This window comes from Saprospiraceae bacterium (assembly GCA_016717265.1).
GTDB lineage: Bacteria > Bacteroidota > Bacteroidia > Chitinophagales > Saprospiraceae > Vicinibacter.
The window spans coordinates 1,038,085-1,095,755 of sequence record JADKFX010000001.1; the positions used below are offsets into that span (position 1 = coordinate 1,038,085).

43 protein-coding genes (2 of these 43 only partly in view) are annotated in these 57,671 nt (G+C 34.2%); 27 read left to right on the top strand and 16 right to left on the bottom strand.

Features of this window, described 5'->3' with window-relative positions; genetic code table 11:
- A protein-coding gene (locus tag IPO86_04105; GenBank protein MBK9727284.1) for an EamA family transporter crosses the window boundary here: on the top strand, positions 1-808 show its 3' portion. 89 nt of this gene lie to the left of the window's left edge; 808 of the gene's 897 nt are visible here — the last part of the coding sequence; its start codon lies off the left edge, out of view; the stop codon is at positions 806-808.
- 51 nt (positions 809-859) lie between these two features.
- Here the strand turns inward: IPO86_04105 and IPO86_04110 are convergent, their stop codons facing one another.
- From IPO86_04110 to IPO86_04125, 4 genes are all read right to left on the bottom strand, one after another.
- Entirely contained in the window at positions 860-1,474 is a 615-nt protein-coding gene (locus tag IPO86_04110; protein MBK9727285.1) for a NifU family protein, read from the bottom strand.
- 58 nt (positions 1,475-1,532) lie between these two features.
- Positions 1,533-2,300 carry an exodeoxyribonuclease III gene (gene xth, locus IPO86_04115; protein MBK9727286.1) on the bottom strand — a complete coding sequence of 256 codons (768 nt, stop codon included), beginning with the start codon at positions 2,298-2,300 and terminating at the stop codon, positions 1,533-1,535.
- A gap of 700 nt (positions 2,301-3,000) precedes the next feature.
- Complete coding sequence (nadC, locus tag IPO86_04120) at positions 3,001-3,849, bottom strand: carboxylating nicotinate-nucleotide diphosphorylase (protein MBK9727287.1); 849 nt, start codon at positions 3,847-3,849, stop codon at positions 3,001-3,003.
- 2 nt (positions 3,850-3,851) lie between these two features.
- Positions 3,852-4,559 carry a PorT family protein gene (locus tag IPO86_04125; protein MBK9727288.1) on the bottom strand — a complete coding sequence of 236 codons (708 nt, stop codon included), beginning with the start codon at positions 4,557-4,559 and terminating at the stop codon, positions 3,852-3,854.
- 225 nt (positions 4,560-4,784) lie between these two features.
- On the opposite strand from IPO86_04125, the gene IPO86_04130 reads away from it, so the two are divergent.
- The 4 genes from IPO86_04130 (at position 4,785) to IPO86_04145 (ending at position 7,685) form a co-directional block, all read left to right on the top strand.
- A complete protein-coding gene (locus tag IPO86_04130) occupies positions 4,785-5,879 on the top strand; it encodes a hypothetical protein (GenBank protein MBK9727289.1) in 1,095 nt (364 codons plus the stop codon).
- A 74-nt stretch (positions 5,880-5,953) separates the two neighbouring features.
- Complete coding sequence (locus IPO86_04135; protein MBK9727290.1) at positions 5,954-6,904, top strand: isopenicillin N synthase family oxygenase; 951 nt, start codon at positions 5,954-5,956, stop codon at positions 6,902-6,904.
- A gap of 26 nt (positions 6,905-6,930) precedes the next feature.
- Positions 6,931-7,149 (top strand): twin-arginine translocase TatA/TatE family subunit, encoded by a 219-nt coding sequence (locus IPO86_04140; protein MBK9727291.1) that lies wholly within the window; start codon positions 6,931-6,933, stop codon positions 7,147-7,149.
- A 32-nt stretch (positions 7,150-7,181) separates the two neighbouring features.
- Entirely contained in the window at positions 7,182-7,685 is a 504-nt protein-coding gene (locus tag IPO86_04145) for an OmpH family outer membrane protein (GenBank protein MBK9727292.1), read from the top strand.
- Positions 7,686-7,966: 281 nt separating this feature from the next.
- Here IPO86_04145 and IPO86_04150 read toward each other — a convergent pair whose 3' ends face one another.
- Together IPO86_04150 and carB are read right to left on the bottom strand one after the other, a co-directional pair.
- Positions 7,967-8,746, bottom strand: coding sequence for an AMP nucleosidase (locus IPO86_04150; GenBank protein MBK9727293.1), 780 nt, complete (start codon positions 8,744-8,746; stop codon positions 7,967-7,969).
- A gap of 443 nt (positions 8,747-9,189) precedes the next feature.
- A complete protein-coding gene (gene carB, locus IPO86_04155) occupies positions 9,190-12,006 on the bottom strand; it encodes a carbamoyl-phosphate synthase large subunit (GenBank protein ID MBK9727294.1) in 2,817 nt (938 codons plus the stop codon).
- Between the two features lie 205 nt (positions 12,007-12,211).
- Here carB and IPO86_04160 point away from each other — a divergent pair, with 205 nt between their 5' ends.
- The 6 genes from IPO86_04160 to IPO86_04185 all read left to right on the top strand — a co-directional run bounded on the left by IPO86_04160 (position 12,212) and on the right by IPO86_04185 (position 23,096).
- Positions 12,212-13,159 carry a hypothetical protein gene (locus IPO86_04160; GenBank protein ID MBK9727295.1) on the top strand — a complete coding sequence of 316 codons (948 nt, stop codon included), beginning with the start codon at positions 12,212-12,214 and terminating at the stop codon, positions 13,157-13,159.
- A gap of 161 nt (positions 13,160-13,320) precedes the next feature.
- Positions 13,321-16,980 carry a TonB-dependent receptor gene (locus IPO86_04165; GenBank protein MBK9727296.1) on the top strand — a complete coding sequence of 1,220 codons (3,660 nt, stop codon included), beginning with the start codon at positions 13,321-13,323 and terminating at the stop codon, positions 16,978-16,980.
- A gap of 27 nt (positions 16,981-17,007) precedes the next feature.
- Positions 17,008-20,997, top strand: a complete 3,990-nt coding sequence (locus tag IPO86_04170; GenBank protein ID MBK9727297.1) for a hypothetical protein — start codon at positions 17,008-17,010, stop codon at positions 20,995-20,997.
- Positions 20,998-21,070: 73 nt separating this feature from the next.
- Positions 21,071-22,108 (top strand): PorV/PorQ family protein, encoded by a 1,038-nt coding sequence (locus IPO86_04175; protein ID MBK9727298.1) that lies wholly within the window; start codon positions 21,071-21,073, stop codon positions 22,106-22,108.
- A gap of 122 nt (positions 22,109-22,230) precedes the next feature.
- Positions 22,231-22,704 carry a transcription elongation factor GreA gene (gene greA, locus IPO86_04180; GenBank protein ID MBK9727299.1) on the top strand — a complete coding sequence of 158 codons (474 nt, stop codon included), beginning with the start codon at positions 22,231-22,233 and terminating at the stop codon, positions 22,702-22,704.
- Positions 22,704-23,096 carry an HIT family protein gene (locus IPO86_04185; protein MBK9727300.1) on the top strand — a complete coding sequence of 131 codons (393 nt, stop codon included), beginning with the start codon at positions 22,704-22,706 and terminating at the stop codon, positions 23,094-23,096. Before greA ends, IPO86_04185 begins: the two co-directional genes overlap by 1 nt.
- A gap of 55 nt (positions 23,097-23,151) precedes the next feature.
- On the opposite strand, the gene ruvC is transcribed toward IPO86_04185, so the two are convergent.
- The gene (ruvC, locus tag IPO86_04190) at positions 23,152-23,706 is read right to left on the bottom strand and encodes a crossover junction endodeoxyribonuclease RuvC (protein MBK9727301.1); all 555 of its coding nucleotides are present in this window, start codon (positions 23,704-23,706) and stop codon (positions 23,152-23,154) included.
- A gap of 263 nt (positions 23,707-23,969) precedes the next feature.
- On the opposite strand from ruvC, the gene IPO86_04195 reads away from it, so the two are divergent.
- The 3 genes from IPO86_04195 to IPO86_04205 are packed head-to-tail and all read left to right on the top strand — an operon-like array spanning position 23,970 to position 26,132.
- Positions 23,970-24,731: a hypothetical protein gene (locus IPO86_04195; protein MBK9727302.1), complete on the top strand. Its 762-nt coding sequence runs from the start codon at positions 23,970-23,972 to the stop codon at positions 24,729-24,731.
- Positions 24,728-25,534, top strand: a complete 807-nt coding sequence (locus IPO86_04200; GenBank protein ID MBK9727303.1) for a DUF3108 domain-containing protein — start codon at positions 24,728-24,730, stop codon at positions 25,532-25,534. Before IPO86_04195 ends, IPO86_04200 begins: the two co-directional genes overlap by 4 nt.
- A 4-nt stretch (positions 25,535-25,538) precedes the next feature.
- A complete protein-coding gene (locus IPO86_04205; protein MBK9727304.1) occupies positions 25,539-26,132 on the top strand; it encodes a DUF4230 domain-containing protein in 594 nt (197 codons plus the stop codon).
- A gap of 32 nt (positions 26,133-26,164) precedes the next feature.
- On the opposite strand, the gene IPO86_04210 is transcribed toward IPO86_04205, so the two are convergent.
- The 5 genes from IPO86_04210 to IPO86_04230 form a co-directional block, all read right to left on the bottom strand.
- Entirely contained in the window at positions 26,165-28,183 is a 2,019-nt protein-coding gene (locus IPO86_04210) for an oligopeptide transporter, OPT family (GenBank protein MBK9727305.1), read from the bottom strand.
- Positions 28,184-28,225: 42 nt separating this feature from the next.
- Entirely contained in the window at positions 28,226-29,719 is a 1,494-nt protein-coding gene (locus IPO86_04215) for a peptide MFS transporter (GenBank protein ID MBK9727306.1), read from the bottom strand.
- Positions 29,720-29,896: 177 nt separating this feature from the next.
- Positions 29,897-31,501: a M28 family peptidase gene (locus tag IPO86_04220; GenBank protein MBK9727307.1), complete on the bottom strand. Its 1,605-nt coding sequence runs from the start codon at positions 31,499-31,501 to the stop codon at positions 29,897-29,899.
- The gene (gene rpiB, locus IPO86_04225; protein MBK9727308.1) at positions 31,498-31,929 is read right to left on the bottom strand and encodes a ribose 5-phosphate isomerase B; all 432 of its coding nucleotides are present in this window, start codon (positions 31,927-31,929) and stop codon (positions 31,498-31,500) included. The genes IPO86_04220 and rpiB overlap by 4 nt, the downstream gene beginning before the upstream one ends.
- 8 nt (positions 31,930-31,937) lie before the next feature.
- Positions 31,938-35,009, bottom strand: coding sequence for a DUF2723 domain-containing protein (locus IPO86_04230; protein ID MBK9727309.1), 3,072 nt, complete (start codon positions 35,007-35,009; stop codon positions 31,938-31,940).
- Positions 35,010-35,198: 189 nt separating this feature from the next.
- Between IPO86_04230 and IPO86_04235 the strand changes: the two genes are divergently transcribed.
- From IPO86_04235 to thiL, 3 genes are read left to right on the top strand one after another with little or no spacing between them, the layout of a single operon-like run.
- Positions 35,199-35,336, top strand: coding sequence for a hypothetical protein (locus IPO86_04235; GenBank protein MBK9727310.1), 138 nt, complete (start codon positions 35,199-35,201; stop codon positions 35,334-35,336).
- A 12-nt stretch (positions 35,337-35,348) separates the two neighbouring features.
- Positions 35,349-36,017, top strand: a complete 669-nt coding sequence (locus IPO86_04240) for an RluA family pseudouridine synthase (GenBank protein ID MBK9727311.1) — start codon at positions 35,349-35,351, stop codon at positions 36,015-36,017.
- A complete protein-coding gene (gene thiL / locus IPO86_04245; protein MBK9727312.1) occupies positions 36,014-37,057 on the top strand; it encodes a thiamine-phosphate kinase in 1,044 nt (347 codons plus the stop codon). The genes IPO86_04240 and thiL overlap by 4 nt, the downstream gene beginning before the upstream one ends.
- An 85-nt stretch (positions 37,058-37,142) precedes the next feature.
- On the opposite strand, the gene IPO86_04250 is transcribed toward thiL, so the two are convergent.
- Positions 37,143-37,925 (bottom strand): class I SAM-dependent methyltransferase, encoded by a 783-nt coding sequence (locus tag IPO86_04250; GenBank protein MBK9727313.1) that lies wholly within the window; start codon positions 37,923-37,925, stop codon positions 37,143-37,145.
- A gap of 54 nt (positions 37,926-37,979) precedes the next feature.
- On the opposite strand from IPO86_04250, the gene IPO86_04255 reads away from it, so the two are divergent.
- Complete coding sequence (locus IPO86_04255; protein ID MBK9727314.1) at positions 37,980-39,008, top strand: hypothetical protein; 1,029 nt, start codon at positions 37,980-37,982, stop codon at positions 39,006-39,008.
- A gap of 69 nt (positions 39,009-39,077) precedes the next feature.
- Here IPO86_04255 and IPO86_04260 read toward each other — a convergent pair whose 3' ends face one another.
- Positions 39,078-40,472 (bottom strand): hypothetical protein, encoded by a 1,395-nt coding sequence (locus IPO86_04260; protein ID MBK9727315.1) that lies wholly within the window; start codon positions 40,470-40,472, stop codon positions 39,078-39,080.
- Positions 40,473-40,631: 159 nt separating this feature from the next.
- A complete protein-coding gene (locus IPO86_04265; GenBank protein ID MBK9727316.1) occupies positions 40,632-41,504 on the bottom strand; it encodes a cyanophycinase in 873 nt (290 codons plus the stop codon).
- 87 nt (positions 41,505-41,591) lie between these two features.
- Here IPO86_04265 and cphA point away from each other — a divergent pair, with 87 nt between their 5' ends.
- The 3 genes from cphA (at position 41,592) to IPO86_04280 (ending at position 46,569) form a co-directional block, all read left to right on the top strand.
- Positions 41,592-44,243 (top strand): cyanophycin synthetase, encoded by a 2,652-nt coding sequence (cphA, locus tag IPO86_04270; GenBank protein ID MBK9727317.1) that lies wholly within the window; start codon positions 41,592-41,594, stop codon positions 44,241-44,243.
- Positions 44,244-44,565: 322 nt separating this feature from the next.
- Positions 44,566-45,954 (top strand): vanadium-dependent haloperoxidase, encoded by a 1,389-nt coding sequence (locus IPO86_04275; GenBank protein MBK9727318.1) that lies wholly within the window; start codon positions 44,566-44,568, stop codon positions 45,952-45,954.
- 99 nt (positions 45,955-46,053) lie between these two features.
- The gene (locus IPO86_04280) at positions 46,054-46,569 is read left to right on the top strand and encodes a hypothetical protein (protein ID MBK9727319.1); all 516 of its coding nucleotides are present in this window, start codon (positions 46,054-46,056) and stop codon (positions 46,567-46,569) included.
- Positions 46,570-46,710: 141 nt separating this feature from the next.
- On the opposite strand, the gene IPO86_04285 is transcribed toward IPO86_04280, so the two are convergent.
- Entirely contained in the window at positions 46,711-47,403 is a 693-nt protein-coding gene (locus tag IPO86_04285) for a hypothetical protein (GenBank protein MBK9727320.1), read from the bottom strand.
- 226 nt (positions 47,404-47,629) lie between these two features.
- Here IPO86_04285 and IPO86_04290 point away from each other — a divergent pair, with 226 nt between their 5' ends.
- The 6 genes from IPO86_04290 to IPO86_04315 all read left to right on the top strand — a co-directional run.
- Complete coding sequence (locus tag IPO86_04290) at positions 47,630-48,055, top strand: Hsp20/alpha crystallin family protein (protein MBK9727321.1); 426 nt, start codon at positions 47,630-47,632, stop codon at positions 48,053-48,055.
- A 27-nt stretch (positions 48,056-48,082) separates the two neighbouring features.
- Positions 48,083-48,514, top strand: coding sequence for an Hsp20/alpha crystallin family protein (locus IPO86_04295; GenBank protein ID MBK9727322.1), 432 nt, complete (start codon positions 48,083-48,085; stop codon positions 48,512-48,514).
- Positions 48,515-48,921: 407 nt separating this feature from the next.
- Entirely contained in the window at positions 48,922-51,174 is a 2,253-nt protein-coding gene (locus IPO86_04300; GenBank protein MBK9727323.1) for a UvrD-helicase domain-containing protein, read from the top strand.
- A gap of 266 nt (positions 51,175-51,440) precedes the next feature.
- Entirely contained in the window at positions 51,441-52,589 is a 1,149-nt protein-coding gene (locus tag IPO86_04305; GenBank protein ID MBK9727324.1) for a HAMP domain-containing histidine kinase, read from the top strand.
- A 97-nt stretch (positions 52,590-52,686) separates the two neighbouring features.
- Complete coding sequence (gene pckA, locus IPO86_04310) at positions 52,687-54,297, top strand: phosphoenolpyruvate carboxykinase (ATP) (GenBank protein ID MBK9727325.1); 1,611 nt, start codon at positions 52,687-52,689, stop codon at positions 54,295-54,297.
- A 560-nt stretch (positions 54,298-54,857) separates the two neighbouring features.
- Positions 54,858-57,671 carry the 5' portion of an outer membrane beta-barrel protein gene (locus IPO86_04315; GenBank protein ID MBK9727326.1) on the top strand. The gene runs 57 nt beyond the window's last position, so only the first 2,814 of its 2,871 coding nucleotides appear in the window; the start codon lies at positions 54,858-54,860; the stop codon falls past the right edge of the window.

The window sequence follows — 57,671 nt, forward strand, 5'->3', positions numbered from 1 at the left end:
TAGTTTAGAATCGTTTAATCCAACGCAAGTGGCAAGCTTACGGATGGTCATTGGAGCCATTGCGCTCTTACCATTTTTACCACAGGCACTCCGATTAATTCCTTTGAAGTTATTAGGTGTGATTTTTTTTGTAGGTCTTGTTGGGAGTTTTATGCCAGCTTTTTTATATCCATTTGCGCAACAAAAAATATCAAGTTCATTAGCTGGAATCATTAACGCTTTTACTCCGATTTGTACATTTGGTATTGGAGTACTTTTTTTTAAAGTGAAAAATGAGAAGGCGAAATTTTTAGGAACATTGATTGCTTTATTTGGTGCTTTTTCACTCATCTTATTAAAACCCAATGCAGCCTTACGAGCAGAAGCTTTGTATTTGCTTGTTGCATTTTCAGTTCCTTTTTTATATGGTATAAATAGCAATACCATTAAGGCAAAGCTTGGTTCTATTCCAGGTATACCGATGACCGCTGCAATGTATATTTCTTTACTTGTTTTGAGTCTGCCTATTGCCTATTGGAGTGGAGGCTTAAAACAAATACCTATTGCAATTGCATCCGGCAATGCATTTTATCATTTAGTAGCCTTAAGTGTTTTAGGAAGCGCATTGGCAATGGCCATTTTTAATGTTCTGATCCAACGAGTCCATGTTTTGTTTGCTGCAAGTGTAACCTACTTAATGCCTTTAGTTGCTTTAGTAGTCGGTTGGTTTGATGGAGAACAACTGTCCTGGAATGACATCTTCGGCTTAGGGTGTATATTAATTGGAGTATTAATTATGAATGGTGTGCTGCGAAGAACCACGGAATAAATTATTTATTAATTTTAATTGAATAGAATGGATCCAATTAAATATACAAAATTAAACTGCTTCAGCAACCACCTCCAAAACTTCGGGTACCATTCTTTTTAATAAACCTTCAATTCCTGCTTTTAAGGTAACCGTAGAAGAAGGACAACCACTGCAGGATCCTTGCATCATAACAGTAACAATTCCATCATGAAATGATTTAAATTCTATATTTCCACCATCCATTTCAACAGCTGGTTTGACATACATTTGAATCATATCCTTGATCCTTTTAACAAGTTCTGCATCTTTTTCATCATAATTCCCTTCAGAAGTTGCAGCCTCCTGTTCAATCATATAATTTTCGAATCCTTCCTTTACTATAATTGTATTTTGATCTAAAAGACTTTTCAATAAATCTTTTGCAGGTATCATGATATCCTGCCATTCAACGTTTGGTTTTTTTGTGATGGTTACAAAATTATTGGAAATATATACAGATTGTACATAATGCTCTTCATAGAGCTTAGTTGCTAAAGGTGACCAGACCTCTGCCAAATCTTTTTTCTTAAAATCCGCAATTCCTTGAAACAACATTTTGTTACTTACAAATTTTAGAGACTCAGGATTAGGAGTTTGTTCAGTATACAGTAAAAGAGTACTTTTTGTTATATTAGCTGGTTCCATACATGCTTAATTAAATATCAAAGACAATTTAATACTTATAATGTTCAAATTTTCAATATTACAATTCATAAATTCCTTCTAGAGGACAATGATCTGAAAATCTAATATCGCGATGGTGTTTAAAGTCTTTAACCTTCGATTTTAATGATTTTGATATCGATTGGTAGTCGATTCTCCAGCCCTTGTCCTTGCCATAAGAACCTGCTCGATAGCTCCACCAACTAAATGCTTGTTTTTCAGGGTATAGGACTCTAAATGAATCTAAAAATAATTCATGAAACCAAGCATCTAACCAAGCTCTCTCTTCTGGCCTGAATCCAGATGGATTATCTTTTCGTTCAGGGTTATGAATATCTATGTCTTGATGCACTATATTGTAATCCCCAACAATTATCAAGTTCTTTTTCTCTTGTTCTAATTTTTTAAATTTTGGATACATGTCGGATAAAAATTGCATTTTAAATGAATGGCGGTCCTCACCGGAAGACCCTGAAGGGAAATAACAATTTGCTATCGAAAATCCGTCGTAATCCAAAACAATCAATCTTCCTTCCCGGTCATATGCTTCAATTCCAGTTCCGTAACTAATATTCTTTGGTTTTTCTTTACTTAATATTAATACACCACTATAACCCTTTTTTTCAGCACAATGCCAATAACTTTCATATCCTAATTCTTTAAAATAATCTGGATTTGCATGCGAATTATCCATTTTAGTTTCTTGCAAACAGATGATATCAAATGCTTGACTTGCCACCCATTCATTAAATCCTTTGGATATAGCTGCTCGCAATCCATTTACATTAAAACTTACAATTCGTTTCATGCTTTTACTTTTTAATTACTTTGAAAACATTGTAAAAATAAGATATCAATTCAATTTGATTTTAATATTTTCAAGCAATTCTTAGGGTCGTATAGTTTGTAAATTCAAGGATGTTATTCTCATACCATTCATAAATAGATTCATTTCTCATTTCTTTCAGACCGTGTATTTCTACACATTAGCAAGCGCATCTGTTGGAATTATTTTAAATCCATTGCGCGAATTCTAATATTACAATTAATTGGATATTGAAATAGTTTTAATAAGTCCACTACTCTTTAAATAGTATTTTAATAAAAATAAATGAGATCATATATCATTTAATCATTCTTTGTTGGGTGTAACACCTATAAAATGGATCATATTAATGCTTTTTGCTATGGTATAGTTTTTGAAACAAAGGAAGTATACTTATGAACTTGTCTTAAAGAATCTTAATTAAAATACTTAAATCGATAGTTTAAAAAATCAACTCAAGAATATTCATCACATAGATTTTTATTAAAGATGTATGTTACTGAGTTCCAACCAAGTTAACGAACAAGGTTTAAACTATTTTCTCATATTCCAAATTTCTGAAAGCGTATGAAGGCAAACCAAACCCCAGCGGTGATGTACAAAGACATGCGTTTTTGGTTGGTGGTTGTATTAACTTTTATCCTTGTGGTAATGTTAATTGGAACTTATCCAGCTTAAAAACTCAGTTTTGTATCTTCAGGCTTAAATCGAGGCTTCCGGCACTGTGTGTTAAGGCTCCAATAGAAATAAAGTCAACCCCAGTCAGGGCTACCTTTCTTACTGTTTCGAGACTTATTCCTCCGGAAGCTTCGGTTTCAAGTTTTTTTCCAACCATCGCTACACCTTCAGCCAACAAGGGTAATGCAAAATTATCCAACATAACACGCGTGACATTTCCAAATCGAAGTACTTGTTCTAATTCTTCAAGGTTTTTTACTTCAACGGTAATCCCTAAATTTTCAAGATTATTTGTTTTTTGATATTTTTTAACTGCTTTTATCGCTTTTATAATAGAGCCACATGCTGTAATATGGTTGTCTTTAATCATGAACCAATCATAGAGTCCATCCCGATAATTCTTGCATCCTCCAATTTTAACGGCCCATTTCTCCAAATACCGAATTAAAGGTGTTGTCTTCCGGGTATCTAATAATTGAACTGGTAAATCTGAAACCTCAACAACATAGCGATTGCTCAAAGTTGCAATTCCACTCATCCGTTGCATGCTGTTTAGAATGAGTCGCTCCGCTTTTAATAAATCTCTGGTTTTACCTTTTACTTCAAAAGCAATATCACCATAATGAATATAACTTCCATCTAATTTGAAAATATTTAAATGGATTTCAGGATCAATATATTGAAATATCGATTTCGCTAATTCAACTCCAGCCAATACCCCATCTTCTTTTACTTTAAGAATAGCATGACTGATATCATCTGCCGGAATACATGCAAGCGATGTTATATCACCCGTTTGGATATCTTCGTTAAGGGCTTCTTTAATAAATTGTTGGATATTGAAATAACTCATATTTAAAATATAACACCAAATCGAAAATCTAAACTGCTCAAGATTCCTTTTGATTCTTCTTTACTTCCATCACTATAGGTCCCACTATCATCCGTTAAATCTGTGAAACTTTGATAAAAGCGGATACCTCCAATTAAAGAAACATCATTCGAAATACGAATCTCTGTGCCAACACCTATGGCATAAAATAAAGCAAAGAAATTTACCATTTTTCGAATGTCTTCATCTTCGGAATCTGCCAATGGTGGAGCTTCAATATCACCCCTTGCTTTCGTACGCAAACTAAGACTAAATTCTGGGGCGTGAACAAAAAAGCGATATTTTCCAAATTCATTTGTACGAAGTTTAAATCCAAATGGAATATCAATATAATTCATCCGATAATTCAATTTTGAATTTGCAGGTAAGTCCTTGTAGATAGGATCGCTTAATTCAGCTTCTTTCCAAATATTTCCTCCTTTCAAATATTCCAATCCACCTCCTTGTGCTATGGATAAACCTATCCCTCCAGTGATTCCATATCGTTCATTAAACCAATATTCACCTTGAACATTCGCTTTCCAGCCAATTCTGGAACCTTCAGTGTTGATTTTATTAGTATTGCCTTTCATCCAACTGAGACTCGGTCCGGTTAATACGCTAAAGCGAATCTCCTGACTCAAGAGAATTCCTGGCAAAATAAGGAAAAGTGTGTAAATTAAATTTTTCATAAAATTTGTATTTAATTGAGTTCTAATTTAGTGATACCTTTGGGTTTCTAATCTGTAAAGCTATAATAAATTGAATAATTTTAAATTTGTAGCGTTCTATTTAACCAAATTCTTCTTACAATTTTAAAAATTATATTTATTCATATTGTTTTGAACCTTAGTTTACTGTTACTTATCTATTAAATAAATTTATAACATTTACAAAATAAGATTCAATATTTATTTATGTTAAACCTCGGTAATTTAGGATGTCAAAAGCGTTTAAAATTGACATGGAACCAACTCTTTGTTATCTTTTTGATGTTATTTTTGACAGCTTGCAACTTCTCATTTTCTGAGAATGAGCCCGATGTTAGTCAAATTCAAGCAAATATAAAACTAGTTCGGTTTGAGAAAGAACTATTTAATTTAGACAGTCAAAATTTATATGCCGGCGTACAATCTCTAATTCAAAAGTATCCAGCATTTTCAAATTTATATTTTATACAATTAACTCAATTAACGGATAAACTAGATACCATTCGCCCAGAATTTTTAAATCAATTAAAAGCGTTTCTTAGGGATTCCTTAACCCTTATTTTATTTAATAAATCTCAAATTGAATTTTCGGATGATGATGAATTATTAAAGGAACTAAAAAAATCTGTAAAATATCTTAAATATTATTTTCCAAATGAAACAGACCCGGTGTTTTATACATTGCTTAGTAATTTTGGATATGGAAATTTTATTTTTAGTGAATCACAAAACACGAATGGCATCGGAATAGGACTTGAATTTTTTCTTGGTACTTCCTTTGATTATAAGTATGTAGACCCCAAAAATCCAGTTTTCTCAAATTACTTAACGCGCTCCTTTAATAAAGAGCATTTGCTGAAAAAATCCTTTGAAGCCTTTGTTGAGGATCAGTTAGCAGTATCAAAAGCTTCCCAATTTTTAGATTTTATAATTCAAAATGGAAAAAAATTATATATTTTATCAAAGATAATTCCTGGAATTCAGGATACTGTTTTATTTGAATTTACTCCAGCGCAAATGAATTGGTGCAATCAAAATAAAGTTGAAATCTGGTCTTATTTTTTAGATCAAAATTTATTGTATTCTACAGAATTATTAAAATTTAAAAAATATGTGAGCCCAAGTCCAACATCACCTGGTATGCCAGATTCAGCTCCGGGTCAAACTGGAAATTATATTGGTTATCATATCGTTCTGAACTATGTTAAAAATCACCCGGGATTAAAGCCAGGGGATCTATTGAAACTTCAAGATTCTCAACAATTTTTAAAAGATTCTAAATTTAAACCCAGGAACGAATAGACAGTCTATAATGTTATTGAGTAAGATTGCCTTAATTGGTTTGATTTTTGATCTTTCTTATTTCAAAATTTGCAATGAAACGAGCCATACCACTAGTTGATCTTGATCTTTTTGTATCCGGTAATGCTGAACAGAAATTGAAATTTGTTCAGGAATTGGGGGATGCTTTCCATCAAATTGGATTTGTTGGGGTCATAAATCATGGGGTTTCTAAAGATCTTGTCAGTCAATTTTACACAGATTCAAAAGCTTTTTTTTCATTGCCAGAGGATGTTAAAAGACAATACGAGGTTCCAGGTCTAGCCGGACAACGGGGATATACATCTTTTGGGAAAGAGCATGCGAAGCATTCAAATGTTGGAGATTTAAAGGAATTTTTTCAGATTGGACAAACAGTTCTTGATGGGGATCCGGTGAAAACGGAATATCCTGATAATGTGTTTGTTAAAAATCCAAAAGGATTTACCGAATTAGGGAACCTATTATTTAGTGCATTTGAAAAAAGTGGCGCTTATTTGTTAGAAGCAATTGCGCTTCATTTAGGATTGGAAGAAAGCTATTTTAACCCAAAAATTCACAATGGGAATAGCATCCTGAGAGCAATTCATTATCCACCTATTATTCAAGAGCCTCAATCCGCAATTCGCTCAGAACAACATGAAGATATTAATCTAATTACACTCCTGGTGGGAGCCTCTTCTGGTGGATTACAAGTCTTGACAAAAGAAGGTGAATGGTTGGATGTAATCCCTGGGGAAAATGAAATTGTCGTTAATGTTGGGGACATGTTACAAAGATTAACAAATAATTATTTAGTCTCTACAACCCACCGTGTTGTCAATCCTCCAAAGAAAGATTGGCACGTTCCAAGGCTTTCAATACCCTTTTTCCTGCATCCCAGGAGCAATATGGACCTAACTTGTCTAGGTTCCTGTGTAGCAAAAGGTACAAAACCATCCTATGAACCAACAACAGCTGGCGACTATTTAGATGAGCGGCTTAGAGAAATCGGATTAAAAAAATAACTTTGACCTATAAAATCTATAAAAACATGGAATTTCTATTTTTGGGAAATCTTGGATCAACAGAAGTAATTGTAATATTACTGATCGTTTTATTGTTATTTGGCGGTAAAAAAATTCCGGAATTAATGCGGGGTATCGGTTCAGGTATTCGGGAGTTTAATAGTGCTAAAAATAATATTTCGAATGAAATCAGAGAAGGTATGCGGGATGCAGACCGGAAAAATTTGGATTCTGAAAACAAATAGTTGATTCTTTTTTTAAATTAAATTTTAACGCAATGAAGGTTATTACACTTTCGTCACTTTTTTTTATTTGCTTTTTTTCAACACCGCTTTTATCTCAAAAAGTAGGGCATCTTAGTACTGTTCAAGTGATAGATTCTTTGACCGAAGCAAAACAAGCTTCTGCTACTTTGAAACAATATGAAGCTTCTTTATCAAAAACAGGTGAAGAGATGGTTGTAAAGTTTCAAGAGAAAGTAAAAAAATACCAACTAGATATGAAAGCTGGTAGTTTAACTGCTGTGCAGAGAAAGCAAGTAGAATCGGATCTTGAAATTGATCAAAATGCTATTAATACCTATAGACAATCCGCCCAAATATCTTTGGAAAAAAGAAGGCAGGAACTAATTCAACCCATATTGGATAAAATAAATAAGGCAATTCAAGAAATTGGAAAAGAAGAGAACTATATGTTTATTTTCGATAATGCCGTAGGAATTTTATATTTCAGCCAAAGTGAAGATGTTTCAGCTAAGTTATACAAGAAATTAGGCTACTAAGGCAATAGGATTCTTTTATAAAGGTGCAATTCTGCAGTAAGCATGCTAATTCATTCATTGGCTTGGATCCAATATATTTTCGTTTAGACAAATCGATAGCATTGAATGTTTAAAATTTTCAGAGGCCACTGACAATAATTTCATAGTCATTAGTATGTCCCTACTGAACCCCAAACCCCTTGAAAGTGGATTTAATTTTTAATCCATTTTTATCAGTGTAGTGGTTTTGAGAATTTTAGTTAATGGAATCGCTAATATTTTCAGAATTCCAATTGCATTGGTCACTCTTCAAATCTCAAATGTTTTACCGTCTGGGCGTTATTAATTAATTTTCTGAGAGAATCAATTCCAATTTTCAAATGGAGGTGCAAATAATTTTCGGTAACATTTTTATCACTTGCCTCCGTTTTTACACCTTCAGGCACCATCGGCATATCGGATACTAAGAGCAAAGCACCAGCAGGAATTCTATTTTTAAAAGAAGCAACAAAAATTGTGGCAGTTTCCATATCAATGGCCATAGCACGTAATCGCGTTAGATATTTTTTAAAATCCAGCCTGTGTTCCCAAACTCTTTTATTGGTTGTATAAACCGTTCCCGTCCAGTAATCTTGCTCATATTCTCGAATCGTAGTTGAAATTGCTTTTTGAAGTGCAAATGCCGGTAAAGCAGGAACTTCTGGTGGCAAATAATCATTTGAAGTACCTTCTCCTCGGATCGCTGCTATCGGTAAAATAAAATCGCCAACTTTATTTTTCCCCGATTTCAACCCACCACATTTTCCTAAAAACAAAATCGCTTTTGGTTTAATAGCAGTCAGTAAATCTATAATAGTACCTGCATTTGGACTGCCCATACCAAAATTAATAATTGAAATATTATTCGCAGTTGCATTTATCATGGATCGATCCCGACCTTTGATTTCAACTTCATTCCATTCTGCAAATAACTCAACATACAAACTGAAATTTACGAGCAGAATATATTTGCCAAATTCATCCAGATTAGTGCCTGTATATCTGGGTAACCAGTTTTCTACAATTTCTCTTTTTGTCTTCACATGTTAAAAATTATGTTTTACAATTACAAACCTAATCGACTTCCCTGTTATTTTCTGTATCCTTCAATTATTTAAACGCAAAATACAATAAAAACAAGTTAAACAGGATGAATTGGATTCCAAGATTTTGGATTCGGTAAATCAAAAGCTTAAAAGTTGAACTTGCACAACTCCGTTTTACTTTATTTTTTGTTCTTCAAAGGATAGAATGATAATACTTGAAAACAAATTCATAGACTTTCCAATCTAAAGGAATTATAGAATTCAATCAAGCTAGGTTCAATTTAGAATTTATTGAATTTAAAATAAAAAAGATTAGTATAGAAATGCCTTCTGTTCCAATTTATTAAAAAGAATTCATTTTAATATTAACCCTATATCCATTGCTTAATTTTGGTAGGCGAAGATCTTCAAACTAATTTTCAATTTCTACTCTGTAAATATTATCGGGTAAGATACATATTCCTTTTAGAATCAATTTCTCTGAAAAATGGATCATACAAATCTTTTATAAAATGAATAGCTTCTCCAGTAGACTTCATTTCGGGCCCTAAACTCTTATCTACACCTGGAAATTTATTAAAGGAAAATACTGGTACTTTAATGGCATATCCATCCATATTATTTTGCATATTAAATTCCTTTAATTTTTTTTGTCCCAACATGACTTTTGTAGCTATATTTAAATAAGGCACTTTATAGGCTTTTGCAATGAAAGGTGTTGTGCGGGAAGCTCTTGGGTTTGCTTCAATTACAAATACATGATCATCTTTTATTGCAAATTGAATATTTATTAATCCCTTGATTTCTAATTTAAAGGCAAGTCTTTTAGCATATTCAATCATAGTATCAATTGCTTGCTGACTTAAACTATAGGGTGGTAATACTGCAGAACTATCTCCGGAATGAATTCCAGCGGGTTCAATATGTTCCATAATTCCCATAATATGAACATCCTCTCCATCACAGATCGCATCGATCTCAGCTTCTTTGGCGCGTTCTAGAAACTGATCTATCAATACCTTATTATCTGGCATGTGTTTAAAGATCGTTAATACATGGCGTTCTAATTCTTCATCATTTATAACAATTCGCATTCTTTGACCACCAAGTACATACGATGGTCTAACTAATACCGGATAACCAATTTTTTTTGCAACTTCCAATGCCGAATCCGCATCGGTTGCTACCCCATATCGGGGATATGGAATATCCATGTCTTTCAACATATCAGAAAATCGGCCTCGATCTTCAGCAATATCCATATTGTCAAAGCTTGTACCTATTAATTTTATTCCTTTCTGATGAATTTTTTCTGATAATTTTAAAGCCGTTTGTCCACCCAATTGTACAATGATTCCATCTGGTTTTTCATGATCAATTATTTCTTCAATATGTTCCCAATAAATGGGTTCAAAATATAATTTATCAGCAATATCAAAATCGGTTGAGACGGTTTCTGGATTGCAATTTACCATGATCGCTTCCATGCCTTCTTCCCGGATTGCCATCACCCCATGTACACAGCAATAATCAAATTCTATTCCTTGTCCTATACGATTTGGTCCGGAGCCTAAAACGATTATTTTTTTTCTATCATGACTTACACTTTCGTTTTCTTCATCAAAGGTTGAATAGTAATAAGGTGTTTTAGCTTCAAATTCTGCAGCACAAGTATCCACTAATTTAAACACGCGTTTAATTCCTAATTTTCTCCTTTGTTTTATAACATCTTTTTCATCAACCCGCATTAACCATCCTATTTGATTATCGCTATAACCATTCTTCTTCAATTCTATAAAAAAATTATAAGGAATGTCTTCCGGCAAATTATATTTCAACAACTGATCTTCAAGTATTACTAATTTTTTAATTTCTTTAATAAACCAGGGGTCAATTCCTGTCAATTTATGCACTGTTTTTTCAGGAACTCCTAATCGCAGTGCATCTTTTAAACGATAAATTCGATCATCACTTACGATTTCAAGTCGTTCTAATATATCCTGGGTATTAATCCATTCTTTTTTATCTGCACCTAAGCCATGTCTATCATTTTCTTGTGATTGACATGCCTTTTGTAAAGCTTCTGTAAAACTCCGGCCAATCGCCATTACTTCTCCTACAGATTTCATTTGTAAGCCTAATCGCTGATCCGCTCCTTGAAATTTTTCAAAATTCCAACGTGGCATTTTAACGATCACATAATCTAATGATGGTTCAAAAAGGGCAGATGTATTGCCAGTAATTTGATTGGTCAATTCATCTAAGGTATAGCCTATGGATAGTTTCGCAGCTATTTTGGCAATAGGATATCCTGTTGCTTTACTTGCCAAAGCAGAAGATCTTGAAACCCGAGGGTTAATTTCAACGGCAATAATTTCTTCATTTTCAGGATTCATTGCAAACTGGACATTGCAACCGCCCGCAAAATTTCCTAATGAACGCATCATCATAATGGCCTGATCCCGCATCCTTTGGAAGCCGGTATCCGAAAGGGTCATTGCAGGAGCCACCGTAATGCTATCTCCTGTATGGATTCCCATGGGATCAACATTTTCAACCGTGCAAATGATAACTACATTGTCATTTTGATCTCGTAATAATTCTAATTCAAATTCCTTCCATCCTAAAACGGCTTTTTCAACTAATACCTCATGTGTAGGAGAAGCATCTAAGCCTCGTCTTAAACATTCATCAAACTGGTCGGCTTTATGGACTAAACTACCACCACTTCCGCCTAAGGTAAATGATGGTCTGATAACTAATGGGTATCCTATTTTTTGAGCAGCTTCTTTTCCTTCTAAAAAAGAGTTTGCAATTTGAGAGGGGGCAACAGAAACTCCCAGTTGGATCATGTGTTTTCTGAAAAGTTCCCTGTTTTCTGTCAATTCAATAGCGGAAACATCAACACCAATCATTTTCACGCCATATTTTTTCCAAACATTTTGATTTTCAGCCTCAATTGCTAGATTCAATGCCGTTTGTCCTCCCATAGTAGGTAAAACAGCATCTATTTTTCGCTCTTCAAGGATTTTAATAATACTTTCTACAGTTAAAGGCAATAAATAGATATGATCCGCAGTAACTGGATCTGTCATGATCGTAGCAGGATTTGAATTTATAAGGCTTATTTCAAGTCCTTCTTCCCGCAATGAACGCGCTGCCTGAGTACCAGAATAATCAAATTCGCAGGCTTGTCCTATTATAATGGGGCCACTTCCTATTATCAATACAGAGTGAATTGAGCTGTCTTTTGGCATTAAATCGTAAATTTGGCGCAAAGATAAGGGTTGCCAATGGATCTTATTAATAAACTGAAATTTACATATACTAAAAATATGTAAGGAATTCAGCAGACCTTTGGTACCAAGCAAATTGATTAGATTTTAGAATAACCATTCGCATCGATTTTATTGATAATATTCTATTGAATAGTAATGTCGATTGCCTTTAAAAGGGGATAAAATGAAGAAGAAAGTACTCATTACGGATGATGTTCATCCCTTATTAATAAAAGGTTTGATTGACCGGAATTGGATCGTTGATTTTGAGCCAGAAATCAGCTTGCAGGAAACTTTTGACAAAATTTCGAATTATGAAGGCTTAGTTATAAATAGTAAGATAGTCGTTGATCGAGCATTTCTTAAGCGAGCTCAAAGTTTATTATGGATCGGAAGACTGGGTTCTGGAATGGAAATTATTGACATCCCGGCAGCCTTAGAAAGAGGAATTCATCTGATTAACACACCGGAAGCAAATTGTAATGCAGTTGCAGAACATGCATTAGGGATGTTGTTTTCTTTGTTTAGAAATCTAAATCGGGCTGATTATGAAGTTCGTAGACTCCTTTGGGAGCGGGAAAAAAACCGAGGTGAAGAATTGGCAGGGAAGGTCATAGGCGTACTTGGGTATGGTCATACAGGTGCTCGTTTTGTTGAATTACTAGAAGGATTAAGTGTTAAAGTTTTAGTTTATGATAAATATAAGCAGCTTTCAAAGCAACTGAATCGTTATACCCACGTAGTAGATGCAGATGAAATCCGGAAATCGGCCAACGTGATTAGTTTGCATTTACCCCTGACCACTGAAACGAAGAATTTACTGGATAGAGATTTTATTGCTGGCTGTAAAAATCCATTTTATCTGATTAATACTTCAAGAGGTCAGGTTGTTAATACGATTGACCTAATCCATGCTTTGCATATAGGAAAGGTCAAAGGTGCTTGTCTAGATGTTTTTGAAAATGAAAAACCGGCAAGTTTTACGGAAACCGAAAGAGCCATGTATGAAGAATTGTATCGTCTGCCTCAGGTCATTTTAAGCCCCCATATTGCTGGTTGGACCTACCAGTCGAAACAAAAGATAGGAGAAATTTTACTAGAAAAATTAGATCGGGTGCTACCCCGGTTATAAATTTAATATGCTGAAAATCAATTAATTAGATTATTTAAATTTTAAAAACAGCGCACTCATTTTTAGAAATTAAAAATTTGAATTTAATTGGTATTTGAAATCGGTTTAGAAATCCTTAACATTGCAAAATTTTTTTACGACAGAATCCTCAAATTCACATTATGTTTAAACGATTCTTACTCTTGTTTAGTCTATTCTCCTTTTGCATTTTATCTGCTTATAGCCAGACGTCTTTAGCTGGAAAAGTGACAGATAAAGAATCCGGGGAAGCCATCATTCAATGCGGTATTGTTTTATTTAAAAATGGTATCCAGGTTACCACAATTGTAACCGATTTTGATGGAAATTTCAATGTTCAATTAGATCCAGGAAAATATGACGTGGAAGCACGTTATGTTGGTTATAATTCAACCAAGGTTACAGGGATTAATATTTTAGGTGGTAAAGCAAACACCCTGAATATTAAAATCAGCGCAGGTATTGAATTAGAAGCTGTCGAAATTGTAGAATATAAAGCTCCTTTAATTGAAAAGGATAATACTACACAAGGCACCGTAATTACTGCTGAAAAAATCAAAAACCTTCCTGTAAAAAACGTACTGGGCGTTGCTTCCACAGCTGCTGGTTTATCCAGCGTTGATGGTGGAGATGCAAGTATTCGGGGGTCTCGTTCTGATGCTACCGTATACTATCTTGATGGCTTGAGAATTACCGGTCGGCAAATTCCAACTTCAGAATTGGAACAATTACAAGTTGTGACTGGTGGTGTTGAAGCTCAATATGGTGATGTAACCGGAGGAATTATTGCACTTACCAGTAAAGGCCCATCTTCTAAATTTTCAGGAGGGATAGAAGGAGAAACTTCTTCTGGCCTTGATCCTTATGGATATAATTTATTAAGTGTCAACTTTAGCGGACCAATTTATAGAAAAAAATTAACGGATTCAACCAGAGGACGTACCATTTTAGGCTACCGGTTAGCAGGTCAATATAATTATCAAAAAGATGATGACCCAGCAGCTTTTGGAGTTTATAGAGCTAAAGAAAGTACTATAGAACGTCTTTCAAGGGATCCATTAAAGCTTTATGGTACCTCTACACTGCCTACCGGAGAAATCCTTACAGATGATGAAGTAGAGTTTATTAAGTACAATCCAAATGAGCAGAATACCGCGTATGATTTAACGGGTAAATTAGACTTTAGACCAGTTGAGAATATAGATCTATCAATATCTGGTAATTATTCTCAGGTGAAGGACAGATTTAATCCAGGAGATGATAATACCACCATTGGCCAAGGAGCATGGACTTTATTAAATTGGGTAAACAACCCTGAATCTAATAATGATATCTACCGGGTAAACGTAAGGCTTAGACATCGATTGGGTAAACTGGTTGATCTAAATGCAAAAAAGGATGGAGAAGTTTCTACACCTTCAAATATCCAGAATGCATTTTATACAATTCAAGGAGGCTTGCAAAAATCGAAATCAAAAACCCAGGATTTTAGACATAAAGATCGATTTTTTGATTATGGGTATTTTGGAAAATTCAACGGTAATTATGATCCAACATTTGATAATTTTGGACAACATAATGGATATAATTTAGTTATCAATTCGTTTGATGCTCAAAATTCACCAAACCCTGTCTATGCTGCATTTAATAAGCTTCCAACAGAAGACCCAACAGATCTTGAATCGTACCGTGCATATAATGGATTTTTAAGCACAGCCTATGATAATTTATGGGGAAATCTTCATAATAATGTTGGAGGAACTTATAATAATTATCAAAAAACAGATAACGATTTATTGACACTCCAGATCACAAGTGGTTTTGATTTTTTACCTGGAGGATCTAAAAGTGGAAGACATAATATTCAATTTGGTTTTGTTTATGAACAACGTACAAATAGAAACTGGACGATAGCACCTTTTGGTTTGTGGAACCTTGGAAAATTATATTCAAATAAGCATATTACCAGTGGTGTTGATACCAATGTTATTATAGGTAGAGTTTGGAATCCATTTTTCCAGGATAGTGTCGATGAACATCCTACCATCATTGAATCTGATTTGCGGGAATTTAAATTCATGAAAAGTATTAGAACAAAATTATATCCTAATACCCCTATAGAGACTTCAGCGCATACTTATGTAAATGTGAATGAATTTGGTAACAACGATTTGACGCTGGATATGTTTTCTGCGAAAGAATTGACAGATCAACAAGCAATTGGGTATTCTGGATTTGACTATTTGGGTAATAAATTGACAGGGAATGTTAAATTTGAAGACTTTTTTGCATTAGATGCCGACTCCAATAAGTTATTTGTTGTAGCTCCATTTACACCAAATTATTATGGTGGATATATTCAGGATAAATTTACATTTAAAGATATCATTTTCCGTTTAGGTTTACGGATAGATCGCTACGATGCAAATACTAAAGTATTAAAAGATCCATATTCATTATATGGTATTTTAGGTGCGAAAAGTTTTCATGATATAAATAATACGGATAAACCAGGTTCGATTGGAGATGATTATAAAGTATATGTTACCACAGAAGGTTCTACAGCAATTAAAGCTTATCGGAATGGTGATCAGTGGTATAATTCACAAGGTGCGCCGGTGAATTCATCAGATCAGATTTTTACAAGTAACCTGGTCACAGCAGCCTATATTGAACCTGAGAAAAAGTATCGCGACATCACTACAAAATATTATAAATGGGAAGAATCTTTTGAAGATTATAAGCCTCAAGTAAATTGGATGCCGAGATTAGCTTTTTCATTTCCAATATCCGATAACTCTAATTTTTTTGCACATTATGATATCTTAGTTCAGCGACCTACTTCCAATGTTTATGTGAGTCCCTTAGCCTATTATTATTTTAATGAGCAAGGAAGAACGCCCGCTAATAATGGAAATCTTAAACCTACACAGACGGTAGATTATGAAGTTGGATTTCAACAAAAAATTTCCAATTCATCTGCGATAAAAATGTCTGCATATTATAAAGAGTTGCGGAATATGATTAATCGAATTACCTATAGCCGCGTTACTGAAATTGGAACCTATGATAGTTACGGAAACATTGACTTTGGAACTGTAAAAGGATTTAACTTTTCATATGATTTGAGAAGAACAAGTAACTTAGAATTTACAGCAGCTTATACTCTACAATTTGCTGATGGAACTGGATCTGATCCTGAATCTGCAAGAGGTTTAACACAAAAAGGAATCAACATTCGTAATATTTTTCCTTTTAATTATGATGAAAGACATCGTTTTGCATTTACAGCAGATTATCGTTTTGATGCAGGTAAAAAATATAATGGCCCCAAAGTATTAGGCAAGGATATATTAGCAAATGCAGGTATTAATCTACAAGTAGTAACCGCTTCAGGTCGTCCTTATTCTCCTGGAACTACCATTGTTCGTTTTGATGGTTCTGGTTACCGAGGAGATATTAATGGCTCCCGTTTGCCTTGGAATTTTAATATTGATATGCGTATTGATAAAAATATTACCATAACAAAAGGAAAGCATCCATTGGATTTGAATGTTTATTTAAGAGTTCAAAATTTACTGGATACTAGAAATGTAATTTCAGTGTACAGGGGCTCTGGAAGTGCTAAAGATGATGGCTATTTGAGATCTGATAAAGGTGCTGCAGAATTTAACAATGTTTCAGCTCAATATGGGGAAGATTTTATTGATTATTTTGTAAATCAATATAATTACAGATTATTAAATCCTGATTTTTATACATTGCCTCGTAGAATATTTATTGGAGCAATTTTGGAATTTTAATTTTATCACATTAACAACATTTCAATTATGAAATATATATTTTTATTTATATTTATTTTTGCTATTGGGGATCAATCTTTGTGGGCACATAGACCACCAGCGAAAAGTATGAGTCCGGAAACAAAAGAAAAAATCCTAAAATCAAGAGGTGGTGCTTGTGCAGCAGCTACCAAACAGATCGATATGGATATTAATAATGTCCGGGCACGTTTATTAAATGGTGGCGATTGCTGGTGGGACTTAAACAATGGAAGTTATATCGTTCCAAAAATCCCAGAAGGATCCACGAAGAAACCGGTGTCTGCGATTTTCGCCGGAGCGGTTTGGGTAGGTGGTTACGATCCATCCAACAATTTGCATATTATGGCACAAGATTTCAGAAGTTCTTCTAGCAATGATTGTTGGCCTGGTCCGTTAACTCCAACAACGGGGGAAACCGATACCAAGGATTGCTTAGACTGGGACCGATTTTTTGTAGTGCTTGGAAAAAATATTAGAGAACAACAAAAAAAATACAAAGAATTTAAAGGGATTCGTGATTTAACACAAGAAGAAATTCCGGAAGATGTGTTGTATTATCCAGCCAGAGGAAATAAATATTTTTCTACAAAATATGGCTTTGAGCTTCCATTTTTACCCCAAGGTTTAGGTTTATTTTATGAAGAACCTGGTACGGCATCAGACAATGGTCTTTATGAGCCTGAAAAAGGAGATTTTCCGATAATTGATATTCGGGGTTGTACCGAACCCGTGTATCCTGATCAGATGTTTTTTTGGATCTATAATGACAATGGAGGAATTCATACAAATTCAAATGGGGACCCAATTCGTATGGAAGTCCAGGTACAAGCATTTGCTTTTAATACCAGTGACCAGATTAACGATATGACCTTCCAACGGTATAAACTGATAAACAGAGCACCACAAAATCTTGATCAATGTTATTTTGCTATGTGGATTGATCCGGATTTAGGATGTTATTCTGATGATTATATTGGATGTAGTGTAGAGCGTAGCTTGATGTACATCTATAATATAGATGCCACAGATGGTTCTAATGGTTGTAATTGCGACCGAGGAGTAAATACATATTGTACCGAAATTCCAATGTTAGGGGTGGATTATTTTAGAGGACCTTTAGATACTGCCGGACGTGAATTAGGAATGTCTTCCTTTATGTACTATAATAATCCTGCAGGTGGTGGAAATCCTCCTGCTGCAACTACAGATCCAGGATCAGCCATTGAATATTATCGCTATTTAACTGGAAGTTGGAGAGATGGTACCCCTTTGACAAAAGGTGGAACCGGTTATAACCCAAGCTCACAAGATACCACTCGATATGCTCTTCCAGGAGATCCAAACGATGCAACAGGATGGAGTATGTGTTCTGCTATTGCGCCTGAAGGGGATCGAAGAACGCTTCAAGCAACGGGTCCTATGCAATTAAGACCTGGTGCTATTAATGAATTAATTATTGGTGCTGTTTTTGTTCCGGATCAAAATTATCCATGTCCTGATCCTAGTGAATTATTTGCAGCGGATAAACTTTCTCAGGATTTATTCGACAATTGCTTTAAAATATTAGATTGTCCTGATGCTCCAGATGTTGATATTATTGAGCTGGATCGCGAGTTAGTCCTTGTTTTAACAAATGATCTTACATCCAACAATAAATTTGAAGATTATACAGAAGCTGGAATTGGATTTCCGGCAGGTGTAGATAGCTTATACCGCTTTGAAGGATACCGAATTTTTCAAGTGGCTGATCCATCTATAACACTGAGTGAAGATGCAATAAATGATCCAACCAAAGTAAGAGAAATATTTACGGTCGATCTCAAAAATAAAGTTAAAAAAGTTTATAATTGGATAGGCATTAAAAATCCAAGTCCGGATCCTACTACACATCCTATTATCTATACCCCAGAAGAAAAAGTAGAAGGTGTAAATAATGGCATAAGGCATACTTTTAATGTCACAGAAGATCAATTTGCAAAAGGGGATAGAAGATTAATTAATCACAAGAAGTATTTTTTTACTGTAATTGCCTATGGTTATAATAATTATAAAGATTTTAATATAGTCGAAAACTTAGGTCAACGTACCCAGTATTGTCCAGGACGTTTGAATATAGGACCAAACGAAGATGGAAAACCTTATACAGCAATTCCTAGACCTTTGATTTATGAAAAATTAAATTCCAAATATGGAACTGGATTTGAAATTACACGGCATGATGGTATAGGAATGGGAGGTAAAGATCTTTTATTAAAACCAAACATGTATGATAAATTATTAGCTCCAGGTTTTGATGGCTTAATTCAATACCAAGCTGGCAGAGGTCCTGTTGAAATTAAAGTATATGATCCATTACGCGTTAAGAATGGTGTATATGAATTGCGTTTTACAGATTCTAATTTAAATAATACCAAATTAGATGATCCTGTAAATTGGTTGTTAGTAAATATTACCACAAATGATTCTATAAAATCACAAACAGATATTAGTCGATTTAACGAACAGATTATTAATAAATTTGGAATTTCTGTGGTAATCGGTCAAACTATTGAAGCTGGTAGTGATTCATTAAATAGTTGTGGAGTGATAGGGGAAGGATTGTTTTATGATTATAAAGATTTGAATGATACTTTATGGTACACCGCACAGCCAGATAACAATGTAGATGTGACAGATTTTATTTTATCAGGTTTAGGGCAACCCGCATATGCATTAGATCCGCAAGAATGTTTTTCAAACCTAGGTGCAGGAGAGACAGTAGAAGGTACCTGGTATCCATATAAATTGCCATCTGATACTACTTATTTAACACCAGTATGGATAGATCCATTATCTAAAGTAACCAGAGGAACTATTAAAATGTCTGATTTAAATAATGTGGATATCATATTCACATCAGATAAATCTAAATGGAGTCGATGTTTAGTTGTAGAAACCTGGAATCCAAATGTAGGCGAAGCTTTAACGTCGCCTGTTACTGGATTAAAGAATTTTGCAATTAAAAAGAGTCCATCGGTTACAAATGACGATGCAGATGGAGATGGTTTGGCTGATATTGATACAAAAGAAGACAGCACAGGATATGGTTGGTTTCCGGGCTATGCAGTAGATGTTGAATCTGGAAAACGCCTTAATATTTTCTTTGGTGAAAATTCATTTTATTCACCTGAAAATATTTTATTAGATGGTTGTAATACAAAACCATTGACAGGAAATGATATGATGTACAATCCAACCGATGAATATGTCTTTTTTAATCCAACATGTGCACTATCACAAACCAGATTTAACGTAAGTTTAGGAGGCCATCATTATATATACGTTACAAAGACTCCTTATGACTCTTGTAAATCATTCCGCTTAGGTTTAAATTCTACTAAGATTGCAGATAAAAACAGATTGTTCAGAGACTTTACCTGGTGCAGTATGTCTGCATTATTTCCTCAAGCAAGTCTAAGGTCCTATCATGATGGAATTGTTCCAAATGATCTTACCATTCGATTACGTGTTGAAAATCCGTATCAATATGCGATCGGTACCAACGAGAATAAAGGGCATAATTTTTATTCTTTTAGCATAATTGGTCAGGATGCAAATCCCATTGTAAAAAAGGAAGAAATTAGTACAGCTTTAGACAATGTGAATGTAGTTCCAAATCCATACTATGGATTTTCAAACTATGAAACAGGTCAATTTAGCAATGTTGTTAAAATTACAAATTTGCCAGCTAGTTGTACCATCACAATATATTCTGTAGATGGAAAATTCATTAAGCAATATAAGCGTGATGAAACACCAGTGAAACGGACAGGTTCAAATCCAGGAGTTTTAGAAAATCAAATTACACCGGATTTAGAATGGGATTTGACAAATTTTAAATCGATTCCAGTTGCAAGTGGTGCATATATTATTCACATAAAAGAAAATACAACGGGTGCTGAAAAAATTGTCAAATGGTTTGGTGTAGCTAGAAAATTTGACCCATCCGGTTTATAAAAATTATACATAAATGGGCTATTTTGTAAAATCTAAAATAGCCCGTTTTTAAAACCATATTAAACTAGGCGTTATGCAAAAAATAATTTTTACATTTTTTTCAATATTGGCAATTCCGGTTTTAATATTTGCTGGAAATCCAGATCGACAAGGAGAAGCAGGTGCTTATGAATTATTAATGAATCCTTGGGCACGAAGTGGCGCATTAAACAGCTTAAATGCATCCTGTATCAGTGGTGTTGAGGCAATGATGGTCAATGTTGCAGGAATTTCCAGAATTAACAAATGGGAAATTGGCTTATCTCAAACGAAATGGTTGCGCCCAAGTGGAATCAACATTAATGCTGGTGGTTTTGCTGTTAAAATCGGCAAAAGTGGAACGTTAGGAGTATCTCTTATGAACCTTGATTTTGGCGAAATTAGAGTCACAACAAATGCAACACCAGAAGGGACAGGTGCTACATATTCACCATCTTTTAGTAATATTGGCGTCGGCTATGCTCATACTTTCGGAAATAAAATTGCTGTAGGAGTTTTATTTAAAGGAATTTCAGAATCTATCCAGGACTTAAATACTTTTGGATTTTCAATAGACGCTGGAGTGCAATATGTTTCTGGTGCTCAGGATAATTTTAAATTTGGAATCGCCTTGCGGAATGTAGGTGGCCCCATGAGTTTTAGTGGAGATGGTTTATCAACACAATTAAAAAGTCCGGAAAATACAGACATAACGTATAATGTAAGATTAAGCCAATTTGAATTGCCATCTCAACTCCATATTGGTATTTCTTATGATTTCATTCCTTCAGAGTCAATTAAATTGACGCCTATGTTAAATTTTACATCAAATTCTTTTGGAAGAGATGAAATAGGTGCGGGTGCAGAAATAAAAATTACACAATATTTTGCACTGCGGGGTTCTTATAAATATGAGCTTGGTTCAAATGAAGATAAAATTAATAAAACGGCACATACAGGTTTGGCAGCTGGCGCATCTGTATCCGTCCCATTGAAAAAGAAATCTGAAACCAGACTTGCAATTGATTATGGTTACAAACATTCAGATCCATTTCAGGGAACACATCAATTTGGTGTTCGTTTGGAATTTTAATCTGTGAGGAACTAAACAACGTCCAAATGTTGTTATAATTAGAAATAGTCTAAATTAAAGAACGTTTCCTGTTAAAATCAGGAAACGTTCTTTTGTTTTTTAACCCATTAAGATATTATAATATGAGCAGCCACAATTACATGACCCAAGAAGGCTATGACAGATTAAAATTAGAACTAGATACTATGAAAACTACGGGCAGACAAGAAGTTGCCAAAGCAATTTCAGAAGCCCGTGAAAAAGGTGATTTATCAGAGAATGCAGAGTACCACGCAGCTAAAGATGCGCAGGGTATGTTGGAAATGAAAATCAATGAGTTAGATAAAAAACTGATGAATGTTCGGTTTATTGATGAACACGATATAGATACCTCTCAAGTGGTTATGTTGGCAAATGTTCGCATAAAAAATCATAAGATCAATAAGGAAATGACTTATAAAATTGTATCTGAAGCAGAAGCAGATATAAAAACAAATCGCATTTCTGTAACCTCTCCCATTGGTCATGGTTTATTAGGTAAGAAAGTAGGTGAGAAGGCAGCTATCCAAACACCTGCTGGAGAAATGATTTTGGAAATTCTTGAAATTACTGCTTAATGGCAAGCATCTTTACAAAAATAATAAATGGTGATCTACCAGTACACAAGATTGCTGAAAATGAATTTTGCTTTTCTTTTTTAGATATTAAGCCATTGGCAAAAGGCCATGCATTGGTTGTTCCAAAAAGCGAAATTGATTATATTTTTGATGTTCCTGATGAATTATTATCGGAGATGATGATTTTTTCCAAACAGATCGCAAGAGCAATAAAAAAAGTTGTGCCATGTACAAAAATCGGGATGAGCATTATTGGGTTAGAAGTTCCACATGCACATATTCATTTAGTGCCTATCAATTCTATTGGAGATTTGAATTTCAACTTGCCGCGTTTGCATTTTACAGAACAAGAATATCAAGAGCTTGCAAATGCAATTGCAAAATTGCTTTAATCTGGTTTACAAAATTTGTATTTGTAAATTTAAAAACGGAGATCACTTGTCGCATTTAACTTACACGCTGTGGATTTTCGGTGATAAATTTTTTCCAACTATTTCCACTTGATTTTAAATTGCCCGATTGATTGGATTGGTAATATAAACACAATGCAGCTCCCAAAGCATCCGTGGCATCAAAATACTTAATATCGATATTAAATTTTAAGATTTGACCCAACATTAATGCAACTTGTTCTTTGGTAGCATTGCCATTTCCGGTAATTGATTTTTTAATTTTTTTTGGAGAAAATTCAAATATATCAACACCCATTACCATAGCTGCAGCAATAGCAACACCCTGGGCACGACCTAATTTATGCATGCTTTGCGCATTTTTCCCAAAAAATGGACTTTCAATAGATAAACTGTGGGGTTGATAGGTTTCAATAATATCCTGAACTCTTAAAAATATTTCTTTTAATTTGCTTTGATGGTCATCAAATTCTTTTAGATGAATGACATTCAAATCTAATACTATAGGTTTATTATCTTTGATCTCGAGAATCCCAAATCCAAGGATATTGGTTCCAGGGTCAATACCTAATATTCTTTCGGGTTTAATCATATTCTGGATACCATATTGAATTGCAAATTTAGAAGATTAAAGTGTAGAAAGCATAACTTATTATTTGATAGATGAATTTGAATGCATCAAAAATGGTTTTATTGAAACAACGAATGAAGTTGGTTTGCTATTTTATTGGATGCTTATTCGCTTTTTTGGGCGCTTATATTTATTATTTCCAAGTTCAAATGAATACTCATTTTGGCAGGGATGATTTTTTTTATTTTGGTCTCATTTGTTTTTTAATGCCAATTAATATTTGCTTGGAATCGTTCAAGTTCAAGTTTTGTTTACCTTATAAAATTACCTTCATTGAAAGTATTCAAAAAATCTGTAAAGGCTTTGCCTTTGAACTGTTTATTCCATTTGGCTTAGGATCTTATATTGGAAGAGTCACATTCGAAGATAAAAAACATATCCCCGATCTGATTGCATTAAGTAGCATTTCATCATTAATCCAAACTACCTGGAATGTATTGTTTGGATTGCTTTTAGGATTTCCTTTCATGCTATCTAATTTTATTTTAGAGCCATTCACTTTATGGAATGGACTTTCTATCAGTTTGGCGATCCTCTTCTTTTTAAATTTATTATTTTACCTATTGACAAGGACAGAATTCCTCCAATTTTTAAAATCTAAATGGCCAGAGATTTCAAAGTTGGAATGGTCCTTGATGCGTTTTAAAAAGAAGGACTATATTATTATTTCAGGATTGTCGCTGTTGAGATATTTAGTTTATTTGCTGCAAATTGCAGTAGCCTTAGTATTCGTTTCAGAAGTTCATTTTTTAGTAGCTGTTAATGCTGCCGCTATATTTTTAATGCTCGTGAGTATGATTTATTTGCCTGGTTTTCTTTCTACCTTGAGTCGTGCTGCAATCGCCGTGTTGGTCTTTTCATACATTGGAATTAGCCAAAACCAGTCGATTTCGGTATCTTGGCTTATTTATTTGTTAAATGTAGGGATTCCTGCAATGTTTGGCTTTTACTTTTTGTTGAATCATGTAGTTCAAAGAGTGAAATGAAAAAAATTATAGCTATCGTATTCCTTTTTTTTGCGGGTTGCCTCTTTTGGTCATTCAGAAGTGTGCCTGTGGAGTCTGATTTTGCCTTCACACCAGGAGAGAAATTGGTCTATAAAATATTTTATAACTGGAACTTTGTGTGGCTTGCAGCTGGTGAAATTGTCTTTGAAATTAAAGAAGAGCAGGAGGCTTACCACATTGAAGTGACGGGCAAGACTTATGCTTCCTATGAGTGGTTTTATAAGGTAAGAGATAAATATCATTCTTATATCGATAAGAAGACAGGCCTGCCAAAATTATATATTCGGGATATTCATCAAGGTGATTATAGGCATTATGAAAAAATTGTATTCGATTATCAAAATCATAAAGCAACGAGCTATACTGGTAAACGTTTTGATCAATTGAAAAGTCAGGAAATTGATTTAGATGGGAATTATTACGATATGATATCGAGTATGTACTTTTTGAGAAATATAAAGATTGAAGATTTTAAAAAAGAACGGCATCGAGGATTTAAATTAATTTTAGATAATAGAAAGTATAATTTAAACTTGAAATACGTTGCTGACAAAGATCAGTTTAAGGTTAAGGAAAGCGGAACCTATAATGCTTTTCATGCCATTGGGGATGTGATTACCGGAAATGTATTTAAGGATGATGTTCAAATGAATTTTTGGATCTCTAATGATTCGAATATGCTTCCTGTAATGCTTGAGTCTCCGCTTGTGGTGGGTTCTGTGAAAGGAATCTTAGCATCCTATACAAATTTAAAATATCCATTTTCAGCCAAGGTAAATTAATTTCATGCGATTTATTTATGGAGCAATTGTAGTACTTGCTTTTTTATCCGGTTTTTATCTATGCAAAAAATTCAGTTCGATATCGAACTACGAAACCAATCAGAGTACCGTTTTATTAGAACGAATAAAGGAAGTATTTAAAATTGTCTATGTTGAGGCACAGTTTAATGAATTGTATTCACACAAAGATTATACCTGGATCGATCTTAGTCCATTTAGAAAATCAGCGATTGTACGTGTCCAAGCAAAGGTAACAGCCGGAGTTAATATGGATTCTGCTAAAATTGAGATACAAGAAAAAACCAAAACGATTCATCTTATTTTTAATTCTCAACCTGTCATTTTAAGTATAGATCATAAACTAGATTATTACGATTTACAACAAGGTAGTTTCAATTATTTTAGTTCGGAAGAGCTTACTAAAATGCAAGAACAAGCCAGGCAATTAATATTAAAAAAAGCAATGGAAAGCGACCTGCTTTCAAGAGCAAATCAAAAGAGAATAGATATGACGAATACTTTAGATCAATTCGTAAACTCTATGGGATGGAAATTAATTGTGGAAGAAATTCCATCCCATAAATATTTCAATCAATAATCTAACTTGTTAATTATTTAGATTTTAAAATATTAATCTTTTGTTGCAATTCTAAATAAAATAAAAGCTAGCGCTGCAAAAAACAGGACCCCAATCAATTGATATATCCCTGCACCAAAGGCACCGGTGATACCATGTTCAAGAGATATACTTGCCAAACTGTTAGCAATCCCTTCATTTACACTTAGCAAAGCGACAATGACTCCTGCCAATGCTCCACCAGCAACTAAACCAGTTGCAAAAAGGGAACCTTTGCCGAGTTCGTCTTCTTCTGCAGTTTTATTTTTCTTAGCATTAAATAGATCTACAATGCCTTTGACAGCGCCCCCTGCAAATATTGGAAGTGTAGTAGATAATGGCAAATAGGCACCAACAGCAAATGACAATGCTTTAATTCCACAAAGTTCCATAACGATCGCAAGAAAAACCCCGGCAATCACAAATTGCCAATCTAAATTAAAAGAAAGTATCCCTTTAATTAAAGTAGCCATTAAGGTAGCTTGTGGGGCATTGTATTTTTCTCCAATAGCATGTTGAATTCCTTGAGAAATCATAGTAGAATCTGGAGTATCTAATAATTTTACAGTCCAACCAATAACAATGGACGAGAAAACGGCTCCAATAAATAAGGCTAATTGTTGATATTTCGGTGTGGCCCCAATAATGTATCCAGTTTTTAAATCCTGAGAAGTTGCTCCTGCATTTGCAGCGGCAATACAGATCATACCACCAACCACTAAAGCCATGGGTTCAAATAATTTGCCACTCCATCCAACACCAATAAAAACAAGACAAGTTGCCATAATCGTAGCAATGGTCATTCCTGAAATTGGATTGTTTGAAGAACCTATGATTCCTACAATTCTGGACGAAACAGTAACAAAGAAGGCACCAAAAATAACAACCAATACGCCCACCATTAATTTCGAAAGAATTCCCTGACCGGGTATAATTGGCAATAATGCAACCAATAAAATCAGACCTAAACTTCCGAATAAAACAACTTTAATATTGAGATCCCGATCTGTACGTAAGACGCTTTTATCGCCTTCAGATTTAACAGATCCTAATGAATCTTTAAATGAACTTATAATGGTAGGTATCGTCTTTATTAAGGTAATAAAACCGCCTGCTGCAACTGCTCCGGCACCAATTTGACGGATATAAACTCTATAAATTGCTTCTGCTGAATTACTAAATGTATGACTTGCTTCATCCCAACCAAAACGAACCGGATTAAAACCTAATTTTACTACTTGCTGATAAATTACATCTCCTGGCACTAAAGTAGCAAGTAATGGTATTAGAACAAACGAACTCAAAACCCCACCAGCAACGAGTACTCCTGATATTTTAGGACCAATAATATAGCCTACACCTAAATATTCAGGTGTGATTTCTCCACTTATTCTTCCTGCTGGCCAATATTTATTTGTAAGGCTGGTTACGTACGTTGGAACTTCTGAAATAAGATGAAGTACTTTTTGGAGCAAGGCATATAAAATGGAAAGGCCCAAACCCATAAAAGCTGTTTTTGCAAAATCTCCGCCTTTTTCACCGGCTACAAGAACACTAGCGCATGCGGTACCTTCCGGATATGGTAAAGTTCCATGTTCTTTAACAATGAGCGATCTTCTAAGCGGGATCATCATCAAAGTACCTAAAATTCCACCTAAAACAGCGAGTGTAAAAATGGTCCAATAATTAAATGAACTCACACCATCACTTTCTGCTGATAAAAATAAAAAACCAGGCAAAGTAAATACTACTCCGGCTGCTATGGATTCTCCAGCAGAACCGGTGGTTTGAATAATATTGTTTTCAAGAATGGTAGTTTTAAAAAATTTCCTACCTAATGAAATAGCTAATACAGCAATTGGAATTGATGCAGACACGGTTAATCCTGCTTTCAGGGCAAGATAAACGGTAGCAGCGCCAAATAAGATCCCAAAAAAGATACCTAGTAAAATTGCCTTCAAAGAAAATTCAGCAATGGAGGTAATTTCAGGAGCAATATATGGTTTAAATTCCTTAGGAGAAGTTGGTTCCATATGAAGTGATTTTGTTTTGTTGAAGAAAAGAAATCGTAAAATTTATTTAATACCGTGCATTAATTTTTGAAGTTTTTTAGATAAAATAAATAAAATAATAGCTGCAATGCCTGCCATCACTACAAATAGTAAAAAGAAATCATAGGTATTTTCCATAGCATAACCGAGAAAATTTTTAGGTTTTCCAGCTTCCGGATATAAAGCAGATAACATACCTGCAAATTTATTAGCCGTAGCATTTGCTAAAAACCAGACTCCCATTAATAAAGATGCTAAACGAGCGGGAGCTAATTTATTCACCATTGACAAACCAATTGGTGATAAACATAATTCTCCGAATGTATGGATTAAATATAAACCAGTAAGCCAAATAATTGAAACTTTAGAACCTGCATCAACACCATTGACACCAAATGCAATATATAAATAGCCAAGTGCAAGTAAACCAATACCTATTGCTTGTTTGGTAATGGATGCAGGTTGATTATCGCCCATTTTTAACCAAATAGCAGAAAATACAGGAGCAAAAATGACTACAAAAGCAGCATTGAAACTTTGAAACCAACTTGCAGGCATTTCCCATCCAAAAAAAGTACGGTTCGTTTGTTCATCCGCAAAAAAGGTTAAGGAAGCTCCAGCTTGTTCAAATGCAGACCAAAAAAAGACAACAAAAAAAGCGGAAATAAAAATGACCCAAATTCGTTCTTTCTCAACCGTATTTAGAGATTTATCAAATATTATTGTAATCGGGATACTAATTGCAAATGAAAAAATAATAGCTCCGAAAAAATCAAAGCCAACTATTTTATAAAAAATTAAAAATAATAATGCACTTCCAGCGGTAATAATCGCCATTTGTTTATTATCCAAATTAGAAGCTACCGTAGATTCTCCTTCTTTTAATCTTGCTCTATTAGGTTCGACTCCAATCTGAAGTCCGGTAGGTGATAACAAGTATTTATTTTTTAACCATTGAAAGGAAGCAACGCTAATTAACATCCCTACACCTGCGGCAAAAAATCCCCATTTAAAAGCAATATTTTCACCAAGCCAACCGCACAATAAAGGAGCAATGAATGCACCTAAATTAATACCCATATAAAAAACAGTATATGCAGAATCTAATCTTCTGTCATTTTCAGGATATAACTGACCCACCATAGTTGAAATGTTAGGTTTAAAAAATCCATTCCCAAAAACGAGTAATCCCAAACCTAAATACATCATAAAATTGCTGGTCATTGCACCGCTAAAGAATAACATAAATTGCCCCATAGCCATCACCAATCCACCGATAACAATAGATTTCCGGTTTCCCCAATATCGATCGGCTAAATATCCACCAATGATTGGGGTTAAATAAACAAGACCTGTAAAGCTTCCATAAATTCCAGAAGAGATAGTTTTATCCATCATCAACTGTTTTGTTAGAAATAACACAAGGATTGCTCGCATGCCATAATAGCTAAAGCGCTCCCACATTTCTGTAAAAAACAATAAGTAAAGTCCTTTTGGATGACCTGTTTGTTGGCTCATGTAAATTTTCGTTTAGTAAAGAATAATTTCTAAGCCTAAATATAGTCGGAATCTTTTAATTCGCTTTAAAGCTTAATTTTTTTAATTAAAATTAATTAAAACAAGAAATTATATTTTGAAATCGATTGTATGTAGTACAAAATTCAAAATAATATTCTGAATTTTATTGTGTAAAACTTAAGGATTAGGACTTAATTTGAATTCAATATTTGCCAGCGACCAGGTTAGCAGAAAGATGTGTCTGGCTATTTTTTCAGTTTTTCCAAACAGAATTTTTGAAGCATCATCTGTGATCCGATGATAATCTTCATGAACACCACTGAAAAAGAAAATAGCTGGTATACCTTTTTCTGCAAAATTGTAATGATCCGAACGATAATAAAACCGATTTGCATCTGTTTCACTATTATAGGTATGATCTAATTTAAGCTGAGAATATTTTTGATTTACATCGACATTTATTTTATGTAAATCTAAACTCAATCTATCAGAACCAATAACATAGATGTAATTGCTATCTTTTAAATATTTTGGATCGGTTCTTCCAATCATATCCACATTAATATCGACCATCGTAGAAGAAAGTGGAAATGTCGGGTGATTCACATAATACATAGATCCTAGTAATCCTTTTTCTTCACCTGTTACAAGCATACATAAAACGGATCTCCTGGAACCTTTACCGGCTTCTTTTAATTTTTGTAGTGTATGTGCAATTTCAATTACAGCCGATGTACCCGATGCATTATCATCAGCACCATTATAAACATCGTTCCCACGTTTGCCGATATGATCATAGTGGGCTGAAACAATAATCAGCTCATTTTTTTTGTCGGTACCTTCAATATAAGCAAGAATGTTTCTTCCTTTTTCGGATCGGACATTTCGTTTTTGTATAAATTCAAGATTGGTTTTGATAATAAAGCTATTTGATTTTCCAGTTCGGTTGATTTTATCTCTTGCTTTAATTACTTTTTTAATAGATTTTCCCAGCAACATGGATACGGTAGTAGAGGATAAATGCATGGTATTAATTCCAATCCTGAAATCGTTTGAATTTTTATCCATAATCACCGATGGAGACACCACGGAAGACCGATTAGAATCTACAAATTCTTTAAATTTATCTTCTATTACTAATACTATTTTAGCACCATGCTTTTTTGCTGTACGAATTTTTAATTGTAAATCAGATGACCATGGTGATGGCTTTAAATTTGATGAAAGCAGGTATTCTCCTTTTTTATTTTTAGGTTCCCCTTTATAAATAAGGATGGCTTTATTTTTAACATCCAGGTTTTTATAGTCATTATATTTTGGATCGTCAATGCCATAGCCTAGAAAAAGAACTTCTGAAGTATTCATTTCCAGGTCATCATTTTGATCAGGAATGATTAGATAATCCCATAATTGTTTATAATTAACGCCATTAATTTTAAATGAAAGTTTATCCCAATAGATCCATTTAAATCCGAGCTCTTGAAAATAAGAATTGGAATCGCCAATTTTTTGAACATTATATTGATTTAAAAGCCCAGCAATAAAATTGCTTGCGCGCTCATTTCCTTTGCTACCTAATTCGCGGCCTTCGCAAGAATCTGAAGCTAAATACTCAATGATTTCTTTGAGTTTATCGGCTTGTATATATTTTGAATATTCAAATGCCGAATCCTTTTCAATACTTCGAATTGTGTCCGGAAAAATCACCGAACTGAAATAATTTTTTTGTGCTAATGCAGGTGTCAGTAATGCACAAAAGAATATTAATTTGAATGATTTCATTTCAAATTCATTTTTTCGACTCTTCTTTGATGTCTTCCACCTTCAAAGGGAGTAGATAAAAACGTTTCTACCATTTGAATTGCAGTTTCTTCACTCACAAAACGGGAAGGAATACTTAATATATTTGCATCATTATGAAGTCTTGCAAGGCTTGCAATTTCTTCATTCCAACACAACGCGCAACGTACCTTTGCATGTTTATTCGCGGTCATTGCGGCGCCATTCCCACTTCCGCAAATTACAATACCAAAATCAACTTGTTTTTCAGAAATGTCATTTGCTACCGGATGTATAAAGTCTGGATAATCCACCGAATCTGTATTGAAGCTACCATGATCTGTAACTTCAATACCACGCTCTTCAAGATAATTGCTTATTATATTTTTATATTCAAATCCTGCGTGATCCGCTCCAATTGAAATTTTCATTCTCAGTTTTAATTTATTAGGTTTGGAGTTGCTGCATTGTATTTATTTAGTAATGATTCCATTTCCTTTAAAAATGCAGGATCATTTATTAGTTTACTGCGATCTATGATTTCACGAACCGCAGACATCGATAAACTTTTGTCTTGTGCGAATCCTTTATTTAAATCTTCAAGCGTTAAAGAATCAAAAAATTGTAACATATCAACAGTCTCCGTGGCAAGCGTACGCAATTGTTTTTTTGCAGATTCTAAATCACCAGATTCTATAAGAATTTGAATAAAAGGCATAATTCGAACATCAAACTGGAAATTCATATTTGGAAATGCTTCAAAATATTTATTGGCTATTTTGATAGCGCGATCCTTGTCGCCAATTACCTGTAAACCTACAGCAGTTCGCATCATAATCATTCGCATAGCTTGTATACTTGGGGCAAAACTATGATCTACAAATTGCTGTACTTTATCAAAATTACCCCAGCGATATTTATTCATAATAATATCATAGGTTTTATCAAGATCTGCTCTCCCTGCACCATAGATATATAAGCTTGGATCACTTTTCGTTTTAATAGGAACAACACGAAGGGCCATACCTTCTTGATTTGTATAATCATCCAATCCCATTAATTTTTCGCCATTGCAGGTTACAGAAAAATAGATTGGGCGATCATAAATATTGGAATTTATAATATCGATTACTGCCAGATCATCTTTTGTAATATATCCTGCATTAATAGTAATCGGAATTTTATCCACAAAGGCTGAATCTGCTGGATTGCAAAGGCCCGTTGAAAATGCTTTTTGTCTGTCAATACTAAAATAAACATTTCTTGTTGGCATGTGCGTTTCAAATTTCCGTCCATTTCCAGATTCAACAGGATGATCTTCACCAAGGTATTTTAAAAATTCAGTAGCACTCATTTCGCGATCAGCACCAGTGCCATCCGGGTTTTCAGGATTATAATAAAAAATTTGATTGCGTAAGCTGCCTCTCAATTTTTCTTGAGGTATTGACATTTTTACAGCAGCCGATTCATTGAATTTACGTCTTTGATTTTCAATATACCAATCTACTGCAATTAAACTTAAATTTATAACTCTCACATCCCGACGAATTCCTTCTACTTCTTGTGCATACCAAACCGGATAAGTATCATTATCTCCATAGGTAAATAAAATAGAATTGGGTTGGCAAGATTCTAAAATATTTGAAGCATAATCTCTGGCAGCAGTACTTTTCATTCTGCTATGATCATCAAAATTTTGAGTCACCAAAAGAATTGGAATAACTAATCCGAAAGCAGCGGAACTTATACCAGATATCGACGAAGATAGTTTGAATCTTTGCGTTAAGAAATTTGATAAAAACAAAACACCCATTCCAATCCACATACAAAATGTCAAAAAGGAACCTTCCAAAACATAGTCCCGTTCCCGCGGTTCGTTTGGTGGTGAATTGTTAAAAACGCAAAGCGCAATACCTGTTAAAATAAAAAAACTAACTAAAGCTAAGAAATCGTTGCGGTTCTTTTTGAAATGAAATACAACACCTAGAATACCTAATATGAATGGTAGAAAATAATAACTGTTTCGCGACTGATCTTCCCGAATCACCCGAGGAAGATGGTCTTGATTATACAATCGGCCGCTATCGAATGGTTTTATACCTGAATACCAGTGGCCATCTTTATTAATCCAGGGAAAAAATCCCTGTTCTGCATTTTGTCGACCAACAAAATTCCACATAAAATAACGCCAATACATCCAGCCAAACTGGTATGACCACATAAATTTTAAATTGAAAGCCATCGTCGGAACACCCGTTTTACCACCTTGCAGATATTCCATCCAGGTGCGATAAAGTTGAGGCCTTCCCTGATCGCTATGACTTATCCGAGGGAATAATATTTTATCTTTTTCGCGAAATTCATAATCATATTTTTGATCCACAACTTTATATTCATTTCCGACACGTCCCCAACGGTCTTCAGATTTTGTATCAATTGGGCGTGCATCAAAATGGGGACCTTTTAATAAACTCCGATCTCCATATTGTTCCCGGTTTAAATAAGGAATTAAACGCATCACATCATATGGGTCATTCATATTCACTGGAGTTTTTGCTATTGCGCGAATGAGTACAACACCAACTGTTGAATAGGAAACGACAAGAAGGATAAAGGTAAATACCACTTTATGCATGAGGTCATTGCCCTTAGATTTAAAATAACGCAATCCATAATATCCAGCCAATGTGATGACTATCAAGGTTGGAATTAAACCTGTATGGAAGGGCAAACCAAAGGAATTGACACAAATTTTTTCAAAGAAACTCCATAAATCCGGAATCCCAATAATGATGAGGATTTGGAATAAAAAGATAGCAAGAACTCCAACTAACATGGCTCCTATCATGCCTAACCAGGTATGTGTTTTATATCGTTTAAAATAATATAAAGCGGCTATTGTTGGAAACGCAAGTAAACTTAATAAATGGACTCCAGTTGAAAGTCCGGTAGCAAAAATGGCGAAGATCAACCATTTATCATTTTTCGGATTGTCTTCAAGATAATACCATTTCATAGCAGCCCAGAATGTCATTGTAGTAAACATTGTAGACATTGAGTAAACCTCCCCTTCCACAGCAGAAAACCAGGTGGTAGAAATGAAACCAGTTGATAATCCTGCAACGAGTCCAGACCCTAACATTGCCCAACCTTCATTACCTTCATTTTGATAATCTCTTCCATACATTGACAAACGACCAAACATCATCGTAATCCAACAAACAAAGGTGGCTGCTAAGGCAGAACAGGCTGCAGACATTAAATTGACGCCAAAAGCAATATAGGATGGGTTGTCTGAAAAGACAGAGGCAATCCAAGCAAATAATCGACCAATTATTAAAAATAGTGGAGCTCCTGGCGGATGGACCACTTGCAATTTATATGCACCTAGAACAAATTCACCACAGTCCCATAAACTTCCGCTTCGTTCTACAGAAAAGTAATATACTGTAAACACCAGGATAAAAACAATCCAACCAACTAAATTAGTCTTATTAAATTTTGTACTCATTTTATAATCAATAAGTTATAGATATAAATAATTAATATAATTTAAATTATCATGTAAAAGTATGAAATCTATTCCAATAATTACAAGTTTCCTCAGGTCAGGAAACCAACTCGATCTTAACGTTGTTAATGCTTATGTTTGTATGATTAAACCTATCTTTAGGACTGGATTTTTATAAATTTTTAAAGTATGATCAGAATTATCATATTTGGATTAGCCATTTATGCACTTTACATCCTTTTTTTAAGGGACAAAACGATTATTATTTCACCAAAGAACCCAAATAAGAAAAAAGATAAATATTCAGACTATGAAGAAATTAAATAAGACTGAACGCTCTTGAATTCAATTCGTGATCACATTATTTATCAGGACCATCATCTGGTCGTATGTAATAAACCTGCAGGAATCCCTGTGCAGGAAGATTTAACCAAAGATGTATCGCTCCATAGAATGGTGCAGGCATATTGCAAGCACGATCTTTATTTATGTCATCGGATTGACCGTCCTGTGTCAGGTCTTGTAATTTTTGCAAAAAACAAAGAATCGGTTATCGAAATAAATGATCAACTAATACAGAAAAAATTCTTTAAAGAATACTTAGCAATTGTGGAGAAAAAGGAATTATCAGCAACAGGTACATTGGTCAACCATTTGGTAAAATCATCCAAATTAAAAAAGTCTTTTGTAAATGAAAAATCAGAAGGGGATGAATCGATATTGAACTACAAAGTATTGCACGAAATGGACCGATATTTAGTATTAAATATAGAATTAGTTACTGGAAGATTTCATCAAATTCGCTCGCAACTTGCCCATATTGGTTTACCCGTAAAAGGAGATGTTAAATATGGAGCGAGAAGAGGAAATAAAGACCGAACCATTGGCTTGCATGCCTGGAAAGCAGCGTTTTTGCATCCTTCCACAAAAATTCAACTAAATTTCGAAGCTAGTTTGCCAATCAATGATATTTGGCCTATCGTCCAACAATTATTAATAACAATATGAACCAAGAGAGTAGTGATATCCAACGAACAGAAATAAGTGAGTATGGTGAATTTGGTTTAATTGAACGATTAACTCAAAATTTTAAAACGTATAGCGATTCTACTTTAAAAGGTATTGGAGATGATGCAGCCGTTATAAAAAATCAGGAAAGTTGCACTGTGATTACAACCGATATGATGGTGGAAGGTGTGCATTTTGACCTTGCCTATTTTCCATTAAAACACCTCGGTTATAAATCTATTATCAGTAATTTATCGGATATCTATGCCATGAATGCAATTCCTGAGCAAGTTACGGTTTCGATCGCTGTGTCCAATCGGTTTTCTGTTGAAGCACTGGAAGTACTATATGAAGGGATCAGACAAGCTTGTATTGATTATAAAGTGGATTTAATAGGAGGCGATACAACCGCTTCACTTCGTGGATTAGTAATTTCTGTGACCGCAATAGGCAGGCAAGTGGAACCTAAAATTTCATATCGATCTGGAGCAAAATCGGGAGATTATATTTTTGTAACAGGAGAGCTGGGCGCTGCTTATTTAGGCTTACAATTATTGGAACGCGAAAAACAAGTCTATCTTTCAACACCGGGTATTCAACCCAATTTGGAAGATCAAAAATATTTAGTTGGTAAATTCTTAAAGCCAGATGCAAAAAAGGAAACCATTGAATGGCTTGAAAAAATTAAAGTAATTCCAACTGCCATGATTGATTTATCGGATGGTTTATCGTCCGATTTAAAACATCTTTGTAAGCAAAGTCAGGTAGGTGCAGAAATAATTGAATCTTTGATACCGATGCATTTAGATGCTAAAATGATGGCATTGAAATTTCATATGGATCCATTGACCTGTGCCTTAAATGGTGGAGAAGATTATGAATTATTATTCACGGTATGCCCTCAAGATTCAGAGAAGGTCAAGTTTATACCAGATCTAAATTATATTGGAGAAATAAAAGATGCTTCATTTGGAGTTATGTTAAAAGGGAATACGGGCAATTTGCATGCATTGAAAGCGCAAGGTTGGACCCATTTTTAATATTTTATTATTTTCTAAAAAGAATAAAATTTGATTTAAGACTATTATTAAAAGCAATTTCAATTTTTTCCTTCTACAATTTTTTTTACTTTTCTGCTTTACAATAAAAATCTAACTGATTTCCATCCATTGCTTTAAGAAAATAGTTTGAAGTAGTAATTTTTGAAACCAGTTCGTCATGTTGATTTTTCAAACGATTTCTATTGATTCTGTTAAGAATGTCATACGGTATTTGAAACCATTTTGCGGGTAGATTTTCTTCAAAATTGAAGACATCCCATTTTTTCCATTTTTGGATTCCTAGTTTATTTTTTTCGTGATAATTAACAATTTGTTGATCTCCATATACGCCACCAAAAAATATCTTATCATTTTTGAAATATTGAGTCATTAGATTTTTGAATTCTTCGGTAGTATATTCTCTCATATGGTAAGGATTTCTTGTCAGGGACATAGTTTTATTAGGGGTCGTAAGTAATAATTTTCCACCTGGTTTTAGAACCCTGTGTATTTCTGACAATAGCGTTTTGTCGTCTTGAATATGTTCGATAAGCTGAAAGCAGATTACGATATCAAATCGGTCATTATTTAATCCTTGGAGAAATGGAACTTCCATCTGCTTAAATTCAATATTTTTAAAATTTTCCTGATTCGATGGAATGTGTTTATCAATGGCTATATAACGACTGGCATGAGGCGCTAAAAGTTTAATTCCATAACCTTCTCCACAGCCTATTTCAAGGACTTCACCATGAATTTCCTGGGCGGCTTGTTCATACGCAAATAGTTGGCGCATGAATACTGGTTTATCAGAAATGGCTTTTTCATTTGCACGTTCTGCTGTATATAAATTTTCTAAAATACCCATTTCAATTAAATATTAAATGGCAAAGATATATAGTTTGTTACTTTTGTTTTCATCATGAAACTTCCTTTTCTAAATAAAGAACGATTCCAAAATGAAGATACCTGGGTATACACCTTTAGTTTTATAATTTTATGGAACCTAGGGTTTCACATACTGATTTATTTTCCATTGCATGAAAGTCCGGATATTCAAACCTATCTCGGAATTGCCCAATTGCATTTTGATGATAGTCTGGTAAGGCAATACCGGGTTTTGGTGCCCTTTATGGTATTCCTAATAAACGGTTCCTTTGGATGGTTATTTGAATCTTTAAAGCCCTGGTCATTTGAAGGCGATTTCTCTTTGTGTTTTAGTTTTTTAATGGTGAATACACTGATCATGTCTTTTGTATTACTTTATATTTTTAAGCTTTGCAGGATTTTTAAACTTGGGTTTTGGTATTGTGTTATGGCCCTTATCGCTGTGTTATCAAGTCGGTGGACAGCAGAATTGGCGGGCTTACCATTAGTAGATAGTTTGTTTGTTCTTTCCTTAGTTTTATTATTACTTGGAATCGTAAATAATCAAAATACGTATTTGATTGCATCCATATTTTTAGGACCTTGGTCTAAAGAAGCTTATATTTTTATGGTTCCTTTGATTTTATATTTTAATCGCGACCAAATTGTTAAATGGATTGGATATCTATTCTGTTCTGGAGTGATTGTTTTTTCATTTCGATTTTGCTTAGATTGGTATTTGGGTAGATCTTTTTTTCAAAGTTTGCATGAAGATGCAGCTGCCCTATTTACGATTTCGAAATCAATTCAAAGAGTATTTAGTTTTCATGGCCTGTATGAATTGTTTTCAATTGTAGGATTTTGGATTTTTATCCCTTTCATCGCATGGTATCATTTTTCGAAGCCTTATTTAATTGAATCTAAAACTACCAGAAACTTATTTTATACTTACTTAGGAATTGTTTTTATACTAGCTTTATTATCTGGAGACCTTGGCAGAATGTTTTATTTATCCATCCCGGTATTCGCAGTTTGGATTGCTATAGGATTGCATAAAATGCAATTTGCATTTTATAAATCATGAAGAAGTTCTGTATAAAAAAAAATGCCTGGATACAGCATCCAGGCATTTTTTTTAACTTGTATAATTTAATTAATTACAATTAAGATCTTTTCTAGAAACCGGATCATTGTCTGGAAAGCACATAAAGGAAAGCACATGTTCTGGTTTATATTTTTCTAATGTAGGATCAAATAGACCATTTTCTAAAAACTCGGTAAGTGCATCCATTTCATCAGGAGTCATATGAAGTGGTTTGAAAAAGCCACTTATTTGTGTTTCTGGAACTATTGGATTTTCAGGAATGCCATTGTTAAAATATTCAACGACTTCCCGTAAAGTCAACTTACTTGCACCATGAAAATAAAAGCCGACAGGTTTTAAATTATAAAGTTGCGGTACTTTAAATTTATATAAATCTTCGGGACGATCTGTAAATCCTGCTCGCCCTTTTACTCTTTTATCAGTAGGTCCAGTTCTGAATACTTCTCCAACTTTATTTTGATATAAATCATAAACCCCTAATGCAAAGAAATTGAAACTATTTAAAGAAGGACTGTTATGACAACGAACGCAACCAGCTTTTCCAAAAAACAGCTCAGCTCCTTTTTTTTGTTTTTCACTCATTGCGTTTAAATCTCCTTTTAACCATTTTTGGAAAGGAGCTTGATGCGTAGTAATGGTGCGAAAATAAGCAGCTATAGCAAAAGCCGTAGTTTTTAAAGAATAGCGATCCATTTCCGGAATTTCTGGAAACGCTTCATCAAACATAGGTTTATAACCATAATAGGAAGCAAGATCTTTATTCATAGTCATCCGGTGCACTTGTAAAGCTCTGATATTATTAGCTTCCAATCCTTCGATATTTAGAAAATTAACTTCCGTTAAGGTATCATTTTTCCAGACAGATTGGGTCCCTTCATTGAGGCTAAAGGAGCCAAAGGATCCAGCCCAAAGTGCATTTCTTACATACGCTAGATTAATAGTTGGGAGTGGACGGGCCCCTTGAGCATCTACCTCATCTCCTTTATAATGTGGAAATTTTGAGCGTCCTTCACCCGAAATTCCAAAACCTTGTGCACCATCTGCAACCCCTTGAATTCTACCAGCGGTAAAACCTTTAGAAGCAATATGGCAAGAAGCGCAAGTAAACGAATTCATCCCTTCTGGTTTATTCGCTAATATACCAATGCCAGGCTCATGGAATAACATTTTACCTAATTTCACTTTAGTAGCATTCATTGGATTTTTTGGATCCTGATTTGGAATTTCATCCAAATTTTCTCCACTTACTAAAATGAAATCGCGGATATCCCCATTTGGGGCAGAAGCTTTTATACTTTTGATTAGTTTATCATCTAAGGTATAATCATCTTTCGCAACTTCTCTTGCACACGTTGAAAAAAGATATGCTAAAAACAATAAAACAAAGGAGTGAAGAAAAATCGAATTTCTTGAGATCTTGGAAAGATTAAAACGTAGTTTCATATTCATAGAGATATGAGGCAAAATTAACGTTATTTTTCAGGCTTTACAAGAAAGTTCTAAGAATTTTTTTAGTAAATTTACACCAAATAAAATTCTTAATTAAGGAATATTTAAAGTATTAAATTTAAATTAATTCGCAAAGATAAGAATTAAATAATATTATTTGGCAAGTGATGTACTAAAAGAAGTTTCAAGTGGTAAGATTTTAAGGCTTCTTTCGCGTATTTTAATTCGATCTCCATTCGCTAAAATATGGGTTGTAAGATTGCTTAATGACATGGGAGTTCCAGATTCCAAATCCAGATAACGGTTATGGTTTAAATTGCGAGGATCAAACAAAATAACCATTCCTGAGCCAATTACTTCACACTCATTTCCTTTTCTGATGATCAGTCCGGTATCCTCTGCAAGTCCAATACCCAAATGATTTGGGAAACGCGCTACCGCTTCAGCTAATCGTCCAAATCGACCGCGTTGAATAAAATGAGTATCAATAATTACTTGATCTAGATAACCCATACCCCGGGCCATTTTTACATTGCCCTTTTGCATCGCATCTACGACACTTCCACCTGCAATCATTTGCAATGACATAGACATTGCCCCAGCACTTGTTCCTGCAAGGACCATTTTAGTTTCTATAAGTTTATTCGTAATTAGTTTATGGGCATGGGTTTCTGCAAAACATTTTACAATTTTTGATTGATCTCCTCCTGAAAACATGATACAATCTGCTTCTTCAAGTGTTTTTAAAGTGCTTTTGCTTTGGGAATCTGAGCGCTTTCGGATATCCAGAATGACAACCTGACTACATCCAAGTGAAGAAAACGCAGTAGAATAGTTTTCACCGACTTCAATTGGGATACTGGAAGCTGTCGTGATGACAACGATTTTTGATTGCTGGCCACCACTTTCTTTGACGATGGAAGAAAGGATCCCTTGTTTTATAAAGTCAAGACAATCAGACTCTTTTAGGCCGAATCCTTTATTTTCATTCCCCCCCACTGGTATCAACGTTCCTTTATATTCCATAATTTGGCTCTTGAAAATGGCATACAAAAGTAAATGAATACAGCTAATTGCCTAAAATTATTACCTTAAAGCCTCAAAACAAAATGTATGCAAATAAGAGAAATCAACGTAATGCGAGGTCCGAATTACTGGTCCGTCAGAAGGCATAAATTAATTGTTATGGTTTTAGATCTGGAAGAACTAGAGGGAAAACCAACGCAAACTATCCCTGGATTTCTGGAACGCATGAAAACCTTGTTGCCAGGTTTATATTCTCACAGATGTTCTGTTGGCGAACCAGGTGGTTTTTATCAACGCGTTGAAGAAGGTACCTGGATGGGTCATGTTATAGAACATATTGCCTTGGAAATCCAAACACTTGCTGGTATGGATGTAGGATTTGGAAGAACCCGTACCTATGGTGAAGTAGGTGTATATCATGTTGTTTTTGATTATTTAGAAGAAAAAGTGGGTGTCTATGCGGCCAAAGCTTCAGTGAAAATTGCGCAAGCTTTAATTGATGGTCAGGACTATGATTTATCAAATGATATTCAGGAAATGCGGGAGTTGCGAGAAGGTCAGCGTTTAGGTCCAAGTACGGCAAGTATAGTAGAGGAAGCCATAGCACGAGGCATTCCTTGGATTCGTTTAAATAAATATTCCCTTTGTCAATTAGGATATGGCAACAACCAAGTTCGGATTCAAGCCACCGTGACCAGTAAGACGTCCAGTATTGGAGTTGATATTGCAGGGGATAAAGAAGATACAAAATTTTTATTAGGACAAGCAGAAATCCCGGTACCGAAAGGTGAAATTATTAAAACAGAAGCCGGACTAAAGGAAGCTGCCAATTATTTAAAATATCCCTTAGTAATAAAGCCTATTGATGGAAATCATGGGAGAGGTGTTACAACGAATATCATGAATTGGGACCAGGCAATAGATGGGTTTCTGATGGCAAAGAAAATTTCTAATGCGGTCATCGTTGAGCAGTATATACAGGGTGAAGATTACCGAATGCTTGTAATCAATCATAAATTAGTTGCAGCTGCAAAACGTTTACCTGCTCAAATTTCAGGAGATGGAAAATTGAGTATTCAACAATTGATTGATCAAACCAATGCAAATCCTTTAAGAGGCTTCGGTCATGAAAAGGTCTTGACGTACATTACGATTGATGATATTACCCGTAAACTGATAGAATTGAAAGGCTATACGCTAGATTCTATTCTGTCAAAAGATGAAATCTTGGTTGTAAAAGATACTGCTAATTTATCAACTGGGGGCACTTCCGTGGATGTTACAGATATTGTTCATCCACACACGATTTTTATGGCTGAGCGAATATCTCGGATTGTTGGATTGGATATTTGTGGTATTGATTTTCTAACAAGAGATATTAGCCGACCAGTAAATGAAGTTGGGGGCGCCGTAATCGAAGTTAATGCGGGTCCAGGTTTTAGAATGCATCTTGCACCGGCAGAAGGATTACCCCGAAATGTGGCAGCGCCTGTAATAGATATGTTGTATCCACCCGGAAAGAATAGCAGAATTCCGATTGTTGCAGTGACCGGTACGAATGGAAAAACAACCACCACGCGGTTAATTGCACATATGGCTAAAATGATGGGATTTACGGTTGGTTATACTACGACTGACGGGATTTATATTCAAAATCATTTAATGATGCAAGGAGATTGCAGTGGTCCAGGAAGTGCTGAATTTGTACTAAAAGATCCAACTGTCAATTTTGCTGTTTTTGAAACGGCTCGAGGTGGCATATTACGAGCAGGTTTAGGGTTTAAGAATTGCAATTACGCTATTGTAACGAATGTTGCACCAGACCATTTAGGATTAAAAGGCATTCACACTTTAGAACAATTATCAAAGGTTAAAGGTGTTGTCGTTGAGTCTGTTTTACCCGACGGATATGCAATTCTTAATGCGGATGACGACTTAGTATATGCAATGCGGGATAAACTACAATGCAAAATTGCTTTGTTTTCAATGATTGAAGACAATCCAAGAATCAAAAAACATATGCGGGAACAAGGCGTATGTGCTATTTACGAAAATGGTTTTATTACCATTTGTAAAGGAGAATGGAAATTGCGGATTGTAAATGCAGTGAATGTTCCGTTGACGTATGGTGGAAGGGCAAGCTTTATGATTCAAAATATATTACCTGCGGTATTAACTGGTTATTTTAATGGTTTTGAACTAGATGACATTAAAGCAGCATTGGAAACTTTTATTCCATCACCAGCTCAAACACCGGGCAGATTGAATATGTTTGAGTTTAAGCATTTTACTGTTTTATTGGATTATGCCCACAATCCTGCAGGTTTGCAAGCTTTAAAGAAATTTATTGATAAAATAGATGCTACCCATAAAGTGGGTATTATAGCTGGAATTGGCGACCGTAGGCCAGAAGATAATGAAGGGATTGGTAAGGTTGCGGCAGAAATGTTTGACGAAATAATACTTCGGCAGGATAAACATCTTCGGGGGCGTTCAGATCATGAAATTATAGAGATGTTAACTACAGGAATCAAAAAATTGGATGCTAACAAACCGGTGAAAGTAATACCTAGTGAAAAAGAAGCAATTGCTTATGCAATCGAACATGCCAGGGAGGGTTCATTAATCGTAGTATGTAGTGATGTCGTGCCGGAAGCCTTAGAATTGGTTCAGAAATACAAAGAGGAGGAGGCAAAAAATTTATATAAATTTAAGAAAGAAGATATTCCCAATACTTAATATTTCAGAATTTAATTTCGTCGATTAATTTATATTTTTAAAATTCTAATGAAATTCTAATATTTGAAGAAGCATTATATATTAATAAATTAAATATGTAAAATATTGTAAATAACCAAGCTATATTTAATATTTAATTAATTTTTAATTTATATAATGCTGATATTGTTAAATTTAGATATAAATATTTAATTTATTTGATAACTAACCTTTTGATATGTATTTTTACAAGTCTGACCTTCATTTCAAACTAAATATTATTTTTGCAATGTTAAACCAAACCGTTTTTTGTTGTAAAGCTAAAAACCCGTAAATCCCTTTTATGAAACAATTGTCCAAACTACTTTTAAGCACAGCTTTTTTTGTTGTGTTATTTACTACTTCTTGTAATAAATCAGAAGCTCCAGACACCACGAATAATCTGATGCAATCCCAGGAAAATGATGTGTATCATGACTGGAATAGTATTCTTATGGAAATAGAGCGTTATGCGGCTGGTTACCGTCCAGGTCCTGCTCCTAGAGCATTAGCATATTTGGGTTTAAGTGCCTATGAAGCTTGTTTAGGTGGAATGCCAGCTTACCAAACGCTTCAACATCGTTTAGGTATTGCAGATATGCCGGCTATACAAACAAATTTATATTGGCCCGAAGTAATCAATGCTTCTTATGGTTATTTGATGACTAAGTTTTTTGAAAATGCTACTTTTAAAGATAAAGCAGGTAATACTTTAGATAAACAACAATTTTTAAATTTGATTCTAACTAAGGAAAGAGAGTTAAAAGAACGCTATAAACTGAACACTGTTGAAACGATTCTAAACAATTCAGAAGCCCATGGTCGGGAAGTTGCTGCTGCAATCTGGAGATATTCCGCAACGGATCTTGTAGGATACAATGGTCATTTAAGCCCATTTCCTTCAGATTATGTTGCTACAAGTATCTGTGATTGGAGGCCTACGGATCAAGTAAGCAATAGAGGAATGTTTCCTCAATGGGGGAAAGTAAGAAGGTTTGGATTGAGCCAATCTGATTTAGATGCACTTGTAGCCCCTATGGAGTGCACAGATGATAAAAATTCATTAATGTATGCCCAGGCATATGAAATGTATGTATATGCTAACCTAGCAAGAAAAGAAGCTAAAGGAGAATTAGAATGTATCGCTGAATTTTGGAGTGATGATCGCGTTGGTTGGACATTTAGTCCAGCTCCTCGATTTGTAGCTATTGCAGACCAAATTGTTGAAAAAGAAAATTTTGATTTAGAAAAAACCTGTTTAGTTTATGCTCAACTAGGAATGGCTTTAAATGATGCTAGTGTTATGGCCTGGTATAATAAATACAAATACAATCTTGAAAGACCAATTAATTATATCAAACGTAATATTGACCCTAATTTTACAATTCCTTGGTTAGGTTTTACACCACCATTTCCAGCGTATCCTTCAGGACATTCTACATTTGGATATGCAGGTGCTGGTATCATTGAGTATTTCGTAGGACCAAACTATAAATTTACAGATCATTGCCATGAGCAAAGAACGGATTTCTGCGGTACACCTCGTAGTTTTAATACCTTAAGAGGATTAGCATATGAGAATGCATTTAGCAGATTACCTCTTGGTGTTCATTGGCGTATTGATATGGAAGGTGGTGAATTTGGTGGTTTATTAGCTGCTAAGAGAATTCACGAACTCCCTTGGAAAAAATAATTGAATTCAATTAAGAATTAATAGAAAGGGATCGTTACATGAATGATCCCTTTTTTGTTTATTTGACTATTTTTACGTTCATAATATGTTCCTTTTAAAATGATGAAGGCTCAAATAATAATTTCAATAATCTTTTGTTTTTTATACTTATCCTGTAATAATGAAACCAGGAAAGAAACGCCGGTTTCTAAAAATGAAAACCCTGAAAGCTTTCTTAAAAAAGAACCAAAATTAGAACATCTAGAAGTGCCAACTGAAATTGCATCCTTGCCATTTTGTTTAGATTCTTCAGCATTGCCCCAGCACAAAAAGAATTTTTGCGCACATAAAATGTTAAGTGAGCAATTAATCAAATTACACCCAGAATGGAATACTGCTTCAGGGCTGGTAAATTTGAATCTTATTGTCGAAACAGATGGGAGCGTTTCAGATATTTTGTTGAAAGATGATTTTACCGGACTTTCGATTGGTCCCGCAGTAACCAAGGCCTGCATTGATTTTTTAAAAGCATATAAATGCATCCCAGGCAAGAAAAACGGACAGCAAATTAGAAGTAAATTGGAAATTCCTGTTTATTTCGGTTTGGAAGCCTTAGGCAAAGATTTTGTACAATAAAGTATTTTAAATTTTCAATCGTATTATTGAACTAGAAAATGGATTCAGGTTCAATCAAAGAACAATTGATTAACGAATTGGCAAGCGAACGCAAAGTGTATTTTCAAAGACAGAAGAGCTTTTCTTCTGTATTGCTTAGACTTATTCGATATATTCAATTAATTGTAAAAAACGCAAATAAAAACTTAATTCTATGGTCGTATTAACCGTGGATTGTTCATATCCAGGTTCCGGTTGATGTGTAAATGGATTTAATCGACGAATCGTTGCTGGTACAAATATTTGTTTTGACAAATCCGGTGCAAGATTTAATTCAATACCTCCATATACAAGTTTGCTAAACTTAAATTCAGATCCAATTTTTACACTGACTCCATAATTCCATTTGCGTACCCATTCTTGTAACTCCTGATATATTTCAAAATTTGTTTTTAAAGTATATTCGCCGCGCAATCCAATTGCATAATATGGCTTCCATTTGCCTTTATGTAAAAATCGTTTGAGTCCAATATCCAGACTTAAATTATGAAATTCCATGGCATAGGTACTACCTGGATAACGATTCCCATTTACATCATAAAAATAACTTACCCGAAATGCACCTCCTTTTACATGATATCCAAGTTGACCATAAATAACATTTTTGGAATCTGAACTTTCCGAATCCATAAAGGCAGCAACATGCCATCTCAATAATGGATCGCGTTGACTACCTCCACCCCATTTTTGATATCCCAAACTTGGACCTAACTTAAATCCAAATCCATTTGACTGGGCATTAATATTTAAATCTATAATCAATAGAAGTACAAGGAAAATTCCTGTTTTTTTCATAAACGTTTAGGTTTTACTTCTTTAGCAATAACAAAAGTAAAGAATGTAAAACTAAAATGAAATGGATTCAGATTATAATTTAGAAGTTATCATGCCAAAATGGCTTGTTTAATAATAAAAAACAGACACAATGACATATTTGTTTTTTGAATTAATGACAAATTGATCCATTTTTTGAATTGGAATACCAATTGATCAATAGTATTTGAAACCAAATATTTTAAATATGATGTACACAAATTATTATTCAGCGATTCCAAAAGTATTTTCAGGTAAAGCACCCTGTGCAATGGACACTTCATGTAAAACAGATTTGAAATCTACATTTCAAAAAACGGTCATACCGAAAATGAATGTAGAGCAACACGAACAAGAAATCAGACTTGAGTTTTCTCTACCAGGAGTTTTAAAAGATCAATTGAACTTGCAATTTAAAGACCAGTTATTAACATTACAAGCGCAAAGAATTCTAGAGGATACTCAACAAGTTCAATTCAAGCACCGTGAATTTGGAAATGTAAAGTATGAAAGAATCCTTCAACTTCCAGAAGATATTATTTCAGATTCTATTGAAGCCAAACTGGTAAATGGAATTTTAAAAGTGACGTTAAAAAGAGCTCCTAAAAGGACAAAAACAATTGAAGTAAAATAATTTTTTAACCTATAAAAATTTTATATCATGAGAAATAATCAATTTAATAAGTTAGTACCTTTTGTGCAAATTGTTGATGACCTAATATCAAAAACAATGCATGATTATTCAGGTGGTCAAATTTGGAAACACAACACTCCTGGACTGAATGTTGCAGATACGGATCAGGAAATCGTATTAGAACTTGCAGCACCTGGCTTGGAGAAGTCGGATTTTAAGATTCAAATAGAAGATCATTTTCTGGTAATCTCTGTTGATAAAAAACAAGAGGCTACAGAAAAGAAGGAAAATTATACGAAACAAGAATTTAGTTTTCATTCATTTAAAAGAATGCTTGAAATTCCAAATAATGTAGATACGGATAAAATAATTGCAAGTTATGAAAATGGAATTTTAAATATCAAAATTCCAAAATTAGCTGAAATTAACAAAAACGTCAAGACAATAGAAATAGCATAAGATATATTTCAATGGGGATTAGTAGAAAGGAAGAGGGTTCATATGTCATGTATGGGCCCTTTTTAATTTCATATGTTGCCAAAAGAATTTTAAGTAAAAAAAATGAGCTTAAAGAAAATTGAATTTATTTTTTCTAAAATGATAAAGTATGCCTTGAATAGGGTATTTCTGAAAAAATATAATTGGAAGTTAATTTATTTGGATTAAAGTAGTCGAACTAGCTGTATTTAGAAGTTCGGTGTATGGATGCGAAACACAGAGTTTAGAAATGGTGAAATTTGCGCACTCATTTTCAACATTTGCAGGCATTTAATTTTAAAATAATTCAGAGCTTGCTGATTGATTCGCAATTTAGGTTTCATGACTTCGCTTTTTTTTTCATTATCTTTCCGCTCCAATTTAAACACATGAACTCATTCCTTGAAGGACTTAACCCAGTACAAAAAAATGCAGTAACAGAAACCTCTGGCCCTGTTATGGTAATTGCAGGTCCAGGATCTGGCAAAACGCGTGTTTTAACCTATAGATTGGCATATCTAATTCAAAGTGGTGTAAAACCCCATAATATTCTTTCTCTGACATTTACTAACAAAGCAGCAAAAGAGATGACGGAAAGAATTAGTCATCTAGTTGGAAATGAAGTTCGCAAGGTATGGAGTGGTACATTTCATAGCATTTTCGCAAGAATTCTTCGGGTAGAGGCTCCAAAGATTGGTTATCCTTCTTCGTTTTCTATTTATGATACGGAGGATAGTAAAAGCACTATAAGTGAAATTATTAAAGAGTTAAATTTAAATCCCAAGGAATATAATGTGAATAGCGTTCGGATGCGGATCTCATCCGCAAAATCTAATTTGATAACTCCGATTATGTATGAGCGCGATTCCATTTTATTAGATCAGGATCGGGAAAATAAAATGCCGGAAACTTTTAGAATTTATAAAAAATATGTACAGCATTGTGTACGGGGTGGTGCAATGGATTTTGATGATCTTTTATTACAACTTTTTCGCTTACTGCAGGAAAATCCGGATCAGGTTTTAGAAAAATACAGAAAGCAATTTCAATATGTATTAGTAGATGAGTTTCAGGATACAAATTATTTGCAATATGCGATCATCAAAAAGTTAGTACTCTATAAGGATAGCCCACGGAATATATGTATTGTCGGAGACGATGCACAAAGTATCTATGCTTTTCGGGGTGCAACGATCAAGAATATTTTGGATTTTGAACAAGATTTTCCGGATGCAAAAATTTTTAAACTTGAGCAAAATTATAGGAGTACACAACATATTGTAAAAGCAGCGAATGATGTTATTAATTACAATGCGAAACAGATTAAAAAGGAAATATGGACAGAAATAGAATCCGGTCATAAAATTAAATTATTAAAATGCACGACAGATGTAGAGGAAGGAAGAAAAGTTGCAGATTATATTGTTGAATTAAAAAACAGATTTCATTTAAAGAACAAGGAAATAGCAATCCTGTATAGAACGAACGCACAATCCAGAATTTTTGAAGAGCAGTTACGCCGGGTAAATATTCTCTACAAAGTTTTCGGTGGAATGTCTTTTTACCAGAGAAAGGAAATAAAAGATCTTTTAGCATATTTGAGACTCATTGTAAATTTAAAAGATAACGAAGCATTTAAAAGAATTATAAACTACCCTAAAAGAGGCATTGGTGATACTACTGTTGACAAATTTATTGCCTTTGCATCTGAAAATGATTGTTCTCTTTGGGAAGCTTGTACAAATTTTGATTTAAGCCCCCGTACTGCCCAAAGTCTCAAACAATTTAAAATGCAGATTCAGGAGGTGCAACAATATTCTTTAAAATCAGATGCATACAATACGGCAATGTATGCATTTAAACTTTCTGGAATGTCCGCCGAATTAAAGCAAGATTTAACAAATGAAGGCATTCAACGATTAGAAAACGTCATGGCATTATTGGATGGCGTTAAGACCTTTACGGAAGAAGATGAAGTTGAGGTAGTAGAAGGTGTGGATAAATCTTTGACTTCCTATTTGCAATCCATTTCTTTAATATCTGAGATGGATCAAGCTGATGAAACTGCAGATTATGTAACCTTGATGTCTGTTCATTCAGCAAAGGGATTAGAATATAGAGGCGTTATTGTTGCCGGCATGGAAGAAAATTTATTTCCGAGTTATATGGCAACAAAGGATGCAGACCAAATAGATGAGGAGCGTCGCTTATTTTATGTTGCGATTACCAGAGCTAAACAGCATTTAGCATTGTCCTATGCAAGTACGAGGTATTTATATGGCAATTTGAAAATGTGCGAACCCAGTCGTTTTATTGATGAAATTGAATCTGAACGAATGGAGATTGACAAGAATGCTAAAAATGCTGTTTTTGATTTATTAGACGATCGCCCGGTGCCAAAACAAAAGTGGGTGTTGTCTAAACCAAAATACATCCAAGAGCCCATTAAGAATTTTTTAGCAAGCCCTTCAGAATCGATACAATCTGGTATGCAAGTAATCCATCAAAAGTTTGGCAGGGGAAAAGTGATTCATATTGAAGGAAAATCGGATACCCGGGTGGCCACCATATTATTTCAGGAAATAGATAATCCACAGCGGAAAATCATCTTAAAATTTGCAAAATTACAGATTGTAAATTAGACTTAGAATTACCAATTTATACAGTCCATTGGAATCGCAAAAAATTCTATAAACTAAGGAATCCATAAATTAATTTAAATTGGAAGTCCTGTATTTCAAGTTCCTTGAAAGCATAGTCCAATATTAAATATCAAATCATTTTTATATTTAGCTTTAGCTTGTACAAAGGAACAATTACATTTTTCAGAACCGCCTCATTTATAAATTTCTCTGTATTTTGGTGCTTTGCATGCAATTAAATGGACCGGTATTCGTTTATTTGTCTCATGAATTTATACACAAAAACAAGTAGGTGGAAAATTTTATTAATACTCGTTGGTATTGTATTCATGGTAATGCCTTTGATATATTCAAATTATCTAGCAAAAAAACTCTCTAATTTAGAATTAACCAAGGTACAATTATTTCAAAAAACGCTGCTTGAAATTACAAAAACTACGGAGGCTGATCCGAATAAAGATGTGACCTATGAATTAGAAATGTTAACCACTACGATTCAGGATTTAAAAGTAATGGCAATTAACAAAGATCAAAAAATTGAATTATACAATTTTGATGAAAAGATAGATACATTAGAATTATTAGAGGATTTTAAAAGCTCTGGACAAGCTCCGTTGGAAAGTGAACTGTATACAATTTATTATCAAAATCCGCCCATACTTACCTTATTAACTTATTTTCCTTTGGTCCAATTGTTTTTATTATTGCTTTATGCAGCGATTGGTTATGCAGTGTTTAATGCATCCAGAAGAGAAGAGCAAAATAGAATTTGGGTTGGCATGGCGAAAGAAACTGCACATCAATTAGGAACGCCAATTTCAGGTATGATAGGCTGGCTTGAGAATCTTAGAAATGCAGATCATTCTCAAGAAGAACAACGCAAGATCATTGATGAAATGGAATACGATGTTATGAAATTACAGCAAGTTGCAGATCGTTTTTCTAAAATTGGATCTCAACCAGAATTAAAAGAAATGGACTTAGTTCCGGAACTTATACAATGTAAAAATTATATTGCAGCCCGGGCATCCAGAAATATTCAATTTGAATTTTCTGAATTAAAGGAGCATCTCTATTTTGCTAAAATAAATATTAATTTATTTTCCTGGATTATTGAAAATGTATTGCGGAATGCACTGGATGCTATGGGGGATACTGGGAAAATCAGTTTTCAAATAAGCCAGGATGACGCTTGGGTCAATATTGATATTATCGATACAGGAAAAGGGATTCCATCGTCCGATTGGAAAAAGGTATTTAAACCTGGATTTACTACCAAAAGCAGAGGTTGGGGACTTGGTCTTTCTTTAGGCAGTAGAATTATTGAAAACTATCATCAAGGCAAGTTATTCATTAAACGATCTGAACTTGGAAAAGGTACTACTTTTACAATTCAATTGCCAAGAATTTCCTAATGGCTTAAATGATACGTTAATCAAACACAATTACATTCCAATTTGATGCTAACTTTGTAGCCTTGTTCTATTAATCAAGCAATCAAAATTCTCTTAAATGAGCTTTTTAGGTAAAATCTCCTCCAAATCCTCGATTGAAAGTTTTGGAATCAAAAATTCAACCAATCAATATTGTAATTTATCATCAGACGAACTTGTAAATGAAAGTTTGAGCCGAAACATGGGCAGTTTAAGTAATACTGGAGCCCTCTGTATCAGGACCGGTGAATTTACTGGCCGGAGCCCGGAAGATAAATTTACGGTGGATAATGAAATCACGCATGATTCGGTTGACTGGAATAAATTCAACAAGCCGTTTCCACAAGGTAAGTTCGATGCATTATTTAATAAAGTTTGCCATTATTTTGAAGGAATAGAAGTATTTATACAAGATTCTTATGCATGTGCCGACCCAAGGTATCGCATTCGTGTAAGAATATTTGCAGAATATCCCTGGAGTGCTCAGTTTGCAGGAAATATGTTTATCCGATTAACCGAGGACCAAATCGAAAATTTTGATCCTGAGTGGTGCATTTATTGTGCCCCGGGCTTTCGTGCTGACCCCTCGGTTGATGGTACCCGGCAGCATAATTTTTCAATGATAGACTTTAAATCCAAGCGAATTTTAATTGGGGGTTCAGCATATACCGGAGAAATTAAAAAATCCATTTTCACCATTTTAAATTTTGTATTGCCCTATCAAAAGCAGGTACTTTCAATGCATTGTTCTGCAAATATTGGAAAACAAGGAGATACTACCATCTTTTTTGGTTTGTCTGGTACTGGTAAAACAACCTTATCCGCAGATCCAGAAAGAGGATTAATCGGAGACGATGAACACGGATGGTCAGATACCGGTATATTTAATTTTGAAGGAGGATGTTATGCAAAATGTATCGATCTAACCGAAGAGAAGGAACCTGATATCTTCAATGCAATTAAGACAGAAGCCATATTGGAAAATATTGGCTTTCAAGAAGCTAGTAACATTCCTGATTATTCAGATTCAAGCATTACAGAAAACACCCGGGTTTCATACCCTATTGAACATATTCGCAATGCAGTGATTCCTTCGATCGGTGGCCACCCACGGAATATTTTCTTTTTAACTTGTGATGCCTATGGAATTTTACCTCCAATTAGTAAATTGACCACAGGTCAAGCTATGTATCATTTTATTTCTGGATATACCGCTAAAGTTGCGGGTACTGAAGCAGGGATTACGGAACCAAAAGCTACGTTCTCAAGTTGTTTTGGAGCGCCTTTTTTACCTTTACATCCAACCTTTTATGCCAGTATGTTAGGTAAAAAAATTGATGAATTTAAACCTAATATATGGTTGGTTAACACTGGATGGACTGCCGGACCTTATGGAATTGGTAGCAGAATCAAATTATCCTTTACACGTGCTTTGATTACAGCTGCTATGAATGGAAATTTAGATCTGGTAAATTATCAAGTTCATGAAATTTTTGGATTAAAATTTCCTACTTCTTGTCCTGAAGTTCCATCCGAAATATTAAATCCAAAAAATACCTGGCAAGACCCGGAAGCTTATGATCAGAAAGCAAATGCATTGGCAGAATTATTCATCCACAATTTTGAAAAGTTCAAATCTAAAGCAGATGCTGAAATGCTTGCAGCAGCACCTAAGCTATTAGTGGGATAATTGCGAATTACAACGCCCTTATAGCTGCGGACCCGAGTTCTTCGTCAAAGTAAAACTTTATGCCTAATCTATAATATGGCAGTAAGGTATATTGCAAAATGTTTCTGAAATGTTTACGAAATGTATAAATAACCAGAAAGCTTGGTTGGGAAAGCATTTCTGAAATTTTAAAACTAAAATGTTTTTGTTGCCTTCGTAAATTAAAACCTTAGTATACCAAATCCTTTTTAGAAAGGAGTTCGATTTTTTTGATGTTTATTTGCCGAATCTGTCCATTGTTTCTATTGTTATAGACAGCCATACCGGAGCTCGTTAAATTGTTTGGGATCTATATTTAAAAAATGAAGGAGATTCAATTATTTAAAACGATAAGTGAAAGCGCAATGTAATTTATAAATTTGTTATTTTGATTGAATGGATTTTGATAGCGCATTGAAATTCTTGATGGTACTAAGAAATTCTAAGAATGACATTTATTTCTATTGCTTAAATAAGATAAATTATATAATAATAACTCTTCTATTATTGCGTTTGCCCTTTACAACAAAACCTAAATCCATATGAGATGGCTCTTATTTATACTCTTTTATGCCGGTATCGGGACATTCGATTTAAATGCCCAATCTAAAGTTGAGATTTCTGGGACAGTAACAGATACTTTGGGAATCCCTTTAGCATTTGCCACCATCATGATACTGGATGCAGCAGATAGCAGTTATATAAATTTTACCCAGACAGATAAATCGGGTAATTTTAATTTTAAACAAAATATTGAAATTCCGGTAATCATTAAAGTCAATTATTTAGGATATTTTCCATTTGAAAAAGAACTGGATCCTAAAAATTCCAATGTATTTAATTTGGGTTCTATTCGCCTTGTCCAAATTAATAATGTCCTGTTTGAGGTCGTGATTCGGGAGGCAAAAGCTCCGCTTAAAATGCGTGGAGATACCATTGAATATGATGCCACAACATTTAAAGTACCTTCTGGCTCAACTGTTGAAGATCTTTTAAGGAAATTACCTGGAATCGATGTAGCAGGAGATGGAACCATATCTAGTCATGGCCAGAATGTAAATAAAGTAACCGTAGATGGAAAACGTTTTTTTGGAGATGACCCCACAATGGCTACAAAAAATTTACCGGCCGAAAGCGTTTCAAAAGTCCAGGTCTTTAATGAGAAAAGTGAACAAGAAAAACTAACAGGACTGCCCTTAGATAAGAGTCAAAAGACTATGAACCTGGAACTTAAAGAAGATTTTAAAAAAGGTGGTTTTGGAAAGCTAGTTGCAGGCATCGGTGTAGAAGAACAGGAAACTTCCATTGCTACAACAGAACTCAAATCTAAATGGGAGCTCAAAGGGAATTATAATAAGTTTAATAAAAAAGAACAACTCAGTCTTCTTGGTATTCGAAATAATACAGGAAGAAATGGAATGAATTGGAATGACTATCAGGATTTTAAAGGACAACAAAGTTGGGAATGGAATCAAGCTGAGGAAATTTTTGGATTTGGCTCCGGACAGTATTTTAGATATTATGGTTTAGGATCTGAGGAGGAAGGTGATGAATTTGGCAGCTTTGAAGGATATTTCGGTGACGATGCAGCAGGTTTACCTAATAATTCTCAGGCAGGAATTAATTATAATTATGAGCATAACAAATTGAAATGGACATCAAACTATGTTTATAAACAAAATAATTTGCTTTCAGAAGCTATCCGGAAACGACAGTTTTTTCTTCCGGATAATAATTATACAACTGACGATCAAAGCACACAAGAAAGAAGAAATGGCAGCCACCGTGCGGAACTCATTTTTGAAAAGGAATTTGATTCTTTAAATACATTGGTTTTAAAATTGCGTGGAAATGCTACGTTTACACAAACCATTGTCAGTGGTTTGTTTAATAATTTAAACAGTGAAGATTTTTTAATCAGTAAGTTGGATTTAAATAAAAACGCGGATCGTAAAAATTTAGGTTGGCAAGGTGTAGCATATTATAAACACAAATTCAAAAACAAAAAGCGGAATTTTGGTATTAATTTTATTTATAATGATAATGATCGGACAACGGATGAAAATCAATATTCAAAAAATGAATTTTATGATTTGAATTTAATGGATTCCATTTCTATTCTGGATCAGTTTATTCAATTGACAACGGATATCCGATCTATCAGATCAAGTGCACTTTATGTCGAACCTGTCGGGAAGGATTTTTCATTACAATTTTTTGGAAATTACATACAGCGAAATGACGAACTTAACAGAAATGTGTTTGATAAAATACAAGATGACTTGATTCTAAATTATATTTATTCCAGATCTAATGATCACGTCTTTAGAACCTATAAAACCGGGAGTATTTTGCAATATGGAAAAGGTGGTTTCAATCTTTCTGGTGGACTAGCATTTCAAAATATTCAGCTTGAAGGTAGTTTTCAGGAAGGAAATAGTCAGATTAAAACCATTGATCGCAGCTATAATAACATGACAGGATCCATCACTGCGAACTATCAATTATCTGCAAATCGCCGAATTGGATTTAATTATTATGGCAATGTACAGGAACCAAATTTCAGAAATCTTTCTCCAATAATTGATAATAGTAATCCGCTTTTTATTCGTGTGGGAAATCCGGATTTGGACCCGGAAAGATCACACCAGTTTTACGGAAATTATTATGGCAACAATCAAGCGACATTTACAAATTATAATTTCAATTTGAATTATACATACTACGATAATCAGCACATTTCCGATCAAACGGTTGATAGTTTTTTAGTGACTACCAGCAAGATGGTAAATTACAAGGGAGGCATACGATTAAGCTCATATATGGGCTACGGATTTCCAATAATTAAAAACAAATTGACTATAAGAAGTAATTACAGTTATTCCTATGGATTGTCCAAGAGTATTATAAATGCAGTACTTAATGATGCCGTTTCAAATAATCACGGACTTGGAATATCCTTGTCATGGACTCCAAACGATCAATATTCAATTTATTCTGATAATAGATTGAATTATTCAACTACATCATATTCTATTGGATCGCAACAAAATTATGATGTTTGGAGTCAAGTTTACAACGTTCAATGTAATGCAAAAATAGTATGGAAAGTATTTTTGAATGCCACTCTTGATTATAAAATATTTACAAATCAAAGGTTTGGAGCTGAGTACGAGGTGCCAATATTGAATGCTTCAATCTATCGGCTTTTCCTTAAAGGAGACAGAATGGAAATTAGATTATCTACCTATGATTTATTTAATAGAAATATTTCAATTCGCCAATCTGCTTCTGTCAATCAAATTTCAGATACTCGAACGTTTTTATTATCAAGGTATTATTTATTAAGTGTAAGT

Excerpts from the sequence above, each read along its gene's own strand:
- IPO86_04205 (MBK9727304.1), top strand. The coding sequence starts at position 25,539 with ATGCGATTTATTTATGGAGCAATTGTAGTACTTGCTTTTTTATCCGGT.
- cphA (MBK9727317.1), top strand. The coding sequence starts at position 41,592 with ATGCAAATAAGAGAAATCAACGTAATGCGAGGTCCGAATTACTGGTCC.
- IPO86_04185 (MBK9727300.1), top strand. The coding sequence starts at position 22,704 with ATGGCAAGCATCTTTACAAAAATAATAAATGGTGATCTACCAGTACAC.
- IPO86_04200 (MBK9727303.1), top strand. The coding sequence starts at position 24,728 with ATGAAAAAAATTATAGCTATCGTATTCCTTTTTTTTGCGGGTTGCCTC.
- IPO86_04255 (MBK9727314.1), top strand. The coding sequence starts at position 37,980 with ATGAAACTTCCTTTTCTAAATAAAGAACGATTCCAAAATGAAGATACC.
- IPO86_04250 (MBK9727313.1), bottom strand. The coding sequence starts at position 37,925 with ATGGGTATTTTAGAAAATTTATATACAGCAGAACGTGCAAATGAAAAA.
- IPO86_04280 (MBK9727319.1), top strand. The coding sequence starts at position 46,054 with ATGATGAAGGCTCAAATAATAATTTCAATAATCTTTTGTTTTTTATAC.
- xth (MBK9727286.1), bottom strand. The coding sequence starts at position 2,300 with ATGAAACGAATTGTAAGTTTTAATGTAAATGGATTGCGAGCAGCTATA.
- IPO86_04235 (MBK9727310.1), top strand. The coding sequence starts at position 35,199 with ATGATCAGAATTATCATATTTGGATTAGCCATTTATGCACTTTACATC.
- IPO86_04145 (MBK9727292.1), top strand. The coding sequence starts at position 7,182 with ATGAAGGTTATTACACTTTCGTCACTTTTTTTTATTTGCTTTTTTTCA.
- IPO86_04260 (MBK9727315.1), bottom strand. The coding sequence starts at position 40,472 with ATGAAACTACGTTTTAATCTTTCCAAGATCTCAAGAAATTCGATTTTT.
- IPO86_04140 (MBK9727291.1), top strand. The coding sequence starts at position 6,931 with ATGGAATTTCTATTTTTGGGAAATCTTGGATCAACAGAAGTAATTGTA.
- IPO86_04160 (MBK9727295.1), top strand. The coding sequence starts at position 12,212 with ATGAAGAAGAAAGTACTCATTACGGATGATGTTCATCCCTTATTAATA.
- IPO86_04285 (MBK9727320.1), bottom strand. The coding sequence starts at position 47,403 with ATGAAAAAAACAGGAATTTTCCTTGTACTTCTATTGATTATAGATTTA.
- IPO86_04110 (MBK9727285.1), bottom strand. The coding sequence starts at position 1,474 with ATGGAACCAGCTAATATAACAAAAAGTACTCTTTTACTGTATACTGAA.
- IPO86_04275 (MBK9727318.1), top strand. The coding sequence starts at position 44,566 with ATGAAACAATTGTCCAAACTACTTTTAAGCACAGCTTTTTTTGTTGTG.
- thiL (MBK9727312.1), top strand. The coding sequence starts at position 36,014 with ATGAACCAAGAGAGTAGTGATATCCAACGAACAGAAATAAGTGAGTAT.
- ruvC (MBK9727301.1), bottom strand. The coding sequence starts at position 23,706 with ATGATTAAACCCGAAAGAATATTAGGTATTGACCCTGGAACCAATATC.
- IPO86_04175 (MBK9727298.1), top strand. The coding sequence starts at position 21,071 with ATGCAAAAAATAATTTTTACATTTTTTTCAATATTGGCAATTCCGGTT.
- pckA (MBK9727325.1), top strand. The coding sequence starts at position 52,687 with ATGAGCTTTTTAGGTAAAATCTCCTCCAAATCCTCGATTGAAAGTTTT.
- IPO86_04265 (MBK9727316.1), bottom strand. The coding sequence starts at position 41,504 with ATGGAATATAAAGGAACGTTGATACCAGTGGGGGGGAATGAAAATAAA.
- nadC (MBK9727287.1), bottom strand. The coding sequence starts at position 3,849 with ATGAGTTATTTCAATATCCAACAATTTATTAAAGAAGCCCTTAACGAA.
- IPO86_04300 (MBK9727323.1), top strand. The coding sequence starts at position 48,922 with ATGAACTCATTCCTTGAAGGACTTAACCCAGTACAAAAAAATGCAGTA.
- IPO86_04215 (MBK9727306.1), bottom strand. The coding sequence starts at position 29,719 with ATGAGCCAACAAACAGGTCATCCAAAAGGACTTTACTTATTGTTTTTT.
- IPO86_04295 (MBK9727322.1), top strand. The coding sequence starts at position 48,083 with ATGAGAAATAATCAATTTAATAAGTTAGTACCTTTTGTGCAAATTGTT.
- IPO86_04290 (MBK9727321.1), top strand. The coding sequence starts at position 47,630 with ATGATGTACACAAATTATTATTCAGCGATTCCAAAAGTATTTTCAGGT.
- IPO86_04230 (MBK9727309.1), bottom strand. The coding sequence starts at position 35,009 with ATGAGTACAAAATTTAATAAGACTAATTTAGTTGGTTGGATTGTTTTT.
- IPO86_04165 (MBK9727296.1), top strand. The coding sequence starts at position 13,321 with ATGTTTAAACGATTCTTACTCTTGTTTAGTCTATTCTCCTTTTGCATT.
- IPO86_04170 (MBK9727297.1), top strand. The coding sequence starts at position 17,008 with ATGAAATATATATTTTTATTTATATTTATTTTTGCTATTGGGGATCAA.
- IPO86_04125 (MBK9727288.1), bottom strand. The coding sequence starts at position 4,559 with ATGAAAAATTTAATTTACACACTTTTCCTTATTTTGCCAGGAATTCTC.
- IPO86_04220 (MBK9727307.1), bottom strand. The coding sequence starts at position 31,501 with ATGAAATCATTCAAATTAATATTCTTTTGTGCATTACTGACACCTGCA.
- greA (MBK9727299.1), top strand. The coding sequence starts at position 22,231 with ATGAGCAGCCACAATTACATGACCCAAGAAGGCTATGACAGATTAAAA.
- IPO86_04130 (MBK9727289.1), top strand. The coding sequence starts at position 4,785 with ATGTTAAACCTCGGTAATTTAGGATGTCAAAAGCGTTTAAAATTGACA.
- IPO86_04305 (MBK9727324.1), top strand. The coding sequence starts at position 51,441 with ATGAATTTATACACAAAAACAAGTAGGTGGAAAATTTTATTAATACTC.
- rpiB (MBK9727308.1), bottom strand. The coding sequence starts at position 31,929 with ATGAAAATTTCAATTGGAGCGGATCACGCAGGATTTGAATATAAAAAT.
- IPO86_04210 (MBK9727305.1), bottom strand. The coding sequence starts at position 28,183 with ATGGAACCAACTTCTCCTAAGGAATTTAAACCATATATTGCTCCTGAA.
- carB (MBK9727294.1), bottom strand. The coding sequence starts at position 12,006 with ATGCCAAAAGACAGCTCAATTCACTCTGTATTGATAATAGGAAGTGGC.
- IPO86_04135 (MBK9727290.1), top strand. The coding sequence starts at position 5,954 with ATGAAACGAGCCATACCACTAGTTGATCTTGATCTTTTTGTATCCGGT.